The sequence below is a fragment of the Acidovorax sp. Leaf73 genome (assembly GCF_916855635.1).
Taxonomy (GTDB): Bacteria; Pseudomonadota; Gammaproteobacteria; order Burkholderiales; family Burkholderiaceae_C; genus Acidovorax; species Acidovorax facilis.
This window is the reverse complement of the sequence record NZ_CAKASI010000003.1, coordinates 57,672-114,802: the sequence shown is the minus strand read 5'-3', so window position 1 is coordinate 114,802 and position 57,131 is coordinate 57,672. Positions and strand designations below refer to the sequence as shown.

Sequence of the window (57,131 nt, the reverse complement as noted above, 5' to 3'; positions counted from 1 at the left end):
GCGGCACCCCGCAGGGAAAAATCTCTAGTTGATTCAGGCCGCTGCGACCCTGCCCTTGGGCAGGCTGGGGCCGGGCGCCACAGTGCGCAGCACGCTGTCGATGACAAACGATTCCCAGTGCGCCAGCGCGTCGGGCGTCTCCAGGTCTTCGCCCAGAAAGGCCGACAGCGTGTGCCGGTTGGACATGTAGAAGTAGCCCGTGGCGGCAATCAGCAGGTACACATCGCGCGCCGACACATCCTTGCGGAACAGCCCCTGCGTCTGGCCGCTTTCGAGCACGCGGCGGATCACCTCGATGGCGGGCGACGAGTATTCACGGGCGCGCATCGACTTGGAGATGTGCTTGCCCTTGTGCAGGTTCTCAGTGTTGAGCAGCGTGATGAACTCGGGGTTCTTGCGGTAGTAGCCCACCACAAAGCGGATTACCGCCTGCAGCGCCTCCACCGGTTTGGCGGTGTCCAGGTCCAGTTTGGACTCCGCATCGTTCATGCGCCGGTAGGTTTCCTCCAGCACCTCGATGAACAGGCCTTCCTTGCTGCCGAAGTAGTAGTAAATCATCCGGTCGAAGGACTTGGCCGCTTTTGAGATTTTCTCGACGCTGCCGCCTTCGTAGCCGTAGCGGGCGAACACCTTGGTCGCCGCCTTCAGGATGTTGTCGCGCGTGGTCTGTGCGGCCTGTTCGCGCACGCCCGTCTTGCGGGCAGAGGCGGCGCGGGGGGACGCGGTCCGGGTCTTGGTGGGAGTGGCAGACATGGCGGGTCCTGGTGGATGAGGCGGGCCCCCGGTGCGGGGGCCGCCGGGGGATCACTGCTCTGCGAACGCGCGTTCGATCACGAAGTCGCCAGGCTTCGTGGTGTTGCCTTCCTTGAAGCCACGCTCTTCCATCATGTGCTTGAGGTCGCGCAGCATCTCGGGGCTGCCGCAGATCATCACGCGGTCTTCCACGGGGTTGAGCGCGGGCAGGCCCAGGTCGCGCGCCATCTGGCCGTTTTCGATGACGGTGGTCACACGGCCCTGGTGCTTGAACGGCTCGCGCGTCACGGTGGGGTAGTACTTGAGCTGCTTGGTGACCATCTCGCCCAGGAACTCATGCTGCGGCAGCTCCTGCGTGATGTAGTCGTGGTAGGCCAGCTCCTTCACCTCGCGCACGCCGTGCACCAGGATGACTTCCTCGAATTTCTCATAAGTCTCCGGGTCGCGGATCAAGCTCAGGAACGGGGCCACGCCCGTGCCGGTGGACAGCATGTACAGGCGCTTGGCGGGCAGCAGGTAGTCGATCAGCAGGGTGCCCGTGGGCTTCTTGCCGACCACGATGGTGTCGCCCACCTTGATGTGCTGCAGGCGCGAGGTCAGCGGGCCGTCGGGCACCTTGATGGACAGGAACTCCAGGTGCTCTTCGTAGTTGGGGCTCACGATGCTGTAGGCGCGCAGCAGGGGTTTGCCGTTTTCGCCACGCAGGCCAATCATCGTGAAATGCCCGTTGGAAAAGCGCAGCGCGGTGTCGCGCGTGGTGGTGAAGGAGAAAAGTCGGTCCGTCCAGTGGTGGACCGTCAGGACGCGTTCGTCAAGAAAGGCGCTCATGGTGCGTTAGATGGAAAAGTTGGAAACAAATAAGAAATCTGGCTGAAGCTGGCTCAGATTCAGGGCCCCAAGCGCTCTACAGCGCAATGTTCAGGCCTGAAAGCTTGTGGCTCACAACCCTCCATTGTTCCGCATCTGGCAAAGCCGCTTTTCTTTTGGTGATTGTTGGCAGCGTGGGCGCCAGCTTTTTGTTGAACTGCAGGAAGATTTCCATGCCCTCGGGCAGGTCGTCTTCGGCATAGATGGCGTTAGCCGGGCACTCCGGAATGCACACCGCGCAATCGATGCATTCGTCCGGGTCAATGACCAGGTATTCCGGCCCTTCCTTGAAGCAATCGACAGGGCACACATCGACGCAGTCGGTGTACTTGCACCGAATGCATGCGTCCGTCACAACGTGCGTCATTTTGGGGCTCCTCGTGCACCGTTTTTGGGGGTGCGAAAACACCATTGCAGAGTCTGGTTGATTCCGCTACATTGGCATCAAATGTAGTGTTCACAACATTTAAGTTAAGTGAATGCTACACAAAATGCAAAGCGCATACAAGCACTTGCAACAAAGCAATGAATGGGTTGCCACGATGACTGAACACACCAAGACCGATGGGCTGCCGGGCATGGATGCGCCAGATCTGCCGCAGGTGCTCGAGCGTGCCCGGCCCCGCAACGAGCGCATGAACGCGGCCAAGGTCGAGTGCAATGCGTGCCCCGTGCTGTGCCAGATCTCCGAAGGCCGCGCAGGTGCTTGCGACCGTTACGCCAACCAGGCGGGTGTGCTCGTGCGGCTGGACCCGGTGGTGTTGCTGCGCAAGACGCTGGAAACGGGCGAGGCCACGCTGGTGCCGTTTGCGGGCCGCGCCCCGGCTGCAGAAGACACCGAGATCGCAGTGGCTTCAGCACCCAAATGGAACGGCGATCTGCTGCTGTCTGAAGAGGTGTTCGTGACGGGCGTGGGCTCATCCACCACCTACCCCGACTACAAGCCAGCGCCCTTCATCGTGGGCTCCAAAACCGATGGTGTGGACATGGTCACAGTGGTCACCGAGGGCATCTTCAGCTACTGCAGCTTCAAGGTGAAGATCGACACCGATCGCTTCCTCGGCTCCGAGCAGGCCAACGTGCGTTGCAAGGGCGAGGTGGTGGGCCACGTGACCACGGCGGAATATGGCTCACAGATGCTGTCGCTCGGCGGCGTGCACCACCTCACGGGTGGCACCAAGAAGGAAGGCCGCATCACAGCTGAGATGATGCAGGCGCTGGGCAACAAGCAGGCCGTGGAGTTCACCATCGACGGCGGCTCGCAGCTCGTGATCCAGGCCGGGCGCGCACCCATCGTCAACGGTGTGGCCGAACAGCGCATGCGCGTGGGCTGCGGCTCTGCGGCCATTGGTATCTTTGCGCGCCAGTTCTTCGGCCATGCCGACGAGGTGGTGGTGGTGGACGACCACATCACCGGCGTGCTCACCGAGCATCAGGCGGGTCGCTGTCTGGACATGAAGCCCTCGGGCATCCAGATGCGCGGGCGCAAGTCCACGCCGGGCCGCTATTTTCAGGTGGCGAACCCGGGCACCGGCTGGGGTGGCACCGACATTGCCGACCCGCTGTCCATCATCGAGGGCTGGGACGAATCCGTCGCCTGGCAGGGGTTGCGCCTCTTGATGACCTCCACCACGGGGGAGCACGCATCCTGGTACGTGCTGGACGAGCAACTGAATCCGGTGGAAGCCGAGATGCCCGTCGAGGTGCGCCGCATCGTGGACCGCATCGGCGAAAACTGCGAGCCTTCGCTGGCGTCAGTGTTGTTCCTCGGCGGTGCGGGCGGCAGCCTGCGCGCAGGGGTCACCGAGAACCCGGTGCTGCTCACGCGCTCCATCAAGAAAGCGCTGGTCAATGTGACCAGTGGCGGTGCCCCCGCCTATGTGTGGCCGGGCGGCGGTATCACCGTGATGGCCGACGTGCTGCGCATGCCGGACAACAGCTTTGGCACTGTGCCCACGCCCGCCATCGTGGCACCCATCGAGTTCAGCATGCGCCGCGCGGACTACGAAGCGCTTGGCGGGCACACCGAACAAATTCGCAGCCTGCGCGAAGTACTGGAGCGCGGTGCGTGGCACAACGACGGTGCGCCGCAGGCGCGCGTGTGGCAGACCTTGCCCGCGGCCAATCCGTGGCCGCTGGGCCGCCCACCCCTGCTAGGCTGAGTGAGCCGTGCTGTGAACGCTTGCCGCAAACTCCTGTCCGACGGCCGCTGGCATTTCCAGCACGGGCCGATGGACCTCATCCTGGAGGCCGAAGGGGCGCGCGACGCCGTGGCCCAGGCGCACGAGCGCGCCTGGCAACGTTTTGAAGGGCTGCTGCAGGAGCTGGTGAGTGAACTCCCAGGCCTGCGGGCGCCGGTGGGTGAGCGCTGCGCGTTGCAGGGCGTGGTGACGCGCCGCATGTGGGCCGCCTGCAGTCCCTACCGTGCGAGCTTCATCACGTCGATGGCTGCGGTGGCGGGTGCGGTGGCCCAGGAAATTCTGGCGTGCTACGAACAGCAGGGCATAGACCGCGCCTGGGTCAACAACGGCGGCGACATTGCGTTGCACCTGGCGCCCGGCCAGTCGGTCACGGTGGGGGTGTACGCTGATATCGCCGCACTGAATGCTGCACAGTTGCGCAACGGTCTGGTGCTGGATGGGCAGATCTGCATCGACAGCGCCATGCCGGTGCGCGGTGTGGCCACCAGTGGGTGGCGCGGGCGCAGCCAGTCGCTGGGCATTGCGGACAGCGTCACGGTGCTGGCGCGCACGGCCGCGCAGGCCGATGCGGCAGCGACCATTGTGGCCAATGCGGTCAATGTGCAGGACGCGCGCATTGGTCGCATGCCCGCATGGCTGGTGCGGGACGACAGTGACCTGGGTGCCATTCCTGTCACCGTGGATGTGCCTGACTTGCCCGAAGAGCAGGTTCGCCGGGCTTTGCAGCAGGGGTTGCAAAAAGCGCAAGAATTGCAGTCCAGCGGCCTGCTGTGGTTTGCGCTGCTGGCGTGCCAGGGGCAGTTTCTGGCGACCGCAGCACCGCAAGCCCTGGCCGGTGCTGTGTGGCCCCCACAAGCGGTGATGAAATCGGAAGTTGGTTCAGTATTTGCTTAACGAATTGCACAGGTCTCCAAAATGATCCAGATACGACGCGTTTTCACCCATCTTGAGGAAATCCGGCACGAATTCGGGCCGGTGGCTGAGGTGCCGCTGCTGCGTGGTGCCATCGGCGCGGTGCTGACCAACCCGTTTGCGGGCCGGTACGAACCCGACATCTTGCCCATGATGGATGCCCTGCAGGACGTGGGGCTGGACATGGCCCAGCGCCTGCTCAAGGCCATGGCTGTGCCCGCCGAGCGCATCGAGACTTACGGCAAGGGCGCCATCGTGGGGGCAGCTGGCGAGCTGGAGCACGGCGCGCCGTGGCATGTGCCTGGTGGTTATGCCATGCGCGAGCTGCTGGGCTGGAAGGGTGACCGCAACGCCTACGCCAAAGGTCTGGCCGAAGAGAAGACCGGGCAACCCGCCAATGCACTGTCTATCGTGCCTTCCACCAAGAAGGTGGGTGGCCCGGGCGCGGCGCTGGATGTGCCGCTCACCCACATCAACGCGAGCTACGTGCGCAGCCATTTCGATGCCATCGAAGTGCGGGTGCCCGGCGCACCCACATCGGATGAAATCGTCTTCATCCTGGCCATGTCCACCGGCGCTCGCATCCATGCACGCGTTGGCGGCCTCAAGGCCGCAGACATCAGCCAGTGGAACGGCCTGCGCTGATCCACTGCCAACCCAAGACCCTAGGAGACCCACACATGCCCGCCAAGATCCGGAAGATCATTGTTCAAACCGACGAAGTCCGCGTGGAGATGGGGCGCGACGTACAGCCGCCTGTGCGCAAAGCCCTGGCCATGGCAGTCATCGAGAACCCCTGCGCGGGCCGCTATGTCGAGAACCTCGACGAACTCGTGGCCATCGGTGAAGAGTTGGGCGCACTGCTGGGTGCCCGTTGCGTCGCAGCCCTGGGCATTGAGCCCGGCATGGCACAGAGCTACGGCAAGGCCGCCATCGTGGGCGAGGCGGGCGAGCTGGAACATGCCGCCGCCATCCTGCACCCCAAGCTGGGGGCGCCACTGCGTGTGGCGGTCGAGAAAGGCGCTGCCCTGGTGCCGTCCAGCAAGAAGATCGGCGGCCTGGGCACCGCCATCGACGTGCCCCTGGGCCACAAGGATGCCGCCTATGTGCGCAGCCACTTCGACGCCATGGAGGCCCGCGTGGCCGACGCCCCCCGCGCCAACGAAATCGTGGTCGCTATCGTCGTGACCGACAGCGGCCGTCCGTTGGCGCGCATTGGCGGCCTTCAGGCCTCCGAAATCAAAGGCGAGGATGGACTGCGCTGATCTGAGCGCGCACTACCATCCCGAGCAGTCTCACCAGTTCCCCTTCCCCAACCCACCTTTCAGGAGTTTCCCCATGACGATGCGACGAAACCTCATGCGTGCCACGGCCGCAGCCGCGCTGGCATTCACGCTGGCCCCTGTGGTGCACGCCCAGGATGTCATCAAGATTGGCGAGATCAACAGCTACAAGGCGCAGCCCGCCTTCCTGGAGCCCTACAAGAAAGGCATGGAGCTGGCGGTCGATGAGATCAACGCATCGGGTGGGGTGCTGGGCAAGAAGGTCCAGCTCATCATCCGCGACGACAACGCCAACCCTGGCGACGCCGTGCGCGCTGCCGAAGAACTGGTGTCGCGCGAAAAGGTCGATGTGCTCACGGGCTCGTTCCTCTCGCACATCGGGCTGGCGCTGACCGACTTTGCCAAGCAAAAGAAATTCTTCTTCCTGGCCGGTGAGCCACTGACCGACAAGATCGTCTGGCAAAACGGCAACCGCTATACCTACCGCCTGCGTCCCTCCACCTACATGCAGGTGTCGATGATGGTGCCCGAGGCAGCGGCCCTCAAGAAAAAGCGCTGGGCGCTGGTGTACCCCAACTACGAGTATGGTCAGTCGGCCGTGGCCACGTTCAAGCAGCTGCTCAAGGCGGCCCAGCCCGATGTGGAGTTTGTGGCCGAGCAGGCGCCCCCGTTGGGCAAGGTCGATTCGGGTAGCGTGGTGCAGGCCCTGGCCGACGCCAAGCCGGATGCGATCTTCAACGTGCTGTTCGGTGCCGACCTGTCCAAGTTTGTGCGCGAAGGCAACACGCGTGGCCTGTTCCAGGGCCGTGAAGTGGTCAGCCTGCTGACGGGCGAGCCCGAATACATGGACCCGCTCAAGGACGAAGCGCCGAACGGCTGGATCGTCACCGGCTACCCCTGGTACGGCATCCAGACGCCTGAGCACAAGGCCTTTCAGACTGCCTACCAGGCCAAGTTCAATGACTACCCGCGCCTGGGCTCCATCGTGGGCTACAGCGCCATCAAGTCGCTGGCCGAAGGCATGAAGAAGGCCGGCTCCACCGACACTGAAAAGCTCGTGGCAGCGTTCAAGGGCTTGCAGGTGCCCACGCCGTTTGGCCGCATCACCTACCGCCCCGAGGACAACCAGTCCACGATGGGCGGCTATGTGGGCCGCACCAAGAACGAAGGCGGCAAGGGTGTGATGGTGGACTACCGCTATGTGGATGGCAGCAAAGTCCAGCCCTCGAACGACGAAGTCAAGAAAATGCGCCCCGCCGACTGACGGCCGCGCAAGGCCGGGGAGGGCTCCCTCCCTGCCAACTGCCCCTGATCTCTGAACCATAGCGCAGGCGCCGACCTGCAGGGATGGACCTTGCCGTGACCCCGAAGGATGTGGAATGAGTTTTTCGAGTTTTATCGTTCAGCTGCTCAACGGACTGGCGGGGGCCTCCTCGCTGTTCCTGGTGGGCGCCGGGCTGTCGCTGATCTTCGGTGTCACGCGCATCGTCAACTTTGCGCATGGCTCGTTCTTCATGGTCGGCATCTATGTGGCCTATTCGCTGGTGGCCAAGCTGGGCACCGGCCTGGGCTTCTGGCCCGCGCTGCTGCTGGCGGCGGTGGTGGTGGGGGCGCTGGGCGCTTTGGTGGAGGTGGTGCTGCTGCGCCGCATCTACAAGGCGCCCGAGCTGTTCCAGCTGCTGGCCACGTTTGCGCTGGTGCTGGTCATCAAGGACGCTGCGCTGTGGTTCTGGGGGCCAGAAGAACTGCTGGGCCCGCGCGCGCCGGGGCTGTCGGGCTCGGTCAACATCCTGGGGCGGCAGTTCCCTTCGTATGACCTGTTTCTGATCGTCGTGGGCCCGGTGGTGCTGGGCCTCTTGTGGCTGCTGCTCACCCGCACACGCTGGGGCACTCTGGTGCGCGCTGCAACGCAAGACCGTGAAATGGTCAGCGCCCTGGGCGTGAACCAGGCCTGGCTGTTCACGGCGGTGTTTGCCCTGGGCGCGCTGCTGGCGGGCCTGGGCGGTGCGTTGCAGTTGCCGCGCGAACCCGCCACGCTGGAGATGGACCTCAACACCATCGGCGCAGCGTTTGTGGTGGTCGTGGTGGGGGGCATGGGCTCCATTCCGGGCGCCTATGTCGCGGCCCTGTTGATCGCCGAAATCAAGGCCATCTGCATCTGGCTGGGCGTGGTGGACATCTTCGGTTTCAGCGTGTCGTTCTCCAAGCTCACGCTGGTGGTGGAGTTTCTGGTGATGGCCGTGGTGCTGGTCTGGCGCCCCTGGGGCCTCATGGGCAAGCCGCAGGGCGTGAGCCGCAACACCGGCCTGCCCGAGGCGCCTCTGCGCCAGCCCGAGCGCTGGTTCAAGCTCGGTGGCGCGGCGTTGGTGGTTGCGCTGGTGCTGTTGCCGTTGCTGACGACGGGCTCGCCATACCTCACGGTGCTGATGATCGACCTGCTGATTGCCGCGCTGTTTGCGGCCAGCCTGCACTTCATCATGGGCCCGGCGGGCATGCATTCGTTCGGCCATGCCGCGTACTTTGGCCTGGGCGCCTATGCCGCAGCGCTGCTGGTGCGCTCGGCGGGCATCCCCATGGAGCTGGCGCTGGTGCTGGCGCCGCTGGCGGCGGCGGCGGGCGCGCTGCTCTATGGCTGGTTCTGCGTGCGCCTGTCGGGCGTCTACCTGGCCATGCTGACGCTGGCGTTTGCCCAGATCACCTGGGCCATCTGCTACCAGTGGGACGGCTTCACGGGCGGCAGCAACGGCCTCACGGGCGTATGGCCGGCCGAGTGGCTGTCAGACAAGCGCAACTACTACTACCTCACGCTGGCCCTGGTGGTGGGTGGTGTGCTGCTGTTGCGCCGCGTATTGTTCTCGCCGTTTGGTTATGCGCTGCGGGCAGGGCGGGATTCCGTGCTCCGGGCCGATGCGATCGGCATTGACGTCAAGCGCATGCAGTGGACGGCTTTCGTCATCGCCGGCCTGTTCGCCGGCCTGGGCGGCGCGCTGTTCGCGTTCTCCAAAGGCAGCATCTCGCCCGAGACGCTGCATGTGGGCCGCTCGGTCGATGGCCTCGTCATGGTGCTGCTCGGCGGCATCCAGACGCTGGCGGGCCCTGTAGTGGGCGCCGTCACCTTCACCTGGCTACACGACACCGTGGCGCGCAACACCGACTACTGGCGTGCCATGCTGGGCGCCATCATCCTGATCCTGGTGCTGCTGTTCCCGCAGGGTATTGCGGGGGCCATCAAGCAGATCTTCGACAACAAGCGCGAAGCCAAGAACATGAAGGAGGGCATGGCATGAGCCTGCTCAAAGTCTCTGGCCTGGGCAAGTCCTTTGGCGGCGTGAAGGCGGTGGATGGCATCCACTTCGAGCTGGCTGCCGGCGAGCTGCTGGCGCTGATCGGCCCCAACGGCGCGGGCAAGTCCACCACCTTCAACATGGTCAACGGCCAGCTGCCTGCCGATGCAGGCTCCATCCAGCTCAATGGCCAGGAGCTGGTGGGCCGCAAGCCGCGCGACATCTGGCGCATGGGTGTGGGCCGCACTTTTCAGATCGCTGAAACCTTTGCATCGCTCACGGTGGTGGAGAACGTGCAGATGGCACTGATCTCCAACGACAACCGCCTGTTTGCAATGTGGCGCAAGGCGGCAGACCACAAGCGCGACGAGGCCCTGGCGCTGCTGGGCCAGGTGGGTATGAAGTCGCAGGCCGACCGCCCCTGCAGCGTGCTGGCCTATGGCGATGTGAAGCGCGTGGAGCTGGCCATCGCGATGGCCAACAGCCCCAAGCTGCTGCTCATGGACGAGCCCACCGCCGGCATGGCGCCCAAGGAGCGCAACGAACTCATGGCGCTTACCAAGCAACTGGTGATCGACCGCAACATGGCCGTGCTCTTCACCGAGCACAGCATGGACGTGGTGTTTGCCTATGCCGACCGCATGATCGTGCTGGCGCGCGGGCGCCTCATTGCCGAGGGCAAGCCGCTGGAGCTGCGTGACCACCCCAAGGTGCAGGAGGTGTACTTCGGCACCGGCAAGACCTTCGAGAAGAAAACGGCAGCCGCTGCTGCAGAGGCCGCATGAGCATGACGACCAACGAACCCAAAGAGCTGCTGCTGCAGGCCAAAGGGCTGCAGGCCTGGTATGGCGCGGCGCAAATCCTGTATGACGTGGACCTGGACGTGCGCCGGGGCGAAGTCGTGGCCCTGATGGGCCGCAACGGCGCCGGCAAATCCACCACGCTCAAGACGCTGATGGGCATGCTGGCCAAACGCAAGGGCCAGATCCAGTTCATGGGCAAGGACATCTCCAAAAGCGACCCGCACGACGCCGCGCGCCTGGGCCTGGGCTTTGTGCCCGAAGACCGCCGCGTGTTCACCGACCTCACGGTTATGGAGAACCTGGAGGTAGGACGCCAGCCCGCCCGCACCTGGCCCGACGGCACCGCCGCCCCGGTGTGGACGCCCGAGCGCCTGTTCAAGCTCTTCCCCAACCTGGGCGAAATGCCCCAGCGCCCCGGCGGCCGCATGAGTGGTGGCGAGCAGCAGATGCTCACCGTGGCGCGCACGCTCATGGGCAACCCCTATCTGGTGCTGCTGGATGAGCCCTCCGAAGGCGTGGCCCCCGTGATCGTGGAGCAGATGGCGCACATGATCCTGGAGCTGAAGGAGCAGGGCGTGAGCATTCTGCTGTCCGAGCAGAACATGCACTTTGCCGAGCTGGTGTCCGACCGCGCCTACGTGCTCGAAAAGGGCCAGATCCGCTACCAGGCCAGCATGGAAGAGCTGGCCGCCAACGAAGAGGTGCGGCGCGCTTACCTGAGCGTGTGATGCACCTGCGCAGCCGTGCGATGTGGTGCGCTGCACACGGGTGCTGTTGGTTACAAAAAACACCTCTTCAAACACTTGCGCGATGCGAGCACAAGCCCCGAAACTGGCGCCTTTGATGTAAGGAGCACTACATGAAGTGTCGAGGAGTGGAGGATGGATGCATCGACCGCCGGACTGCCATGGCGGGGCTGGCGGCAATAGCGGGATGGGCCTGGGCGGGGCCGGCCGCTGCCGAGACCGGAGTGACGGACACCCGCATCAAGGTGGGGCAGTCGGCCGTGTTCACCGGCCCTGCCAAGGATTTTGGGGTGGACTACAAGGCGGGCATTGCGCTCTACTTCGACAAGGTCAACAAGACCGGTGGAGTGTTGGGGCGCACGCTGGAGCTTGTCTCCCATGACGACGCCTACGACCCCAAGAAGACCGCAGAAAACACCACGCGCCTCATCGACGAAGACAAGGTGTTTGCTCTCATCGGCTATGTCGCCACGGGCAACCTGATTGCTGCCATGCCCATTGCCGAGAAGGCCGGTGTGCCCATGTTTGCGCCGCTGGTCGGCACCACGTCTTTTCGCACCAACCACAGCCGCTACCTGTTCCACGTGCGCGCCAGCTACGAGGCCGAACTTCGCAAGATCGTGGGGCACCTGGCCACGCTGGGCATCCACAACATTGCGGTCATCTACCAGAACAGCGCATTTGGCAAATCCAACCTCGACACCTGCCTACAGATTGCGCAGGGGCTCAAGGTCAAGGTGGTGGAGTCCGTGCCCATGGAGATCGCAGCCACCGACGCCAAGGCCCAGGTGGCCTCGCTCACCAAGGCGCAGCCTGGTGCGGTGGTGATGATCATGGCGGGCAAGATGGTGGAGGTGTTCCTGCGCGACTACCGTGCCGGGGGCGGCGCCTCGCCGCTGTACACGATATCGGTGGGAATCACCGATGCGCCGGGTTCCGCGCAACGCCTGAACGGCGGCATCGAAGGGCTGGTCACGGCCAGCATCGTGCCCTCGCCGCAGGCCAGCCGCCTGCCCATCGTGGCCGACTACCGCAAGGACCGTGCGGATGCAGGCGAGAAGATCGACAGCTACACCATGCTGGAGGGCTATATCGCTGCGCGTGTGTTTGTGGAGGGCCTCAAGCGCGCAGGCAAAGCGCTCACGCGTGAAGGCTTCATCAAGGCCATGGAAGACATGGGCACCACCAAGATCGGCGACTTTCCGCTGGTGTACGGCCCGGGCAACCACAATGGCTCCAACTTTGTGGACCTGGAGATGTACACGCGCAGCGGGTCGCTGCGACGCTGAGAACAATCCACTGAGACATGCACGCGCCCGCTTCACCCTCCCCGGTCGTCGTTAATGGCCAGCAGTTTGCCCTGCCGCAGAGCACCTTGGCCAGCGCCACGTTGCTGCACGTGCTGCGCAACGACCTGTCGCTCAACGGCCCCAAATACGGCTGTGGCCTGGGGCAGTGCGGGGCGTGCACGGTGCTGGTGGACGGCATTGCCGCGCGGGCCTGCGTGATCCCGGCGCAGGGCGTGGCGGGCCGCGAGGTGACCACGCTGGAAGGGCTGCCCGGGCGCTGCAGCCGCACCGCAGGACTTCACCCGGTGCAGCAGGCCTTTGTGGATGAACAGGCCGCGCAATGCGGCTATTGCCTCAACGGAATGGTGATGATGGCCGTGGCCTTGCTGGAGCGCAATCCTGACCCCGACGAAGCGGCCGTGCGCCGCGAGCTGTCGGGCAACCTGTGCCGCTGCGGCACACATGTCGAGATCATCCGCGCCGTACTGCGCGCGGCCCAGTTGATGCGCGAGGCCCAGGCATGAACACGCCTCCACCCCTGCGCGCCCACAGCCCGCTCACCCGCGCCGACTTCCATGCCGCCCAGGGCGTGCTGCTGGTGGTGCGCAACCCGCCGCCCGCACCACCGCCCGTCAAGGGCCAGCCCGCCCTGGTGGCGGGCAACCCGGCCGAGGGCGTGGAGATACTGGTCGCCGTGTGGGACGACGGCAGCGTGACCGCACTCAACGGCCATGTGGACCTGGGCACCGGCATCCGCACCGCACTCGCGCAGATCGTGGCCGAAGAGCTGGATGTGCCTTTGGCCCAGGTGAACATGGTGCTGGGCGACACCACCCGCGCGCCCAACCAGGGCGCCACCATCGCGAGCGCATCCATCCAGATCCACGCCAAGCCCCTGCGCATCGCCGCTGCGCAGGCGCGCCACTGGCTGGTAGCGCAGGCCGCAGAGCGGCTGGGCGTGCCAGTGGATCAATTGCAGGTGCGTGCGGGGATCGTGCAGGTCACTGCAGACCCATCGCGCCAAGTGGCCTACGGCGCGCTGCTGGCGGGCGCGCACACCACGCTGGATCTGGTGGACGCCACGCCCACCAAGGCCGCCGCCGATTACACCGTGGTCGGCCAGTCCGTGCCACGCGTGGACATCCCCGCCAAGGTCAGTGGCGAGCTGGTGTTTGTGCACGACATGCGCGTGCCCGGCATGCTGCACGGCCGCGTGGTGCGCCCGCCGTATGCGGGGGCCGACCATGGCGACTTCATCGGTAACACGCTCGAATCGGTAGACCAGCAGTCCATCGCCCACATCCCCGGCATCCGCGCCGTGGTGGTGGTCCGCGACTTTGTGGGCATCGTCGCCGAGCGCGAGGAGCAGGCCGAGCAGGCGCTGCGCGATTTGAAAGTGCACTGGAAAGACTGGCCCGGCTTTCCGCGCCAGGACAGCGCCGAGGCGCTGGAGCAGGCCATCCGCGCCAACCCCGCCACGCAGCGCCGCCTGGTGGACGAAGGCGATGTGGATGGCGCCCTGGCCGCGCTGTCTGCCAACGGCCAGCCCATGCCACGCACCTATGTGTGGCCGTACCAGATGCACGGCTCCATCGGCCCGTCCTGCGCGGTGGCCGAATGGCGCAGTGATGACAGCACGGGCCGCCCGCGCATGACGGTGTGGGCAGGCACGCAAAACCCCCATGTGCTGCGTGCCGACCTGGCCCGCCTGATGGGGCTCGCCGATGTGGACATCGACCTCATCCGCATGGAGGCCGCAGGCTGCTACGGCCGCAACGGTGCCGACGACGTGGCCGCCGATGCCGCGCTGCTCTCGCGCGCCGTGGGCACCCCGGTGCGCGTGCAGCTCACACGCGAGCAGGAGCATTTGTGGGAGCCCAAGGGCACGGCGCAGCTCATGCAGGTGCGCGGCGGGCTCAAGGCCGATGGCACCGTGGCGGCGTACGACTTCGAAACGTCCTACCCCTCCAACGGCGCGCCCACGCTGGCCCTGCTGCTCACCCGCACCATCGAGCCCGTGGCCCAGGCCTACGAGATGGGCGACCGCACCGCGCGCCCGCCCTACCAGTACGACAACCTGCGCGTGGCCGTCAACGACATGCCGCCCATCGTGCGCGCGTCGTGGCTGCGGGGCGTGTCGGCGCTGCCCAACTCGTTTGCGCACGAGTCGTATGTGGACGAACTGGCCACGGCGGCGGGTGTGGACCCGGTGCAGTTTCGCTTGCAGTTGCTGAACGACCCGCGCGCTGCCGAGCTGGTGCAGGCCACGGCCGAAAAGGCGGGCTGGATTCGCCGCACCGGCCCGCAGCAGCGCCCCTTGGAGGGTGACAACAAAGGTGAGTGGGTCCAAGGCCAGGGCTTTGCCTATGCCCGCTACATCCACAGCAAATGGCCCGGCTTTGGCGCCGCCTGGGCTGCCTGGGTGGCCGATGTAGAGGTCAACAAAAAGACCGGCGAGGTGCATGTGCGCCGCGTGGTCGTGGGGCACGACGCGGGCCTGATGGTGAACCCCGCTGGTGTGGAGCAGCAGGTGCATGGCAACGTGCTGCAGACCACCAGCCGCGCGCTCAAGGAGCTGGTGACCTTCGAGCCCGTCAAGCAGGCTGTGGACAACCGCGAATGGGGCAGCTACCCCATCCTGAGCTTTCGCGAGGTGCCGGTCATCGAGGTCATGCACATGCCCCGGCGGGACGAGGCGCCGCTGGGCTCCGGCGAGTCGTCGTCAGTGCCGGGCACGGCGGCCATTGCCAATGCAATCTTTGATGCGACCGGCGTGCGCTTCCGTGCGCCGCCGTTCACACCCGAGGTGGTGCGCGCCGGGCTCAACCCCTTGCCCGGCGGCGCAGGCGAGGCGGCTGCAGGCAGCACCGCACCCACAGAGCAGGCCGAGGTTTTGCCCACGCTGGAGCTGCCCGCACCCACCGTGCCCGCCAGCGCCACATGGCCCACACAGCGCAGCCCCTGGGCCCGCGCGCTCGCTCTCGTCGCCGGTGGCATCGCCATGGGCGCAGCGCTGCTGGGCTGGCGCCCCTCCATCGCACCCGTGGTGCAGACGGCGGGCGCGTCGGTTTACAACGCCGCCACCATCGAGCGCGGCCGCCTGCTGGCTGCTGCGGGCGACTGCGTGGTGTGCCACACCGCCCCCGGTGGCATGCCGAACACGGGGGGCCGCGCCATGGACACCCCGTTCGGCAAGGTCTACACCACCAACCTCACGCCCGACGCCGAGACCGGCATCGGCCAGTGGTCCTTCAGCGCCTTCCAGCGCGCCATGCGCGAAGGCATCTCGCGCGACGGCAAACACCTGTACCCCGCGTTCCCCTACACGTCGTTCGCCAAGATGAGCGACGACGACCTGACCGCGCTGTATGCCTATCTGATGGCGCAGCCCGCCGTGCGGGCCGAGGTGCCCAAGACCGAGTTGGCCTTCCCGTTCAGCGTGCGCCCCCTCATGGCGGGCTGGAACGCGCTGTTCCACGACGCCACACCGTTCAAGCCGGACCCAAACCGACCGCCCGAATGGAACCGGGGCGCCTACCTGGTGCAGGGCGTGGGCCACTGCGGCGCCTGCCACACCCCGCGCAATGCGCTGGGGGCCGAGTTGGGCGGGGCTGCATTCCTCTCGGGCGCCATGGTTGATGGTTGGGAGGCGCCTGCGCTCACCGGCCTGTCGAAGGCCCCCGTGCCCTGGACGGCCGATGCGCTGTATGGCTACCTGCGCCACGGCCACAGCCCGCAGCACGGCAGCGCCTCCGGCCCCATGGCACCCGTGGTGCGCGAGCTGGCGCACTTGCCCGACGACGACATCCGCGCCATGGCGGGCTACCTGGCCTCGTTCACCGCGATGGAAGCGGCTACCCAGCCAGCCACACAGCCTGTGCCTGACCCGCAGCAGCGCGCCCAAACCGCCGTGGCCCAGGCGGCCGCGCTGGCCCCGCAACCCGGCCAGGCCCAGCGTTTGTTCGACGGTGCCTGCGCCGCCTGCCACCACGACGGCGACGGCCCGCGCCTGCTGGGCGTGAACGTGCCCCTGGCGCTCAACAGCAACCTGCACAGCGACCGGCCCGACAACCTGCTGCAGGTCATCGTGCACGGCATCCGCGAGCCCGCCGCGCGCGACATCGGCTTCATGCCCGGCTTCGGCCACGCGCTCAGCGACGCGCAGATCACCGAGCTGGCGGGCTACATGCGCCAGCGCTACGCCCCCGGACGCCCGGCGTGGCGCGATGTGCCCGAGGCGCTGGCGCGCGTGCGGGCAGGGCCTGCGCATCCTTGATTTTTAGTGTTTTTGGCTGCTAGCGCTTGATGAATAAGCGCTGATAGCTATAAAAACAGGAGTGATTGAAGCTGAAGGCAGCCTGGCACTGCCGCGCCTGTGGGCCATCGATGGCCCCGTGGGACATAAACAGCGCCGCCATTTCCCCTCACATCACCGCATTGCCCCCGTGCCACGTTGGCACAGTGGCATGGGGCCTGGTCCATGGTGGGGCAGGCCAGGGTGCTGGTGGGTCTGCGGGCCTGCAACATGCACCGTGATCCCTCGGCCCGCCTGCTCGGTGGCCGAAGAAGACTTCCTCCAAGGAGAACACCATGCCCAATGCCGAAATGGAAATCCACGTGATCGTGCTGCGCATGATGCGCGAAGGCTATGCCGCACTGAGCGCGGCCCAACGAAGGGTTGTGGATGCGTTGATGGCCGTGTGTTGAGGGCTGCGTCGGCAGCTGCCAGCCCCACGTCGCACCTTCTGGAGGGCGGTCAGTGTTTGCGTCCGTTGGCGTGCCGCTATGCCCAATGCAGCAAGGCAGCATCTGCCTCCATCGCTTGTGCAATGAGGCGCATGTCGCGGTCGCTCACGGCAAACAACCCAAAGCGGAACTTGCTGCCCCAGCGCTGGCGGTCGTCCACAAACTCCAGCGCGTCCAGCAGCGGCGCAATCGCGGCCTCACGTGCAGGCACATAGGCCACGTCCCGCCGCGACGGCACAAACCCGCCGCCCAGGTCAAACGCATACGGCGTGCCCGGCAACACGATGCCAATCGAGACAAACGCTTGCAGCCGGTCCTTGCCACCCATCGTGATGGTGGGCGCGTAGTACGCCACGCGGTCGCCGGGCCGTATGCGCTGCAGCGGCGCCACCTTGCCATGGCACACCTGCATGTAGCCCACGCCAGGCGTGGCGCAGCCCCGGCGGGCGTGCTGGGCGCAGGCCACGGCGATCCAGTTGCGGCGCGTGGCGGCCGCAGAGGTTGCTGCCGACACAGGCATGTCCCTGCGCGCAGGCTCGGCATCCGGCCAAAGGGGGTGTTGCAGCACGGCGTCGGTCATGAGAAAAGCTCCGGGTCATAGAAGCCACCGATGGTGCGGGCGTGCTGCTGACACCGCAGTGTCAGTACCTTTGCAGCATCTCAGTCAGCAGCGCAGAGGTACTTAGATCAGCTGCCCCCACTGCCACAACGCAAACCCGCCCAGCAGCAGGGCGGATGCCCGGTTGATGCGCTGGCGCCACGCCGGCGTAAAGCGCTGCCGTTGGTAGGCGATCGCGCCGGTCAGCAGCAGCCACCAAGCGGCAGAGCCCACCAGCACGCCCGCCACCATCCACAGTGGCGACGGCAGGCTGGGGCGGCCGCCACCCAGCGAGCCAAACACCGCAATGAACGACACGATGGTGGCCGGGTTGGCCAGCGTCAGCGCAAACGTGCCGGCCGCCAGGCCCAGCAGGCCCCGTGCATCGCGCGCCGGGGCGGCGGTGTGGGCCACGGGCGCGTGCCAGGTGCGCCAGGCCAGCACCAGCAGCAGTGCGCCGCCCCCCAGCGCCAGCGGCGTCTTGGCCTGCGTCAGCCCATCGATGAACCAGCGCACGCTGAAGGCGCCCACGGCGCCATACACCGCATCGGCCGCAGCGGCGCCCAGGCCGGTGGCCAACCCGGCTGCCAGGCCCCGCTCCAGGGTGCGTTGCATGGTCAACAGGCCAATGGGACCCACGGGGGCCGCGATGAGCACGCCGATGACGGCGGCTTGCAGAAACACGGTGATTGAGGTCAAGTCCATGCACCGATGCTAGGGCGATGGCTGGCGGTGGAGAATGCAGAAAATTCGGCGAATCCAGAATTGGGTTTCGTTTTTTTCTGTGCCAACCGATAAAGGCTTTTATGGAAGTGGATGACAAAGCCTGGCGCCTTATCAGCGCGCTGCAGGCCGATGGCCGCGCCTCGCTCAAGGAACTGGCCGAGGCCGTGGGCCTGTCGGTGCCCGCCACGCTCGAGCGCCTGCGCCGCCTGCAAGAGGCGGGCGTGGTGCGCGGCGTGCATGCCGACATCGACCCCGCCAAGGTCGGCTACGGCGTGCGCGCCGTGGTGGGCATCAACGTGCCGCAGCCCGGCAAGAAGGCGCTGATCGACAAGCTGCGTCAGTCGCCCCAGGTGCTCGAATGCCACCATGTCAGCGGCAACGACTCGTACGTGATGCAGGTCGTGGCGCGCGACCTGCCTGACCTGGAGCGCTTTCTGGGCGACATCAATGGCTATGGCGAAACACGCACGTCCATCGTGTTCTCCACGCCCATCCCGCTGCGTGGCCTGGCCCGCCCGGAGGCGGGCTGACCCACAACTCAGAACGTGATCTTCACCGACGCCGCACTGCGTTGCGCGTCGCCATGGAACACCGCCTCGATGTTGTTGCCATCCGGGTCCAGCACAAAGGCGGCGTAGTAGCCGGGGTGGTAGGGGCGTTCGCCCGGTGCGCCGTTGTCGGTGCCGCCGTGGGCCAGCGCGGCTTGGTAGAAGGCATCCACCATCGCCCGGTCCTGCGCCTGGAAGGCCAGGTGCGTGCGGCCGGTCAGGTGGCCTTGCGCGGCAGGGCTGTCGGCTGACGACACAAACAGTTCGTCCGCCCAGAAATAGCCCTCGTCCGCGCCACCCATCGGCACCTTCAGCGCCCCCAGCGCGGCTGTGTAAAACGCCTGGCTGGCCGCCAGATCGCACACAACGAGCTGGATGTGGTCAATCAGCCGGCCCCGGTGCAGTTCCTGTGTTTCCATGCGGTTGTCCCTTCTTCAAGAAAGTGCGTGCAAACCCACGCGGTTGCCATCCAGGTCATGGATGTGCGCAAAGAACCCCATGCCCGGTGGCAATGCTTGGCGGGGCAGGGCGACCTGGCCGCCCTGGGCTACGGCGCGCTCCAGTGCGGCGTCGAGCGAGGGCGATGCGTCCAGGTACACCAGTGTGCCGCTGCCCGATACCTGCGGTGCCGTCGGGCCCATCATCAACGCGCCGCCCACGCCGTCTGCTGCGCCGTCGTAGGGAAACACAGCACCTTCGCTGGGCCCCATGTTCTCGCGGCGCAGGGGCTGGCCCAGCACGGCTTCATAAAAAGTCTGGGCGCGGTCGAGTTGGGTGGTGGGGATTTCAAACCAGGTGATGGCGTTTTTCATGCAAAGGCTCCTTGTGTGTGCAAAGTCAAAAAAGAAGCCTTGATGGTCGCGGCGGCCTGCTGACAGCGCAGTGTCAGCAGCGTGTCACCGGGCTCACGTGATGCGGCCCGGGCTCGATGCTGCCACCTGTGCGCGAAAGCTGCGCGGCGACAAGCCTGCATCGCGCGTGAAGGCGCGGGTGAAGTACGCCGGGTCGGCATAGCCCAGCGTGTAGGCAATTGTGGCCACGCCCAGGTGAGTGTAGGCCAGGTTGCGCCGCGCCTCGCGCATCAGGCGCGCCTCAATCAGCCGCTGGGCGGACGCGCCGGTGGTGGCCCGCGCCACGCGGCTGAGGTGTGTGGGCGACACGGCCAGCGCGCGCGCGTAGTCCGCCACCTGCCAGTGCTCCAGAAAATGCGCCTCAATCAGCGCCTCCAGCCGCTGCACCAGGCTGGACTCTGGTGCAGCGGTGTCGTCGGGACTGTGGTCTTCAATGGCCCGCGCCACCCAGCCCAGCAGCGTGGCGCTCAGGCCCCGCAGCACCAGCGCACGCGCCTTGGCGCGGCCCGAGAACTCCTGCCAGATCTGCCCCATGGCCTGGCTGATGGGTGGGCTGGCGGTGACCACCGCGGGCCGCGCCAGATCGCGACGCACATCGCCCACGCGCACAAAAATCTCGTCCATCAATTCATCGGCCAGCGTGGCCACCCAGCCCTGCGTGTGCTGCGTGAACCGAAACGCGTGCACATGGCCCGGCGGCACGTTGATGAGCGCACCGGCGGCCAGCGCGTGCTGCTCTCCATCCAGATGCGCCACGCCGCCTCCCGATTCGATCAGCAACACCTGGTGCAGCCGCGTGTGCCGGTGCGGGGCCAGCTCCCAGTCGTGCAGCACCGATCGCGCGGCAATCGTCTCGCAGTGCAGCACGTCGGGCAGGTGCTGCGACTCGCCGAACAGGCTGTACGACTGAATGCTGCTGTGGTTCTCGGCCATGTTCGAAAAGTGCATGTTCTGGCTCCATCCGTCCATTCAACGCGGCGACTGTGCCACGTATCTTTGGGTGGTCCGTTTGACCCATGTCATGAACGCACCAACCACACCAGGAGACACCATGAAAACCCAGGTTTGCATCATCGGCGGAGGCCCCTCGGGCCTCATGCTCTCGCAGCTCTTGCACCTCAAGGGCATCGACACCATCGTGCTGGAGCGCCAAAGCCGCGAATACGTGCTCGGCCGCATCCGCGCCGGCGTGCTGGAGCACGGTTTTGCCGCACTGATGCGCGAGGCCCAGTGCGGCGAGCGCATGGACAAGGAAGGCGAGATCCACGACGGCTTCATCATCGCCCACGACGGCAAGATGGACCGGGTCGATTTGCACAAGTACAGCGGCGGCAGCTCGGTGGTCGTCTACGGCCAGACCGAGCTGACGCGCGACCTGTACGAAGCGCGCGACCGCATGAAGGGCATCGTCATCCACAACGCCGAAGACGTGCAGCCGCACGACCTCAAAAGCGCCAACCCGTACGTCACCTACCGCAATGGCGACGAGGTGGTGCGCATCGATTGCGACTTCGTCATCGGCGCCGACGGCTTCCACGGCGTGAGCCGCAAGTCCATCCCGCGCGATGTGCTCAAGGAGTATGAAAAGGTCTACCCCTTCGGCTGGCTGGGCGTGCTCTCGCGCACCAAGCCCGTCTCGCCCGAGCTGATCTACGCCAAGCACGAACGCGGCTTTGCGCTGTGCTCGCTGCGCTCGCAGGTGCTGAGCCGCTACTACATCCAGGTGCCGCTGACCGACACCGTGGAAGACTGGTCCGACGAAGCTTTCTGGGCCGAGCTCAAGCGCCGCCTGCCCGCCGAAGTGGCCGCCAAGCTCATCACCGGCGCCTCCATCGAAAAGTCCATCGCGCCCCTGCGCTCCTTCGTGGCCGAGCCCATGCGCTACGGCAACCTGTTCCTGGCGGGCGACGCCGCCCACATCGTGCCGCCCACCGGTGCGCGGGGCCTGAACAGCGCGGCGTCTGACATCTACTACCTGTACCACGCCATGGTGGCGCACTACCAAAATGGCGACAGCACCGGCCTCGACAAATACTCCGAGAAGGCCCTGGCCCGCGTATGGAAGGCCCAGCGCTTCTCGTGGTGGATGACGACCATGCTGCACACCTTCCCCGAGTCGCTGGCCTACGACCAGAAGCTGCAGGACACGGATCTGGCATACCTGTTCTCTTCGGAGAAGGCGCTGGGGTCGCTGGCGGAGAACTATGTGGGGTTGCCGTTCTGAGCATCCGGCATTCGTACTGCCACCCAATCAAAGGCTTGCATGGGGTTCTCTCATGCAGGCCTTTTTTTGCGCCCAGATCGGCATTCGGTGCAGGCAGTCGCGTTGGGCAGCGGCCTCCATCTGCTACGCAAAATTTAGGCGGAACTGATGCTTACGCCCGCACAGCAGGCCCGATAGCATCGCACCAAGTTTTCAGATCATTTGCCCAGTGCTGTCGATGTGCGATTCGACGATGGCTTGAACACGATGAAGCTGCCGAAGCAGCGTATTGAGGCAGTGCACTTCACACTCGACAGTGCCGATCAACAGCCAGGAAAATCTCCAAGATGGATTGGGTCCCGATAGTCTTTATTGTGTTCAAGGTGGCCGTGTTCGGCACCGGCATGTTCTTTGCCATCAAGTGGCATTACGACCAAGGGAAGAAGGCGAAAGAAGAGGCTAGCAAGCGTTAAAGCGTGACTGAACGGGCGCAGGAGTCGTCGGAGTAGAAACTGATTTCGGCGTGGAATTGGGCGGCATCGGCACATCAACGCGCAAATTGCCTAGACGCTGGGCTTCGTCAGTATGCGTTCGGAGGCGGGACTAGGCTACGAACGCCTGGGAGCTTGTTTGCTGTGTTGGCTCTTGCTTTTGCTTGGTTCGGTGAAAGGACGATGCAGTCACATATAGAAGCTGTATTTCGGCTGCACTAATCCATCCGACGCGACATATTTGAGAACCTTGCCGACCTGACGTGCAACCCGCATAGTGATCGGCTCACCACCGTCAAACTGCGTGTTGTTCCAGTTCAGTTTCGTCAGCGCCAAAATCTCCTCCGCAAGGTTGCGAGGGCTTTCGTCGCCTTGCGCGATCTTGAATCGAAGCGTGCGTGGAACATACATACCCGGGAATGTGGAGTAGTAGGGGACGCTTCCTTTTGTGTAGAGCACGTGATTGCGATCATCGAGACTCAGCAGCGTCCCTCGCAGCGGTGGATAGCTTCCTTCCCGAAACAGTCGAGTGAAGCTCTTTTCGACTACAAGAAAATCAGCCGTGTCGAGCCGCTGGTCTTCGACTGCTTGATTGAATCCTAATAACTCCTCCGCGCTGTAGTTAGAGCTTTTGTGCAAAACCAAACGTGCAGGCGAGTGCTTGTGCTCCCGTCGATACTCTGTGAGAGCGTGAGCGATCAAGGTGAATGCATCCTCACTAGATAAATGCGGAATCGGATCGTCCTTCTTCAAAGCTACCGGCTTGCCACGTACGATGACACCTTCCCCTCGTTCGTCATAGACCTGAGCCATGCTGGTCATGAGGTTAACTTTGTCCAAAGAACGATAGAAGTTGATGCCGACGAAGCATGTCTTCAGGTCATTCGAGTTGCGCACGATCCGCCAAGGCCGATAGTTGGCCTTGTAATACAAGGCGATATGCAGGTTCCATGCGCGAGTTGCTTCGTCTTGCAGTTTTCGTTTTCCTTCGAGCTTGTCTGCTATCGCTTTCGCGTTGGGGTCATAGGTGGTTGGCAGAACGATTTGGATTGGTTGACCAAACTTCATAGCGGCCGCCTTCAACATATGGTGAAGATCAAGGTCGGACCCATATGCCAGCTCTTCTCTTTCACCTTGATGCACCTCTTTGGCCTCGGCATTCTCACCATCGTCTTCGTCGTCATCCAGCCCAACGAGCTCATAAGGCAGCGCGACCAGTACGACAGCAGGTCGAATTTCTTCCGACAACGCTCTGACTTCATTGGACAGGAGCTCCACACCGCGAATCAACGCACCGTAGTGCGAGTGATTGGATATTTCGCGTAGTTCTCGAGGCGGAATGACGCGACACGATGCTTCGTCAATCTCGAAGGAAGCTTGAAATGGCGAGTGATCTCCGAAGCCGGGAAAGTCTGGAAAAAGGTTGGGTTGTCGACTTTTCTTCGCATCAACACCAGTTGCACATCGCTCAAGCCAGCGGCGAAGGCCATCTATGGTTTGCTGAGTACCAACGATTCCTATCCGAATTCGACGCACGTCATCGTCCACAGTATCAAGTGGACCGTACATCTTTAGGCCTTGCCGAATGTCCACGTGACGGCCGCGTCGACCAAACTCGAGTTCTGGCTCTTCAAGAAAATCTAATTTCATGCTTCTAAAAAAAGCCTAGGGGAAGTTCATTGCTGGCAAGTGCCACTTCTTCGTCTCCTGCGGTCCAGATAGCGTCGTCTATACCGCGATCCGACTGGAATGTAAGTGGTTCTCCGAAGCTGAGGTGTGGATACGGTTCAGCAAAAAGGTCTGTTGGTGGGTTCAGTACTTCGGCCCACATTCCCAACTGGCCAAGCACTGCGTTGTTACGCTCGAGGCGCTTGATGCCAGTTGTCCATTCGGCAGCGTACTTGCTTGGCCTAATTGCATCAGGGCCCGTGAAGATGTAAGTTGGGCTGACCTCCAGATACCAAGCATTGCCGTATCTGACAAACTGGGCGTTCATAGCAGAGTGTCTGTGGCCCATGATGTGGCCCTTCTTCTTGTTCACCAAGACCTTCACGACTTCGCGCGCGGTGGGTCTCTTCTGTCCTTGATAACTTAGTGTGGTTGGGTTACCAGCCTCTTGCACTGGAAAAAAGTAAACATTGGAACTCTTGTCAAACAATACTCTGCCTGGCGAAGATCGGAGGAACTGACGCAAGCAGCTGTTCAGTAGCCAGACGAACTCGCGCTGAGCCACGGGGTCGTTTGATGCAGACCACTGTTCGACAGGGAAGTCTTCGACCGTTCCTCGGTCGCAGAGGAAAGAGTACTGAGGATCAGTCAGGTCGCGTACCGTCAAGACTTGCTTACTGCGGACCACGTTTTCGAAAGTTATCGCCCGTCCTTTAAGGGCTTGTCCCATCGCTTTGGGCTGATGGTATGGCGTCTCCGCCAGGAACAGCCGGGATGGCAGAGATTTAACCGGAATCAGGTTGCTGACGAGCCGTTCCTGTCGCCGCAACGCCATACCTCTGGCGCCTTGGGCCTGGGTTCGCACAAGCTCAGCAAGTCCCGCCGCCGCGCTGTCATCAAGTCGATCGTGGCTCTTGACGAAATGGAATTTGCGCTCTCGGACCTGCCCGGAAGGATCGCGAACAGGGAGCCAATAAACTTCGTTAGTGCGTGGCCTCGACACGACAAGGATCACCGGGACGTTGTGCTGCAGCCAGTAGTCCACATCGCGCTGATTCACCCGATAATCAAATCCTTCGTCGGTCTCTCCTTCAAAGTTAGAGACGGCCTTGCTTTGAACTTTTAGCAATAAACCTGAAACCACGCCTGAGGCTGCGTCGCGGATTTCAATCTCACCATCAATGCCCGTGTCGTGCTGCGATGTTGGACGCCAAACGTATCCCATCCTGGACACGGCGAGGCTGATGAGGGAGGTTCCTTGTTCGCCAAGCAGTTGTTGCTCCGTCAGCTTCTTATCTGACATCCTCTTGTCGTCTCCCTGTGTGATCCTGCGGACAGACCGCCCTAACAAGTGGGTAGGGCCACGTGTGCAGGAAATAGCTATAGGGTCACTCTACCGCATAACGGAGCAATAGCGCCTATGCAGAATTGCTCTCAGGTTGCTCCGTCATTTGAAGACCCGTAGGCCAGACTGAGCATGTGCCGCCATGCGTAGCTGCCCAGCCGACTTTCCTTGGCGCCTGTGCCGCGTACCCTGGCCGTCACGCCGTCACGCCGTCACGCCGTCACGTGTCTTGCCTTGTTCCATCTGAGCGGCTGCGGAAATGTTCGCACCCATTTCTCCAGCCTCTGTCACAGCATCCTCACGCTAAACGTCTTGCGCGCAGGAGGCCGATATCGGCCTCCACCCAACATTCAACGTAAAGGAACTGCTGTATGAATCGCGCTGTCTGGTTCAACGTATCGCCCGAGGGGGCCAAGGCCGTGGGGACGCTGCACCACTTCGTCACCCGGGACGCGGGCCTGCCCAGCTTGCTGACGCACCTGGTCTTCCTGCGCGTGTCGCAGATCAACGGGTGCGCGCACTGCATTGACATCCACACGCGCGACCTGCTGGCCGAAGGCATGTCGGTGGAGAAGGTGGTGCTGGTTCCTGTGTGGCATGAAGCGGCGTATCTGTTCTCCGAGCAGGAGCGCGCCGCGCTGGCCTGGGCCGAGGAGGTGACGCGCGTGAGCGAGACCCATGCCTCCGATGAGGCCTATGCGGCCGCACTGGCCGTGTTTGGTGAGAAGGACCTGGTGGACTTGACGCTCACGATTGCCACCATGAATGCCATCAACCGCATGGGTGTCAGCTTTCGCATGAAGCCTCGCGCCAAGGCGTAAAAAGAAAAAAGGGAAGCCCCGCTTGCGCCGGGCTTCCCGCTTTTCAAGCGCTGATCACTTGCAGCTGAAACTGCTCGCACTCTCCACATCCCCTGTGCCGTTGTAGCGTGCCACCTTCGGGTACACACAGAGCGGCCGCGTGCGGTTGGCAGACCAGCTGGCGGGCAGCTCGGCATTCACCACCTTGGCCCCCGCGCCGCGCGCGTTCGCCGTCACGCTGTCGGGCGCCTTGCCCTGTTCCACCCACGCCACCAGCGGGGCCAGCATGTCGAACTGGTCGGTGGCGGGGCCGCCGGAGCAGTGGTTCATTCCGGGCACCAGGTACAGGCGGGCAAAGTCGTCGGCCTTGCCGCCGTGGTTTGCCTGCACGCGGTCCATCCAGTTCGCGGTGTCGATGGGCGAGAACACGCCGTCGGCCACGCCGTGGTGGACCATCATCTTGGCGCCCCGGTTGCGCAGGGCGCTCAGGTCAGCCGCGTTGGGGGGCGTCATGTACGACCAGGATGACTCGGTGTAGACCGGCGTGGTGGCGAACATCTTGGGGTAGTCCGTCTCCATGCTGAAGTTCAGCGCGTACTGCAGGCCGGTGGTGGCCTTGAAGGCGTCCAGGGTGGAGGGCGGGGTGGTGAACAAGAAGGCCACGGCACCCGCGTCGCGCGTGGTGGGGGCGTTGAAGTGCCAGAACGCAAAATTGCTGCCTGCCACGCCGGGGTCGAACCAGGTGCCGGTGTACAGGGCTTCGCCCTTGCTGTTTTTGGGCCCGGCGAAGATGCTGGCCAGCACGTTCTTTTGCTCGGCAGAGATGCACGATCCATCCCGCGCAGTATTGGCAGCGGTACAGGTGGGCACGTCGCGTTGCAGGTTGAATGCGGCCTGGCAGGCCTGCACGTCGTTCACCTGGCCGTCGGTGGCGCCGTCCAGCGCGTCGCAGCGCTCCACGATCTTGCGGCCGATGAGCTGGAATTCGGCGGGGCTCACGGCCTTGGTCAGGTCGGGCTGGCCGTTCGCTCCGGCGGAGGCCAACTTGGCGTATTGCTGGGCCTTCCACAGCTGGGCCGTGGCGGCCTTGGGCAGGCTGAAGCCGGGGTTGCCCGCCAGCACGCCGTCGTACTGGTCGGCATAGCGCGATGCGGCCACCATGGCGTGGCGCCCGCCGTTGGAGCAGCCTGCGATGTACGAGCGGTCGGGGCCCTTGCCGTAGGCGCCTTTGATCAGGTCTTTGGCCATGGGGGTGAGGGTGCCCACGGCCTGGTAGCCATAGTCGCGCCGGGCCTGGGGGTCCAGCCCGAAGAAGGGCGTGGGCGCGCCGTGGCCCGCGTCGGAGCTGAGCACGGCAAAGCCTTGCACCAGGCCGGGGGCCACGGGCGCAGCGCCGCTCACCGCGCCGAGCGCGGTCACCACGCTGCCGTCCAGCCCGCCGTTGGCCTGGTGCAGAAAGCGGCCGTTCCAGTTGACGGGCAGGCGGATCTCAAAACCGATGGCATAGCTGGCGCCGTCCACGGGGCCGGTGCGCTCTTTCATCTTGCCCTTGACCAGGCAGTGCGCGGGCGCCTGCGTGGTGTTGCCCTGCAGGGTGATCGGGCCCTCGGCCACCATCTCTGCCGAGGTGATGCGCGTGTCGGGCAGCGCGAGGCTCTGGGCCAGCGTGGTGCAGTTTTTCAGCGTGGCGGGTGTGGCGGCGCCGAGCTGCGGTGGGGGCGTGGTGCGCGGTGCGCTGGCGCAACCTGCCAGCAGCGTGGCGGTGCCGACCAGGGCCATGGTCAGGGCCGACAGGGGGAGGGGGCGCGGGAGGAGGTGTGGCATGCGGGTCTCCTAAGGGTGGAGGGTGTGCCCCCGCGCTGTGGGCGAGGGGGCACACCCCAAGAAAAAAGGCCCGGGCCGCAGGGGCCAGGGCCTAGGCGCGCTACTTGCAGCTGAAGCTGCTGGCGCTTTCGATGTCACCCGTGCCGTTGTAGCGTGCGACCTGGGGGTAGGGGCACAGGGGGCGGGTGCGGGTGGCCGACCAGCTGGCGGGCACGTCGGCGTTGACGGCTGCGGCGTTGCCCTTGCCGCGCACGCTGGCCAGCACGGTGGCGGGGGCTTCTCCCTTTTCCACCCAGTTCACCAGCGGGGTCAGCATGTCGAACTGGTCAGTGGCGGGGCCGCCGGAGCAGTGGTTCATGCCGGGCACGCGGTAGAAGCGGGCGAAGTTGCTGGCGTCGCCATTGTTGGCGGCGCGCACGCTGTCATACCAGGCGGTGGTGTCGTCGCTGGAGAAGATCGGGTCGCTGGTGCCGTGGTAAACCATCATCTTGGCGCCCCGGTTCTTCATGGCCGACAGGTTGCTGGGGTTGGGCGGTGTCATGAACGACATGGCGCTTTCGGTGTACACGGCGCTGGTGGCGTTCACACGGGCCAGCATGGTGTCCACGTTGCCGGTCAGGGCGAACACGGGGCCGTTGAAGGTGGCGGGGTCCTCGGGTGGCACCGACCAGATCAGGCCCACGCCGCCCGAGTCCAGCACCAGCGGTGCCGTGAACTCCCAGAAGCCATAGCCTGCGCCTGCCAGCCCTGCGTCGTAGGGGAAGCTGGTGTAGATCTTGTTGCCCGCGCTGGTGGTGGGGCCGCTGAAGATCTTGGCAATGCCTGCCTTCTGGTCGGCAGACAGGCAGGTGCCGTCGCGGCCGCCGCTGCAGGTGGGCACGTCGCGTTGCAGGTTGAAAGCGGCCTGGCAGGCGCCGGTGTCCTGCACCAGCCCGTCGGTGCTGCCATCCAGCGCATCGCACTTGGCCAGCACGGCGTTGGAGACCAGCGCGCGCTCGGCCGTGGTGAAGCCGGTGGACAGGTCGCCAGGCGTGCTGGCCAGCGACGCATAGATCTTGCCGCTGGCAATGTTGGCGATGGCCGCCTTGGGCAGGTTGAAGCCGGGGTTGCCCACCAGGTAGCCGTCGTACTGGTCGGCAAACCGCGACGCGGCCACCATGGTGTGGCGCCCGCCGTTGGAGCAGCCGCCAAAGTACGAACGGTCGGGGCCCTTGCCATAGGCGGTCTGGATGGCGCTCTTGGCCATGGGGGTGAGTTTGGCCACGGCCTGGTAGCCGTAGTCCAGCCGTGCCTGCGGGTCGATGCCGAAGTTGGGGCCCATGGCGGCTTCGTGGCCCGCGTCGGAGCTGATGACGGCAAAGCCCATGTTCAAGGCGTTGTTCAAACCCGCCCCGCCGTTGACAGCGCCCGTGGCTGCAACGATGTTGCCGTCGATGCCCCCATTGCCCTGGTAGAAGAAGCGGCCGTTCCAGGTATTGGGCAGGCGCATTTCAAAACCGATTGCGTAGCTCTTGCCGTCCACCGAGCTCACACGCTGGTGCATCTTGCCGGTGATCTGGCAGTGCGCGCGCACTGCCGTGCCTGCGACGGTCAGCGTGCCTTCTGCAATCGGGTTGGCGGCGGTGATGGTGGTGTTGGGGAAGTTGATGCGCGTCGCCAGCTCACTGCACGACTGCAAGGCGCCCGGTGTGGCGGCTGCCAGCTGGGGCAATCCGGGTTCGGACGATCCGCCGCAGGCGACAAGCAGTGCGGCGGGCAACGCTGCCATGGCCGCTAGGGTCGCCCGAGAGGCTCGGGACTGGGGGTGTGCACGCATTCCTGACTTTTTTCTTCTGAAGTTCATGCTGTTGTCTCCGGTTTTTCGAGGCGCAAGGAATCCCGCAGCGCGGCCTCAACACGCTGTGGGAGGGAGATCGTTCAGATGGGTTCTGCTACTATTTCTGTAGCTATAGGTGCTTGTCCATCAGGCGGTAGCGGCCATTTTTGGCTTGATTTCCAGTGCCTGTGCAATGCGCTGGCGCAGCATGGCCGCGCGCATCTCAAACTCGGGCAGCACCCACTGGGCCAGTGCCTGGGCCGGGGTGCTCCAGCGCTCATCCTGGGCCACGGCGCTGATCTCGCCCCAGGCCCAGTCCAGCAGCACCAGCGCCACGGCGCGCAGGTAGTCGTCGGCCACCCAGTAGGGCAACTCGGCGTCGGACTGGGCGGCAATCGCCAGCGTCTGTGTGATCTCCACCAGCGCATGGCGGCGTGCGCTGGCCGCAGGGCTGGGCGCTGTGCCGGGCAGTGTGGTCAGCAGCGCCGCCAGGCCCTGGCCGCCATCGGCCAGCACCTTGCGCACCAGCAGGTCAATCGCCTGGATCTCGTTGGTGCCCTCGTAGATCATCGCCACGCGCGCATCGCGCACGATCTGCTCGATGCCCCATTCGCGCACATAGCCGTGGCCGCCAAACACCTGCAGGCAGGCGCTGGCGCCGTGGAAGCCCTGTTCTGTGAGCGCGGCCTTGAGCACGGGCGTGACCAGTGCACACCAGCGCTGGGCGGCGGCGCGCTCGCCCGCGTCGGTGCTGTGTTTGGCCACATCGAGCTGCAGTGCCGTGTGGTAGGCCAGCACACGGCCGCCGTCGATCCAGGCGCGCTGGGTTTGCAGCGTGCGGCGGATGGCGGGGTGGTCCTGGATGAGGCTGGTGTCTTTGGCGCCGGGCGCGCGCATCTGGCGGCGCTCTGCCGCATAGGCGCTGGCCTTTTGCCAGGCGGCTTCGAGCAGGCCGATGCCCTGCAGGCCCACGTGCAGGCGGGCGGCGTTCATCATCACGAACATGGCGTTGAGGCCCTTGTTCGGCTCGCCCACCAGCCAGCCGGTGGCGTCGTCAAAGCGCATCACGCAGGTGGGGCTGCCGTGCAGGCCCATTTTTTCTTCAATGCGCTCGCACACCACGGCGTTGCGCTTTCCGTCCGGCAAGACCTTGGGCACCAGGAACAGCGACAACCCCTTGGGGCCCGCCGGTGCATCGGGCAAACGTGCCAGCACCAGCTGCACGATGTTGTCGGTGAGGTCGTGTTCACCGCCCGAGATAAAAATCTTGCTGCCGTTCACCCGCGCGCTGCCGTCGGGCTGCAGCACGGCGCGTGTGCGTACCAGGCCCAGGTCGCTGCCCGCGTGGGCTTCGGTCAGGCACATGGTGGCCAGCCATTCGCCGGTGGCGACCTTCTCCAGGTACTGCGCCTTGAGTTCGTCGCTGGCGTGGTGCTTGATGCATTCGTACGCGCCATGCAGCAGGCCGGGCGCCATGGTCCAGCCATGGTTGGCACCGGCCAGCCATTCAAACAGCACACACTCCAGCACCGCAGGCAGGCCCTGGCCGCCGTCCTCGGGCGCGCACGACAGCGACGGCCAGCCCGCCTGCCAGAAGGCCTGGTAGGCATCGCGAAATCCTGCGGGCGTGTGCACTTTGCCTGCGTCAAACCGGCAGCCTTCCTCATCGCCCGTGCGCTGCAACGGGGCGATGGCGCTGTCCACAAACTTGGCGGCCTCGTCCAACACCTGCGCAGCCAGCTCGCCATCGGTGTCGGCAAACGGCGCCAGCGCCTGCCAGCGGCTGGGCGCCTGCAACACGTGGGTCAGCAGATGCTGGATGTCGGCAAGGGCTTGGCGTGCTTGCATTAAATGCTCACTATTTGATAGCTATTGGCGCTTGATAGATAAGCGCTGGAGGCCGTTTTCTTCTGAATTTCGTCGGCACGAGCCTGGTGGCTGCTTGCGCCTTGGCTTCGACAGGCTCAGCCCGAACGGGTGGGGTGTGGGGGTTGCGCCCGCCACCTGTCGATACCGGCGCGCCCCCAGGCGAGGGCCACCGCGCAAGGGCCGCCCCGCCGCGCTGGTGGCGTCCCCCCCAAGGGGGGAAGCGGCGAAGCCGCTCAGGGGGGATTCACAACCTTCAAGAATCTGCGGTGAAACCAATCTTCTTGATCAGCGGGCCCCAGGTGTCGTACTCGGCCTTCTGCCAGCGCGCTTGTTCCTCGGGCGTGGAGCCGTGGGGCATCAGACCCACGATGGCCAGGCTGTCGATGACCGACTTTTCCTTCAGCGCAGCGTTGATGGCGGCGTTGGCAGCGGCAATCACCGGCTTGGGCGTGGCGGCCGGGGCGTAGAAGCCAAACCATTCTTCGGTGGTCAGCTCAGGGAAGCCCTGTTCGGCAAACGTGGGCACATCCGGCACGTAGATGGAGCGCTTGGGACCCGAGGTGGCCAGGATGCGCAGCTTGCCGGCCTTGTAGTTGGCGATGAAGTCGCCGTGCGGCGTGACCATGGCCGCCACCTGGCCGCCTACCACGTCCGTCACGCCAGGGATGGAGCCACGGTAGGGCACGTGGCGCAGGTCCACACCGCTGTTGATCCCCAGCAGCGCGCCCAGGAAGTGGGGCGTGGAGCCTGCACCGGGCGAGCCGTAGCTGGCGTCCTTGGGGTTGGCCTTGGCCCAGGCCAGGAAGTCCTTCACGTTCTTCACGCTGGCGGGCACCATGGGGCCCACGGCCAGGCCGTGGTGCATGATGGCTGCGATCGACACGGGCGCGAAGTCCTTGTCGGTGTAGTTCATCTTGCTGTAGATGTGCGGGTAGTTGGCCAGGGCCGACACCTGCGCCACGGCCAGCACCGAGCCGTCTGCGGGCGCAGCTTTGAGCGTCTCCAGCGCAATGCGGCCGCCCGCGCCGGGCTTGTTTTCCACCACGCCAGGGTTCTTGCTGAACGCGCTGCCAGCCCACTTCTCGGCCACGCGGCGCGCCACGGTGTCGCCCGAGCTGCCGGCGGGGAAGCCGAAGTACACCTTCACCTGGTCCACCTGGGCATGGGCGGCAAAGGGGTGGAAGGCGCCCAGCGCGGCGCTGGCGCCAAGGGCCTGAACAAATTGACGGCGGGTGGTGGTCATGCTGATGTCTCCTGGTGTGTGTCTGACGGAAATCTCGGGGGTCAAGCTGGAGCGCTTTCGCGCCCTCTTGTTATTTACTGATGTGTGGCGCTTATCGTTTACCGGGGCGCCATGCGCAGGGCGCCGTCCAGGCGAATGACTTCGCCGTTCAGGTGGCCGTTGGTCACGATATGGCAAGCCAGCTCGGCAAACTCTTCGGGTTTGCCCAGGCGTGGCGGGAAGGGGATGCTGGCCGCCAGCGACTGTTGCACGGCCTCGGGCAGCTCTTTCATCAGCGGTGTGGCAAACAGGCCGGGCGCTACGGTGCACACGCGGATGGCGTGCTGCGCCAGGTCGCGCGCCATGGGCAGCGTCATGCCGGCCAGACCCGCCTTGGAGGCGCTGTAGGCCTGCTGGCCCACCTGGCCATCAAAGGCAGCCACCGATGCGGTGAACATCATCACGCCACGCTCGCCGTTGTCCAGCACAGGCAGCTTGCTGCAGGCGGCAGCAAACAGGCGGCTCACGTTGTAGCTGCCGATGAGGTTGATGTTGATGACGCGCACAAAGTCTTCCAGCGGCGCGGCGCTGCCGTCGCGCTGCACCACGCGCTTGGCACTGCCAATGCCGGCCACGTTCATGAGGATGCGGGCGGGGCCATGGGCGGCGGCAGCCTTTTCCAGCGCAGCGGTCACGCTGGCGGCGTCGGTGATGTCGCAGGGGCAGGCAACGCCGCCAATGTCTGCGGCAACCTTTTCTGCCAGCTCGGCATTGCGGTCGAGCACGGCCACCTTGGCGCCCAGGCGGGCCAGTTCGCGTGCGGTGGCCTCGCCGAGGCCCGATGCGCCGCCGGTCACGAGGGCGGCTTGTCCTTGAATCTGCATGGTGGTGTCCTTGGGTAGTCGTTCAGTTCAGGTCAATTCATTTCTGGTGCACGAGGGTGAACGGCAACTTGCCTTCGTGCATGGCTTCCACCAGGTTGGCGCGGTGTTTGAGCACGGCGCGCTGGTTGATGGAGCCCTTGTCGGTGATCTCGCCCTTGTCCAGCGAGGGCGGCTCGGCCATCAGGTGCATGCGGGCCACACGCGTGGCACTGCCCGTGGCTTGTGCGGCCAGCTGGTTGATCACCTGCTGAAAGTGCTGCTGCACGGGCGCGCTCTCCAGCACCTGTGGCAGGCTGGCGTCGCTGGGCAGGCCCGCCAGCGTGCGGATGTGGGGCGTGGGGATCAGCAGCGCGCCCACTTCCTTGAGGTTGATGCCGGTGATGACGGCGTCCTGCACATAGGGTGCGCAGGCCGCGATGATCTTGGCGCGCATGGGGCCCACGCTCACGAAGGTGCCGGTGCTGAGCTTGAAGTCTTCGGCAATGCGGCCGTCGAACTTCAGGCCCTTGTTGTGGTCGGCCTCGTCGATCCACTTCACGGCGTCGCCGGAGCAGTAGAAACCTTCTTCGTCGAACGCCTCGTGCGTGGCCTCGGCGTTGCGCCAGTAGCCCTGCGTGATGTTGGGGCCGCGATAACGCACCTCGACCTTGCCATCAATCGGCACCAGCTTCAGCTCCAGCCCCGGCGTGGGCACGCCGATGTCGCCTGCCTGCACGTTGGGGCTGTTCACGGCCACGCAGAAGGGGCAGCCCTCGGTCATGCCCAGGCCGGTGTTCATCACGATGCGCTCGCCCACCTCCTGCTCGGCCACTTCAAAGAGGGCATCCCAGATGGGTTGCGAGAGTGCGGCAGCGGCAAAGAAGAACATCTTCACGCGGCTGAGCAGGTTCTTGCGCAGCTGCGCGTCGGTCTTCATGGTGTGCGCCAGCACCTCGAAGCCCGTGGGCACGTTGAAGTACACCGTGGGCGCGATCTCGCGCAGGTTGCGGATGGTCTCGGCCATGCCCGCGGGCGTGGGGCGGCCTTCGTCCAGGTACAGCGTGCCGCCGTTGTAGATGACGATGCCGAAGTTGTGGTTGCCGCCGAAGGTGTGGTTCCACGGCAGCCAGTCCACCAGCACCAGGTCTTCCTCGGCCAGCACGGGCATGGACTGGTTCATCTGCTGCAGGTTGGCGGCCCACATGCCATGCGTGATGATCACGGCCTTGGGCGCCTTGGTGGAGCCCGAGGTGAACATGAATTTGGCGATGCTGTCGCCCGTGATGGCGGCGTGCGCGGCGTCCACGGCGGGCGTGGCCTCGGTGGCCAGCAGTGCGCTGAATGGGGTGGTACTGCGGCCGGGCAGTGTGCCCTCGATCAGCGCCACCTCTACGTCGGCGCCCACCGTGGCGTTGATGGCGGCGGCAAAGCGCTCGCCGCTGCTCGCAAACACCAGGCCGGGCGTGAGGGTGTCGATGGCGTGGCGCAGCTTGTCGTAGTCCTTGCTCACAGTGGAGTAGGCGGCGGACACGGTGCACTGCGGCACGCCCGCCACCAGGCAGCCCAGCGACAGCAGGGCATGCTCCAGATCGTTTTCGCTGAGCATGACCACGGGGCGGTCGGCGCTCAGGTTGCGGTCGAGCAGCGCTTGCGCAATGCGGCGCGCACTGTCCCATGCCTTGCGGTAGCTGATGTGCCGCCAGTCGCCCAGGCTGCCGTCGGCGTTCTTCACACGCTGCGCCATCCAGGTGCGGTCGGGCGTCGTCTGCGCCCAGTGCGCCAGGCGGTCGGTCAGGCGCACGGGGTGGGGCTGCAGGTCTTGCGTGGCGCGCACATAGACCACGCCGTTGTCGCCCTGGCGGGTGGTGACCTCGGTCACGCCAAAGCGCAGCGGCCGGTAGCGGGGGGTGGGGGCGGTTGCCATCATGGGTGCTTTCAAGAACTCACTGGCGCGGGCGGGGGCTCGCATCTTCAGGCCTTCTGGACCTTGGCTGCCTTGCCGTCGAGGAAGGCGCGCACACGGGCCTTGGCTTCGGGCGCGCTCTGGGCGATGGCGGCCATCATGGCTTCGGTCATCAGGCCCTGGTCGGACGGCTGCTCGGCAATGCGGGGCAGCGCGTGCATGAGTGCGTAGTTGGTCAGCGGTGCGTTCTGCGCAATGCGCTGGGCCAGCTCAAAGGCCTTATCGAATGCGGTGCCGGTGGGCACGAGGTATTGGGCAAAACCCACACGCTCGCCGTCCACGGCGTTGTAGACGCGGCCGGTCATCATCATGTCGGTCATGCGGGCCGTGCCGATCAGGCGCGGGATGCGCACCGCACCGCCGCCGCCCACAAAGATGCCGCGCGAGCCTTCGGGCAGTGCGTAGAAGGTGGATTCATCGGCCACGCGGATGTGGCAGGCGCTGGCCAGCTCCAGCCCGCCGCCCACCACCGCGCCGTGCAGCGCGGCCACCACGGGCACGGGGCCGAACTGCACGCGGTCCAGCGCTGCATGCCACATGCGCGAGTGGTGCAGGCCCTGGCCCGCGTCGCGCTCTTTCAGCTCCGAGAGGTCGAGGCCCGAGCAGAAGTGCTCGCCATCGCCATCGATCACGGCGGCGCCCACGCTTGCGGGCAGGTTGTCCATCACGTCGCGCAGCGCCAGGATCAGGCCGTCGTTCAAGGCATTGCGCTTGGCGGGGCGGGTGAGGCGGATGACCGCGATTTCCTCGCGTTCGCCACGGATTTCAAGGGAGATGTCGGAGTTCTTGGTCATGGTGGTGTGAGTGAGTTAGGGAAATTATGGTTATCAAAAATAACTAAAACAAGACCGCAAGGCCGCTCTTTGCTAGGGGGTTTCCCTAGCTTTTCAAGCGACTCATATGGTTATGATAAATAACTAAAATTGGTGCGCAATCCAAGCAAGGACCCTGTCATGAACGCCTTCATCCCCTACGGTATCTACTGGTCGTCCCCGTTTGCCAAGTGGCAGGGCACGCTGGCCAACCTCAACGCGCTGCCGCTGGCCGCTGCGGTGGGCAAGCAGGCGCTCGCCGCGCGCGGGTACGACTTGGCCGCGGTGGACCTGGCGATCCTCGGCATTACCAACCCGCAAAAGGGCAGCTTCTACGGCCTGCCCTGGGTCACCGGCATGATGGGTATCGACCGTGTGGCCGGGCCCACGGTGCAGCAGGCCTGCGCCACCAGTGTGCGCGCGCTGCAGATGGCCGCGCAAGAAGTGGCGTGCGGCACGGCCACCAGCGCGCTGCTGGTGATGGCCGACCGCCAGTCCAATGGCCCGGTGGTCTACTACCCCGACTCCAGCGGCACCGGCGGCTACGGCATCACCGAGCACTGGGTGCCCGACAACATGGGCCACGACCCGTACGCCAAAAATCCCATGCTGCAGACCGGCGAGAACGTGGCCGCGCGCTATGGCATCAGCACCGAAGAGCAGCACGCCCTCAAGCTGCACCGCTACCACCAGTACCAGGAGGCGCTGGCCGACGACCGCGCCTTCCAAAAGCGCTACATGGCCGATGTGCCCGTCACCGACTCTAAGTTCCGCAAGCAGACGGGCACGCTGAGCACCGATGAAGGCATCTTCCCGACCACCGCCGAAGGCCTGGCCAAGCTCAAGCCCGTCAAAGAGGGTGGCACGGTGACCTTCGGCGGTCAGACGCATCCGGCCGACGGCAACGCGGGCGCCATCGTCACCACGCGCGAACGGGCCCGTGCCGTGGCGACCGACCCCGGCATCGAGGTCGAGATCCTGGGCTTTGGTATGGCGCGCGTGGAGGCGGGCTACATGCCCATGGCGCCGTCGCCTGCCGCGTTCAACGCGCTCAAGAACGCGGGCCTTTCCATCAGCGACGTGGCGGCCATCAAGACGCACAACCCCTTTGCCGTGAACGACATCGCCCTGGCGCGCGACACCGGCTTTGCCTGGGAGCGCATGAACAACTACGGTAGCTCCATCATCTGGGGCCACCCGCAGGCGCCCACCGGCATGCGCGCCATCATCGAACTGATCGAAGAGCTGGTGCTGCGCGGCGGCGGCGTGGGCCTGTTCACCGGATGCGCTGCGGGCGACACCGGCTATGCCACCGTGCTGCGCGTGACCGACAGCAAAAACACTTCCAAGGCCTGACCATGACTACCACTTCGACAAGCTCTTTCTCCGCGCCCCTGAACGCCTGGCTGGTAGACGGCGTGCGCACGCCCATGGTCGATTACTGCGGCCCGCTGGGCCATGTGTCGCCCACCGACATGGGTATCAAGGTGGCGCGCGCCGTGCTGGAGCGCAGCGGCGTGCCCGCAGCCGATGTGGGCTCGGTCATCACCGGCTCCATGGCGCAGGCCGATTTCGACGCCTTTGTGCTGCCGCGCCACATTGGCCTGTATGCAGGCGTGCCGCAGGCCGTGCCCGCCATCCTGGTGCAACGCATCTGCGGCACGGGCTTTGAGCTGTTCCGCCAGGCCGCAGACCAGATCGCGCTGGGCTACACCGACGTGGCGCTGGTGGTGGGCACCGAGTCCATGACGCGCAACCCGATTGCGGCCTACACACACCGCACCGGCTTCAAGCTGGGCGCGCCCGTGGAGTTCAAGGACTTCCTGATGGAGGCGTTGATCGACACGGCCGGCCCCGTCACCATGATCGAAACGGCCGAGAACCTAGCCAAGAAGTACGGCATCACGCGCGAAGACGTGGACGCCTACGCATCGCAATCCTTCGCCCGCGCGCTCAAGGCGCAGGTAGATGGCTTTCTGGCGGGCGAGATCGTGCCAGTGACCAGCGAGAAGTTTGAACTGGAAGGCTACGCCACGCGCGGCATCACGCTGCCTCGCAAGGTGGCGCAGCTGGACCGCGACACCCACCCGCGCCCCTCGCCGGTTGAAGCCCTGGCCTCGCTGCGCACGGTCTACCCCGGCGGCGTGCAGACCGCTGGCAACAGCTCGGCCCTGGTGGACGGCGCCGTGGGCGCCGTGGTGGCCAGCGATGCCTATGTGCAGCAGCGTGGCCTCAAGCCCCTGGCGCGCCTGCGCGGTGTGGCCGCTGTGGGCGTGGCGCCCGAGTACATGGGCATCGGCCCGGCCCCGGCCATCCGCGCGCTGCTGGCGCGCACCGGCCTCACGCTGGATGACATCGGCCTGTTCGAAATCAACGAAGCCCAGGGCGCACAGACCCTGGCCGTGGGCCGCGAGCTGGAGCTGGACCTGAACAAGCTCAACGTGAACGGCGGTGCGATTGCCCTGGGCCACCCGTTGGCAGCCACCGGCGTGCGCCTGACGGTGACCCTGGCGCGCGAGCTGCGCCGCCGTGGGCTGCGCTACGGCATCTCCAGCGCCTGTGTGGGCGGCGGTCAGGGCATTGCTCTGCTGATCGAGAACCCCGACGCCTGAACCCTGAATCCACATTTTGCAAAGCACACCATGAAAATCATCACCGCAGCCCAGGCCGGGGCACTCATCCCCGACAACGCCACCATCTTCCTGGGCGGCCTGGCCGTCTCCAGCCTGCCCGAGGAAGTGCTCAAGGGCATCGAGAAAAATTTCCTCGACCACGGCAGTCCGAAGAACGTGACCACCTGGGCCTGCGGCGCTATTGGCAACAGCAAGGACGCGGGCATGGTGCACTTTGCCCACCCCGGCATGATCAAGCGCACCGTGGCGGGCCACTTCGGCCAGACCGGCGCCGAGATGATGAAGATGGTGTTTGACGGCGAGGTGGAGGCCTACAACTTCCCGCAAGGCAGTCTGTCGCACCTCACGCGCCACATTGCCAGCCGCAGCCCCGGGCTGCTGACCAAGGTGGGCCTGGGCACGTTTGTAGACCCGCGCATCGAAGGCGGCAAGCTCAACAGCAAGTCCACCGAAGACCTGGTCAAGCTCGTCGAGTTCAACGGCGAGGAGTGGCTGTTCTACCCCGCGCCCAAGGTCGATGTGGCCATCATCCGCGGCACGCTGGCCGATGAGAACGGCAACATCACGCTCGACAAGGAAGGCGTGCTGCTGGAGCAGATCAACATCGCCCACGCGGCCAAGGCCTGCGGCGGCATCGTGATCGCGCAGGTGGAGCGCATCGTCAAGGCGGGCAGCCTGCACCCCAAGTCGGTCAAGGTGCCGGGCGTGTCGGTGGACTATGTGGTGGTCAGCCAGCCCGAGAACCACATGCAGACCATCACCACGCAGTTCAACGCCGCGCTGTGTGGCGACGTGCGCGTGCCGGTGAACTCGCTGGCGCCCATGGCATTGGATGAACGCAAGGTCATCGCACGCCGCACCGCGCTGGAGCTGAAACCTGGCGCCATCACCAACCTGGGCATCGGTATTCCGGCCGGTGTGCCGTCGGTGGCGGCGGAAGAGGGCGTGGCGGACCAGTTCACGCTGAGCGTGGAAAGTGGCATCACCGGCGGCATTCCCGCGCAGCTGGGCGACTTTGGCACGGCCTACAACGCCGACGCGATCATTGAGCAGTCACTGCAGTTCGACTTCTACGACGGCGGCGGGCTGGACGCGAGCTTCCTGGGCCTGGCGCAGGCCGACAACCACGGCAACGTGAACGTGAGCAAGTTCAACGGCCGACCCGTGGGCTGCGGTGGTTTTGTGAACATCACGCGCTCGACCAAGAACCTGGTGTTCTGCGGCACCTTCACGGCAGGTGGCCTGGAGGTGAAGGTGGCCGACGGCCAGCTCACCATCGTCAAGGAAGGCCGCTCGCGCAAGTTCATCGAGAAGGTCGAGCAGATCACCTTCAACGGGCTGGATGCTGCCCAGCGGGAGCAGAACGTGCTCTTCGTGACCGAACGCGCCGTGTTCCACCTGACCACCGAAGGCCTGGAGCTGACCGAGATCGCGCCCGGCATTGACCTCGAGCGCGACGTGCTGGCGCACATGGGCTTCAAGCCGATCATGCGCAATGTGAAGACCATGGACGCGGGCCTGTTCCACGAAAAGTGGGGCGGGCTGGCGGCGGCCATGGCGGCGAAGTCTGAGGCGGTGGCACAGGCGGCCGCAGGCGAATAAACGGGGCGCAGAAGCCGCCCGAAGCCGGGCACAAAACCAAAAACCAAGGGGCGCTGGCTGCAGCGCCCCTTGGTTTTGTCAGGCTCCGTCGCGGGTGTAGACCTTTTGCAGCAGGCGGATCAGCGTCTTGCGTTCGGCGGCAGTGAGGCCTGCGGTGGCGTCCACCTCCAGCTGCGCGGCGGTCTGCTCGGCCTGGGCCGTCAGCTCCACACCGGCGGGCGTCAGGTGCAGGCCCATGGCGCGGCCGTCGCTGGGGTGGGGGCGGCGCTCGATCAGGCCGCGCCGCTCCAGCGCAGCCACCAGGCCCACCAGGTTGGGCGGCAACACGCCCAGCGTCACGCACAGCTGGCGCGAGGTCACGCCCGGGTTGTGCGCCACCAGCGACAGCACCGAAAAATCCACCACCTTGAGGCGGTACACCGCCATGCGCTCCATGAACACCTCGATCACGGCCAGCGATGCGCGCCGCGCGTTGTAGCCCACCAGGGTGCGCAGAAAGCCGGTATCCACCGATTCGGGTGCGGGCGCCGGGTTGGCTGGAACCATGGAGGCGGTGGTCTTTTTGGTGGGGCGAACGCTGGACATGGGGTGATTGTGGCGGGGGGTGGGCGCGGGTTGGCAGCAGGTTGCACGGAAATTTGATTCAAATCAGCCGCTAGCGCTTATTTGACGGATATGTATTGCTATAAAAATTATAGTAATTGATGTGTGGCAGGCGACACACACGGTGCAGCATCGGCGCCTGTGGCTCTCAGACGGGGCTGCGCAGCACGCGCCGGTATTGCACGGCCTCGGCCACATGGCCCACTTCGGTCGAGGGTGCACCCGCCAGGTCGGCAATGGTGCGCGCCACCTTCAGCGCACGGTGCGTGCTGCGGGCCGACCAGCCCAGGCGGGCGGCGGCGGTGTTGAGGAATTTGGCGGCGGCATCCTGCAGGTGCAGGTGGGTGTCGATCTCCTGGCCCTGCAGCGCCTGGTTGGTCTTGCCTTGCCGCGCCAGTGCCACGGCGCGGGCCTGCGCCACGCGTTCGCGGATCGCCTCGCTGGCTTCGCCCGCGGGTGCCTGCACCAGCTGGTCGGCGGGCAGGGCGGGCACCTCCACATGCAGGTCAATGCGGTCCAGCAGCGGGCCGCTGAGCTTGGCCTGGTAGCGGTTCACCTGGTCGGGCGTGCAGCGGCACGCGCGCTGGGTGGAGCCCAGGTAGCCGCACGGGCAGGGGTCATGGCCGCAACCATCTGGAACCGGGCGGGGAAATCCGCACGCTGCGCCGCTCTGGAGATGGTGATGTGTCCTGTCTCCAGCGGTTCGCGCAGGGCCTCCAGGGCAGCACGCGGAAACTCGGGCATTAGGTTGCAGGAACTGTCTGTATGTGTTCCCATGCGTTTACCTCCGATAAGGTGCAGTGAACTAGGAGCATTGCATGCGAATCGAATTGATCCGTCCATCTCAGTCTTTCCGTGATGCAGAAGAGGTCGTCGCCCTCGCCGGACTTCCCGAGGATCTTGCTCTCCTGTACTCAATAGACCTGCCAGTGCTTCCCGTCTTACTAGACGATAGCGGTCTGCCTCTGGATCTTCCAAATCAGTTCATCTCGTCCCTTGCTTTACTGAAGTCGAGTGCTACCGGTAAAACGGCTTCCACCTACGCGGAATGTTTGCTTGCTTGGTTGAGGTTCATCGAATCAAAAGACTCTTCACTAGAAGAAGCTACAGAGGAGATGCTATCTACCTTTAGGAACGCACTTGTCAGCACTCAAGGGCAGGGTGGTACGAAGGCATACACAGCAAACACGGTGAATCTTCGTGTGACTGCTGTGGAAGCTTTTCATGCGTGGTTGCATCGAAAAAAACTTCTCATGACTCCGCTTGGTGAATTTGTTTGCACCCGAAATTCGCTGCGGCTGCCGTATTGCGGCGAACGTAGTCAAACAAAGCGTTCATCGGATAGCCTTCGAATCGCCCCAACAGAGTCGACACCCCGCACGCTTGGCTTTGAGGAGCTAGCGCGTCTTTTTGCCATAACTCCCGAGCCATTCAAATTAATGTTTCGGTGGGGATTGGTTACAGGGCTAAGGCGTTTCGAAGTTGCGAACCTTCGCTTAAGTCGACTTATGACGCCGGCACAAATTGCCTCCAGCGGATTGGATCCCGTTCCAATTGACGTCGTTCGAAAAGGTGGCAGAACAGCCACCATTTACGCACCCGCAGCGCTTGTAGAAGAAACCCACTGGTATTGTTTAGTAGACCGACCGGTACCCATAAATGATCAGTATGCGGATTATGTTTTTTTGAGTCAAAGGGGCGCCCCATTTTCCGTCGAAACACTGAGTCGAGCATTTAGAAAATATGCGAATCTTGTAGGAAGTCGTGCAACATTGCATCATTTGCGGCATTCGTTTGCAATTTATTGTTTGGGTTATTTGGAGTCGGTTGAAAGTGCCGGAAAACAAATAAACCCAGTAAAAGTTGTTCAATTTTTACTGGGTCATGCAAACGTGACGACAACTGAAATTTATCTGCGGGCTCTTGAAGTTAGTTCGGATGAGGTCAGAGAAGCACTTAGCTTTCTCTACGGGGCCACCCAATGAAGCCACTAGCAGTTCGCCAGATCCGTACAGGCTATGTACTCGAATTGTGGGTTGGGGAGAATGCCGCTCCTATGTCGATACTCGATTTTCATGCAGCGGGATTCTCAGAAGTTTTAGCTGAAGCAACCGCTAGGTCGTTTGTTGCTTTGCAAGGCGGAAATGCTGTCGAATCTCAAAATGCGAATTGGCGGCTGGTGAGGAGTTTTGGATATTTCTTGTCGAAGGAATATGGATATGTCAAAAAATTCCCCGCAGATTGTTTGAAGCGTTTTGGCAAATATTTGGAAGCGACTGGGACGTCACTGAAAACTACTGGCGCTGCGTACAACGCAGCATATCGAACTCTTAATTGGCTGCTTAGAAATATTCCGGATGTCATCGACAGGAATATTCGGCTCGAGAGAGGCCAGGCAGCATCGCTTGCGAAATCTAGCCCTACGTCAAGGAATAATCCTCCTGATGCCGAAGTACTGGCGCAAATTCTTGCTTGCTGCTATGCAGACATTGAAGCCAGTGAAGCTGCGCGAGTTAAATTTCGCCTATTGCCTTTGAGCGAAGAGCCGATTCTGATCGCAGATGTTCTACGATCTTTGCTTGGAGCGGGAGGTGGAATGCTCGCTACTGCGGAGCAACTCAAACAAGCGCCTAAACAATATAGTCTCAAGAAATCAATCAATGAGTGTGGTGGTTTGCGCGAGATATATTCAAAGTACTACCTGTCGATAGAAGATCTGTTTCCGTACTACTTGGCGATTTTAATTCAAGCCTCAGCGAATCCTCAGTCTTTGAGACTTGCGGAAATGGATTGCATCATGCCTGTTCCATTCCGAGACGATTTGGAGCGTTTTGTTTGGTTAAAGCAGAGGTCGCGGAGATTGCAAATTCCCGAGTTTCATAAAGATAAAAAGTGGTCAGCGCCAAATATTGCAAGAATGCTATTGGATAAAAATTTTGAGCTGCGACACTTGGCGGTCCCTGCGTATAGTGATGCATTATTCATTTGCAGAACTGTAAGTATGAAGGTGACAGTTCCAAGTTGGCAGGAAATGCATAATTGTTTAATAGCATTTCGCAAGAAGCACAATCTTCCACACTTTGATCTAGGTGATCTCCGGCGCTCCGGCGCCATACTTCACCACAAAGCAGGACGCAGCATTGCAAGTGCTCAGCAACGGCTTCAACATAAAAGCCCTAAGGTCACTCAAAATTACACCTCGCTTAGTGATAGAACCATAGACCATCAGTCGCAGATCAGGAAATTTCAGGGAATAATGATCCAGGAGACGCAGAGGTTCAATTCGGGCGAAAAGGCGGTGACCCAAAAATATGCGAATTCTTGTTCGAGTGCCGAAACATTATTTGGTTTTGGATGTAAGGATCCCCTCGCAGGAATTGCGGAGGGTAGCCGACCTGGAGTTGCATGTCCGAAATTCAATCAGTGCTCCGGCTGTTCTGGGGCCATTGTGGTAGTGGATGATCCAGTTTGCGTCGCAAAGCTAGTGGCGGCATCTCGACACCTTGCTGCTGAGCGTGATCGTGCTGTGAAGGAGGGGTGGAGCAAAAGGTTTGACGTACTTTATCAAGCAACGATGGACATTCTCAGAAATAACATCTTGCCCGCAGTCTCGAAGCCAGTGCTGAATAAAGCTATGGCGATACGAGTACCGCCACTGCCGCGGTTGGAGTAAGAAATGGGATCGGTGCTTATATCAGAAGGTAAATACGTTTGGAGTTTGAGTAGTCACGCTTTGTACGCCTCCGAAATTGTTGAGATCAGTTGGTTAAATTTCTTGCCGGATGGGGTCGGTACAAAACATCAAAGATCTCGATTGATTGAAGTCGGTAAGTTGTTCTTGAAGGACTATATAGAGCATCCGTCAACCAAGTGGCGTGCAGGTGTAAGTGCTCAATCGATAAATAATAAGTATAAACATCTTCGTGTTTTTTTCCATTGGATGATGGGTCGGGGTGTTTTCCGATTATCTGAGCTATCGCCGGATGATGCCATTGATTTTTTGGCGTCTAGGTCGGCGCGACACTCAAATGAAAATCCTTCAACGGCAACTATTGCGTATTATTTGGACATGCTGCGAAGGCTCTCGAGAATCAGAGAGGATTGTTCATCGGGTCTTCGATTTGATATCGCAGACTATGAAGAAGAAATCTGGAGAAAGTGTCCATCGCGAGAAAATCGACCTTGGGTTGCAATAGATGAGGATGCTGCCTTGGCTCTTATCGCTGATTCGCTGGAGTGGATTGAAAAATATGGTGCATTCTGCGTGAGCACCGCCAAGGATATATATGATGCGCATAGCCGCTGGATAGGGAAGACAAGGGGTCAGAAAGCTAAAGCACAAACGGTGCTCTATTCTGATATTTGTAAAAGAAAGGAATTTCAAGAAATTTCTCAAAAACTTGACGTTCCTTGTAATGGCTTTGGCATCGCTGCGGCATTCACGGCGTCAGTTGGGGCTGCGATCAACGTACTGTTATTTACTGTCGGACTTCGTGCCGCTGAGCTTGTGCGCCTTGACTGCGGCTGTGTGCGGGTCCGCAGTGACGAAAAATCGTCAGGAGATGCTCATGTAATCGTAGGAATAGCAGCGAAAAAAAATGGAGCTCTTCGTGAGTGGGCTGTCGCAGATCCGATTCCGACTGTCATCGAATGGATTGAGAACTTACATCAGGTGGCTCGTCAGGCTACAGGAAACGAAGCACTCTTTGTGCTTAGGAGCAGCGGAGCCGCAATTCCTTTGCCAGGCAGGAGGTTGGGACGGATGACGTCCGTGTCCCCTGTCACTGCCATGAGGGCTTTTGCAGACGCCAAGTTCAGAGCACATAGGCCTAAGGTGCGGAATTTGCACCCACATGCAGCAAGAAAAACCTTTGCGGCTTTCACAGTGCGTCGCGATAAGGCGATGCTGGAGTCTTTGTCTCTGCATTTTGGTCACGCTTACCGTGCATTCACAGATGGCGCCTATGTAAACAATTTAGATCTACATAAACTTCTTGAAGAAGCTGACCGGCTGGAACTTGCCCAAGCGCTTACAAATTTACTCTCCGCAAAATATCTATCCGGCCGTGCAGCAGGACATGTAGAAAATTTTAGGGCTTCTAGCAATAGATTTCGTGGAAAACTAATGATGAAGAGGAAAGTGGAAGAGTTGATCGCGAGTGGTGTCCGTATTGCCCCATGCAACTGGGGCTATTGTCTATATGCCCAATCGACATCAGCATGCCACGGTGACCGGAATGGTCCAAATGAGCTGGAACGATCGCCTCATATTTGTGGTGGATGCTCAAATTTTGTTGTAACGGAGAAACATGCGATTTGGTGGAATGAGAGAGCAAAGCAAGACCAAAATTTTCTCAAAAACAAATATGTACCCGATCAAACAAAGAAAATGGTAGAGCAGCGGCTGGAGGGAACGCATCAAATCTTACACGGGCTAGTTAAAGTCTTCCATGAAAGAAAGTAGTAAAACACTAAACGTGGCTGAAAGAATTGGGGCTGTAATTGCTTTGCACAAATCCCAGTATCCTGGGGTGCCTCTTTCAATCAACTCATTGGCAAAGCAAGCGGGCGTGAGCCGATCGAATTTATACACATCGCATGCCGAAGTGGTAGCGTCCCTAAAGCGCCACAAGTCTGATGCTTCTGCCGCGAAGCCGGCGAAAAATTTTACAAAAATAATTGATGAGCTTGAACGAGAATTGAAGCTTTTAAAGAAGACGAACAAAGCTCTGTTGTTGCTAAATGGAGCTTTGAGGACTCGGATAGGCGAATTAGATCGCCGCTTAAAAGATATTGGTCAGCAGTCAGGAAAGAGACGATAGAAGAAAATGATTGGGCGATCTAGTCACAGAGATTCGGCGGGTTATGTGCTGTTTGATAAATTTCTAAAAAGCTTTTTTGAGCCGTTCCGTGGCAAAGTGAATTCGGTAGAAATTTATTAACGCGGAAAAGTACCATCAACTCCGTACAAGAGTGCGAAGTTATTTTAATCTGTTCGAACACTTGCGGAAAGATTGGTTGTGCTCGAATGCCTAACCAAATAATTGAATTCTATTTTTGTACGAGTCGTGAAGAACAAGTTCGGTTATTCCAACACCGGAGATGACGGTCGGAAGCCCGTTGCAAGATAATAGAAAACGACCAATGATGGTTCTGTGTGTGCCACATGATATGTAATATTTTCCGTTAACTAAATAGAAGCTCCAGTTGCTCTTCTTTTGAGTGCTGAGATAGTAATCAGGGTTGCTGGACATTTCAAGAAGGCCTCCATGAATACGCTTGAGTCGCCCGGACGGTCGACCCGGAGGATTGCCAAGGAGTTCGAGCCAAGAACTTCCATAGTAGTCGGGATGTTCCGTTCCTGCTACCTGAGACAGATCCACGGTTCCCATACTTCGGTGAATACGCTCAGCCACTTGTTCTCGAAGCTCAAATTCGGCGAACCGTTCAAGCCGCTTGTGGGCAAACGTAGGTATTGATGACTCAATAAGTGTTCCTAGATCGGTGTTCATGGTTCAATAAAAGACTACATTTGCGAACTGATGCATTAATTAAGTCTAGCAACCTTACTCTCTTCGTCGAGTCTACCCAGACATGTGCACAATCGTTCCGCTTGTTGCTTGAGAGTGAAAGACTTTGGGCTTTATTGGTGTTTACTGGTCTTTTGTACGCGTTTCCTCTCGATTGACGCCGCATTTCTGGGAACGCTTAAAAACCCACAACGAAGGTGGCAAATGAAGCCAGAATCTCTCGAAAAACTCCGGAAAATTATTGAAGCAGAAGTACCCACACCCAGGCGGCAAATGGTCTACAAGGATCATTTCGCAGTAGGCTGCTTCCTATACGCTCAGGGACACAAGGCTGCAGGCGAAAAAATGATTCGCGAACTGTTGAATGAGCTTGGATACGAGGGGCGCAAGGCCTACTTCCACAGCTTGCTAGCCAGTCTTACAGGCAATGAGGAAGCGTACGCTCTTGAAATCCAAGCACACGCTGAAATCAATTCTCTTGTCTGGGCATTGTGAGCATGATGCGAAATGTCTTTTTATTCAGAAGCGATTTGGCCTTAACACCATCTCTGAAAATTTGCGCATTCCGGTGATGATGACCAGTAAGCCCGGCAACATGAACACCTGCAGCAGGTATCCTCCGCCAATGGTCGCAAGCGGCCAGAAGCGGGCATTGGAGAGTGGGCGATGAAACCTGGAGACAACGAATCGTGGAGGCTTTGGGGTGGACGTTGGCCCTTACAGTTGCATCCATGGCACTGGCCCACCTGTCGCCAGTGGGGCTTGGCTGTTGGTGGACGGGGCTACCCAAACGCCCTTTGACCTACGACCGCCGAACTCCAACTCGCCTGCCACGCCTATCTCCTCAAGAAGCTCTTCGAGCCGCATTTCTCGGTGAATGCCGTTAAGCACGGCCCTGCGGAACACCTTGCGCGACATATGCTTGAACGCAACAACGCTGTCGGACGAGCCACCTGGCTTGGGTTTGGCCGAAGCAATGCTTCAAGACACTAACGTCTTCAGGGTGTGGTTTGGCACCTTAGAGTTGGCCGACTTTAAGCGGCTTATCTCTGCCCATTTTCGCACCCCGATGGGTGTTGCCAGGTTCAGTTTCCGTTGTATCCGTGTAGCCGAGACAGCAAGACCCGCTTCCAGTGGGCCTCGCGCGCCAACACCTCTTCTGGCTTTGTGTGGGTGTCGGCAATCTCCAGCACTGAAAAGTGGAAGCTCTCGGCTCTTGCCGGGCCGGCTTCTTTTATAAGCTGTCGAAGCCTCACGTTGTCGCCATGCCCGCCCAGGTATGCGCACCAGCGCGACCAGAAGCCGCCCTCACCCGTTGCGCTGCCCACATATAGCTTGCCGTCCTTGTGGTCCGATATCAGGTAGACGCCAGCAACACTCTCCAGTGCTGCGCGCCATGAAGGAATGGCTTGGCGGACGATGACGCCAAGCTCACCGAACGAGATATCAATGTTCTTGAAGCCAGGGAATTCCGCGAGCTGAAGACGTTCGCTCTTGACCTCGTGAATGACACACGAAGGCGCCACCGTCTCCCCAAGGAGGTACGGGTTGCGGCTAGGCCGTCGAAACTCGCAGACCGCTCGTCCTGCCAAGCCCTGCGTGTTCGGCATGGGGCTCAGGTCATACTCAACGTGGTCGTCAAACTTCTCGCTTCCACCTCTCGAGTAGCTCCCCACATAGAGCCACCGGCTGGGCTCTGGAAGCTGAATGAGCGAGACAACATACTCGCGTTCGAAGTTACGTTTGGACTGCCAGCTCTGCCATGAATCGAACTCACCCTTGAAGTACACGTCTAGGGGGCTTTCATGGCCGTTCCAGCCGGCCAAGTGAACCTTGCAGCGCCCAGGTTCAAGCTCAGATGATTCAAGTTTTAACAGGTCAAAAAGAAGCACGTCATTCGCCTTGTTCAATCTTCCTGACCTCAGCCAAGACCAATCCACGCCAACCAGCAAAGTCCGGATCAACTTGATATCGGGCGCGCACTCTTTGCTTTGCCTGGCGCTCAACTTCAGCGCTCAAGACCGTTCCAAGAGCTTGCCTTTTCACCAAGACCACGCCCCGTGCCAACCACACTCCCTTTCGCGGTGAACGTCGCCTTGAGCGCAGCAAGCTTTGCTTCGGTTGCAGCGCGTAGCTGAGCATGTTTAGCCTTAAGCTTGGCAAGAAGCTCCGGTGTGTTGTGAAGCAGTTGCTCCCGCTCTTCGTCGGTAAGCCGTCTTTCGCCGCTTGTGTGCGAGGCTCCTTGAGTCTTCGAAGTTCAGCCAAAGAGCATCTTGCGGCACTCGGAGCCGTACGGCTTAACCTCACCCTCCACGTTCAAGAGGTGAACTGCTTTGTAGGCGGCATGGTTGCATGCCCAGCGACTAGCAGCGCACTTGCTTTTCTCTGTCTACCTCGTAGACGCCGACAAGCTCAGGCACGGGGGATACTATACCTCCGGCATAAGCATGCAGACGATCGAGTTATTGTTAACCGATTCTAGGACCCCAGCTCATGGGTTGACCCACTTCCTCATTGAGACCCGATCAAAGACCTGGCCGCCGCGCTCGTAGGCGTTCTCGGAGGTGGACCACGCTTCGAACCCGAGTGACTCGTACAAGCGCAGCGCGAAGGGATTGGGGACGTTCACTTCCAGACACACACCTCTTGCCCCTCGTGAGCCCGCCAGGGCGAGGCACATGTCCATCAGCTTCCGGCCGTATCCTCGATTACCGAATCTCGGATGGACAAGCACCCCGGAAATTGCAAACCAGTCGCCAACGTCCGGATCCAACGGATCATCGGGCATCAGGGAGAGAGTCGCGGCCCCCACAAGGACGCCGTCTACTTCCCCTCCCAGCGTCTCGAACGGTGGCCGCAGCAGGGCGTCGATGGTCTCAAGCCTCAGAGCTGCCTCGCGCTCCGTGATGGACCCCAGGGTGCCCGTGACATCCACAAGTTCACGAAGATTCCGAAGAGACGGCGCGCTAGAAGGATCAAGTTCGCGGATGATCATTTCGCAGGTCAGGTTGAAAACACTTTTCGACATCGAATGGCTGTGCCTCCGGAAACTTTAGCCCGGGTCCGATTCATCATCCATGTTGTCGTGGAGGGGGTAGGAGCCGAAGGTACCGTTCGTGTCGCGGAAACGTCCGCCCCAGGTAGCGCGCGTGTCCATTGCCCTCTCGACTGGACCTGTGTCTGCTCGGGCCCTCTCAAGACCCTCCCCGGACTCGTGCTCTGGAACCGATCTGCCGGAGGCTGTGCCTGCCCTACGTTTGGGGGGCTTCGCCTGAGTGATTGGGGGTTGTGAGCGAGCCTCAGCGCGCTGGCTTGGCTCCAGCGCCTGCTTTTTCAGAGGCCGCGTGGGCACTACTGCGCCCCTGTCCTTCGCCTTGGGGTGAAACAGCCGGTTGTGCTGGCGCTGGTTGTAGATCTGGGAGCCGCAATGGGGGCAAGCAAACGGCTGCTCCCGTTCGACTTGCTGGGAGGCGCGGTCACCCTTCTGCGAAGCAGCATTCTTGGGCGCGCTACTACCGGTCGTGACCGGGCGACAGGCACCGGCGCGGATGCATGCGCCCACTGCAATCGCGACGATTTGAAGCTGCTCAGAGGCTGCGAGGTTCAACCTCTGCAGGCGTGACTGGAGCGCCGCCAACTCGTCGTCGTACTCTACTTCGCGAACAAAGCCGCGCCAGAAAGAAACCGAGTTTCCGGTATCGAGTGCTTCGATCAGCCGGTTGATGTACTCGGCAAATGCTGTACTCCGAATCCCCTGTTTCCGGGCCCCGAGCGTCTTTGCCGCAAGGTGCGGGATTTCGCGCTTGAACTGCTGCTCGAAAAGCAACTCCCGCTTGCCACGAAACCTGCCAGGCGTTGGTTTCGACAGCGAGAGCGTGCGGCGGGCCCTCAAGCCCACCGGATGGCTCGTCCAGCCAACACCGTCACAGTGAATGCAATCGCTGTTCTCTCCATCGCAGGGACATGGAAATCGTTGTTCCTTCTGCGATTCCGGTCGATCTGCTTCCATGGGCTCCCCCTTGTCACGTGTTGAGGCTATTCGTACTCCGGCCGCTGACGCAGCGTCCGGGGATTGAAGCGCAGGCGTGCACATCGCTCGGCGTGAAACTACCTACCAGTTCGTCGTCCAGGACGCGCGACATCGGGCAACCGGCGCAAGCAGCTACGCCTGTTTGCCAGCCCCAAAGCCCCGCCGAACCCACGCGCTCAAGAAACCAATGGCGAGCAGTCCCGCTGCACCACCGGAAAACTGCACCGCAAAGTGCGGCAGCAAATCCCCTAGGTCCGACCGAAACTGCGAATCCCGTGCTTCGCGAAGCTCCCGGACCAACTCCTTCTGAAATGGGGCTCGGAGCGTGATTAAGGTGTGTGCGTTCGCGGCGACGACATTTCTGTCAGTTGCGACCAGGAATTCGAGGCACTGATTCTTGTTGGCTGAGGGCATCTGCTCGGAGGCCTTGAAATACCACCGGTCACAAAAGCCATCTGCAGCCTGGAACCGCTCGATCGGGTCACGGGCTCTCAGAATCCGGTCGATTTCCTCGGTCAGCAATGCAGCGGCTCGGTGCTCCATCGAGTAATCACTGGCCCGAATCGGCATGGCCGTGTACAGCAAGTATGAGAGGAAGACAGCCCACAGCGCGACAGCGACGATGTACAGGCGTATCCACCCGTTGAGCCATGGGAATTTGAATGTCATCGAGTGTATCTAGGGTTTCGGCCTGGATCCCGGCCAGCGGTGCCCCAAGCACTGCGTCCGAAGTGGCCATGGTGTTTCCTTATTGTGTCGTAGACCGGGGCGATTCCGCGTGCAGCTACTGGCCCGTGAACGGGACAATGGTCGCCACGGCGTTCCAATGCCCCCTCCACCGCTCCATCAAGAATTGCGCAGGTGTTCAAGAAGTTCGTGGGTGGTCTGGTCTGACCGACCCTCCAGGTCCACCACATGTCGGCTACCGTTGCACCACAGATCGCCAACGCTGCGGCTTCAGGCTGGATGCAGTCGTTCAGTATTGGCACCTGTATGACAGTTCATTCCAAGACTGGTCATTGAACTGTTCGTGCCCACCTGATTGGTGCGGACTCAGGATCGGTCGTTCAAAGTGTGCGGACGAGCGGTCGCTGTGCCCCGAAGTTCGGCATGGGTCAATGGCTGTCCACACCGACCGCAAATTGGCGCAATCGACCCAAAGTGCTCTGCTAAGAGTTTGGAAAAGTGCTTACGGCTCAAGACGGCACTTCGAGGTCCGATGCTAGTCAAGTCAACCAATACATTCCGATAGCGCTTGGCTCGGTGCTCCGGCCGACCTGGCCCAGGCTGCTCTCTTCGTGTTGGGCAACGCCTATCTGACGGGTGAAGTGCTGCACGTGGACGGTGGCGGTCGTCTGAGCTGAGCCAGGGTGCGGTGTTGCGCCAGGCGCCAGGCGCCTGGCGCTGGATGCGAGCTGCCCAGGCTTGCTCGCGGGTTCGGCAGCCTCGTGGCGCTAGCTCTCTGCGATGCCGGTCAGTGGATGCTGATCCGGCCCAGAGGCCACCCGCCTGAACTTGGAAGGCGTCACTCCCATGTGTTCCCGGAAAAAGCGTGAAAAATTACCCGGCGATGAAAACCCCAGTTCCATGGCGACTGAGGTCAGCGGCTCGTCCTGCAGCACCAGACGCTTGACGGCCTCCTCCACGCGCACCGCACTCCAGAACACTTGGGGTGTGGTGTGCAACTGATCCCGAAACAGCGAGAAATAGTGCGCGCGTGACAGACCGACCTTGTCCGCGACGTCTTCCACCGCGATGGGGTTGGCCACGTGCTCCCGCATGTAGGCGATGGCGGCGCGCAAGCGGTGATCCAACATGGGCGAGCGACTGCGTGGTGGCTCGATCACGGGGGCCAGCGTGGCATCGATCGCGGTGATGATCAGCGCTTCGACCTCTTGTTCCAGCCTGTCCAGGGCGTTGGCGTTCACCGAGATGATCAGGTCCAGCAAACGCCAGCAGGCTTGGCGCAGCGCCGGACTGATAGGAACCCGAGGCGATGGGAAGAAGAACGGTCGGCCGCTGGCAGCGCGACGCTCGTCCAGCCACGGCTTGCTGATGTAGAGCACCAGGAAGATGGCGGGTTGGTTCTTGTCCAGCAGGCGTGCATCGTGCGATTCGTAGGCGTTGGTTCCCAATGCGACGTTCTCGCTGTAGGACACAAGTTCTGCCCCCAAATGGGCTTGCACGCGGCCGCCGCCCAGCCAAAAGGCGAACTGGGTTTCTGCGTGTGCATGGGCCACGAGATCGCCGCGCAGGTCGAGCACGACTGCACGCCCAAAGGCGCCTTCGCGCAGGGCATAGGCTTCACTCATATCTTGTTGGGTCTCCTGGGAGTGGACTATCGCAGAGCGATGCTTCGCATGAAAGGCCCGAAATATTCAATTTAGGGAAAGCACCAAGGACCGGATCAGACTTTGCGATAAGTCAACGGATTGGACGATAAGCGCGCAGGAGCTTGAGTTCCTACAGTCAAGCCATCGTGACTCGCTACTTCAGCAGGTCGTTCCTCAAGGTTCAAACGAAGGAGAACTCCGTGCGCATCGCAACCTATTTTTCTGGTGGGCTACGGCAAGTGGGCACCGTATCAGCCGATGGTCAATCCATCACGCCTTTGGCGCTGACACCACAACAGGCTGAGCAGGGTGTTTTGGCCATCATTGAGTTGCTGAACGAAGGGCACGCGCTGCCAGAGGCCGGCGGTGCCCCGATTCCAGTCAACGACGTGACCCTGGACGCCCCCATCCCCACGCCGCGCCGCAACGTCTGGTGTGTGGGACGCAACTACCACGCCCATGCCAAAGAGCTGCAGGCCTCGGTGTTCAAGGACAACGACGCCAACCCTGAGTCCTGGCCCATCGTTTTCACCAAGGTGCCCGACTGTGTGGTGGGCCCGTTCGATGATATTCAATTGCCGGTGGGTGTGTCCGACCAGATTGACTACGAGGCCGAGTTGATGGTGATCATTGGCAAGGGGGGCAAGAACATCAGCCAAGCAGACGCCATGGGCCATGTCTGGGGCTACACCATCGTCAACGACGTGACCGCTCGGGATGTTCAGATGCGCCACCAACAGTGGGACATGGGCAAGTCGTTCGACACCTTTTGCCCAACTGGCCCCTGGGCTGTGACAGCCGATGAGCTTGACGGTACCCGGACCCGGGTGCGCTGCTGGGTCAATGGCGAGTTGCGCCAGGACGGTCCCACAGAAAACATGATCTTCGACATCCCCGCGTTAATCGAAACCGTCTCGCGTGGCATCACGCTGTTTCCGGGCGACATGATCGCCACCGGCACGCCTGCCGGTGTGGGCATGGGTCTGAAGCCACCGCGTTACCTCCAGGCGGGTGATGTGGTGCGGGTCGAGATCGATGGCATCGGCGCCATCGAAAACAAGTTCGTTTGAGGCTGACACCATGAGCACTCAGTTCATTCACGGCCTGGCGGTCGAGGTCGATGGTGACGGCACCCCCGTGCTGTGCATCCACGGCCTGGGCGGATCGTCAAACACCTGGACGCCTCTTTTAGAAGCCTTCAAAGGCTGCAAGGTGATTCGACCCGATCTGCCGGGCAGTGCCCGTTCAGCTCTGACGGTTCAACCGTTGTCGATCGATCTGTATGTTGCAGCGCTGACGCAGATACTGGACGAGCTGAGGATCGGCGCCGTGCACCTGGTCGCCCATTCGCTGGGCACCATCGTTGCACAACACCTCGCGGTGCAACACCCTGGTCGGGTGAAGTCCTTGGCGCTGTTGGGCCCTTTGGTGGCGCCTCCTGAGGCGGCGCGCCCGAACATCCTTGCGCGTGCCGCCTTGGCGCGTACCGGCATGGCTGCGATGCAGGAGATCGCAGATGCCATCGTCAAAGGTGCGACCAGCGCTGAGACGAAGGCTCAGCAGCCCGCTGTGCTGGCCTTGGTACGCGAAAGCTTGATGCGCCAGCCTCCTGAAGGCTACGCACAGAGCTGCCAGGCGCTGGCCGAGGCCCAGTCCGCTGCCATCGAAAGCCTCAACGTGCCCACGCTGCTGCTCACCGGTGACCAAGATGGCGTGGCGCCGATGGCCAACGTGACGGTGATGCACCAGCGCATCCCCGGCAGCCGAATGACCGTGTTCGGTGCTTGCGGCCATTGGACACCGTTCGAGCAGTCTCAGGCCTGCGTACAGGCCCTGCAGGCGTTTTACGCCGAAGTTTGCTAGTCCTTTTCGATTTCCTTTTTCAACCACAAAAAACGACCCCCTTTGAGGAGCCGTAGGAGACTGTCATGTCCAAAATTGCATTCACCAACGTCAACATCTTCGACGGCAGCGGCGAAGACACCTTCCTGGGCGAGGTGCTGGTCGAAGGCCAGCGCATCGTCAACGTGGTACGCGCACCGCAGCACGTCAACACCGATGGCGCCCGCGTCATCGATGGCAAGGGGCGATTCCTGATGCCGGGCATGACAGAGGCCCACACGCACTTCTCGTGGAATGATCAACCCTCGCTGGCTGCGATCCAGTTCATGCCGCCAGAAGAACACATCCTGTGGTGCGTGCGAGTGGCCAAACGCTATCTGGACATGGGCTGGACCTCCGCGATCGGCGCTGCTGCCGCCAAGCCGCGACTGGATGTCGTGCTGCGCAATGCCGTCAACGCCGGCGAGTTCCCTGGCCCACGTTATTTGGCGGGCAGCCAGGAGATCACCACCATCGGGGCCTTGGGCGACAACAGCCTGCCGCACATGAAGTTCGACGAATTGAGCTTCGGCAGCGTTTGCACAGGCCCTGAGGAAATCCGAAAGTCCGCCCGCACCTTCATCAAGTACGGCGTTGACCACCTGAAGATCAACCTTTCGGGCGAGTACATCGCCGGCATTGCCGCCGAGCAATCCCCGTTTGCGGAAGACGAGGTGGCGATGCTGGCTGCTGAGGCCCACCGGTACGGCAAGCGCATCGCAGCGCATGCCCGCTCGGCCGAATCGGTGAAGCAGTGTGTGCGTCACGGCATCGAGCTGATCTACCACGCCAGCTTTGCGGACGAAGAAGCACTGGATTTGCTGGAAGCCAACAAGGACAAGCACTTCGTCGCACCCGGTATAGCCTGGCTGGTCCGCACCAACTTCAATGCGTCGGAGTACGGTATCAGCCCGGCAGTGGCCGAGGCCATGGGCTACAAGCGCGAGCTGGAGATTGCCGCGGAAACCCTGCGCAAGATGCACAAGCGTGGCATCCGCATCCTGCCCGGAGGCGACTACGGCTTTGCCTGGATGCC

49 protein-coding genes and 1 pseudogene (1 of these 50 only partly in view) are annotated in these 57,131 nt (G+C 62.4%); 25 read left to right on the top strand and 25 right to left on the bottom strand.

Going from position 1 to position 57,131, the window contains the following annotated elements; genetic code table 11:
- Positions 1-33 precede the first annotated feature (33 nt).
- The 3 genes from LPA35_RS10330 to fdxA all read right to left on the bottom strand — a co-directional run bounded on the left by LPA35_RS10330 (position 34) and on the right by fdxA (position 1,987).
- Complete coding sequence (locus LPA35_RS10330; protein WP_121421900.1) at positions 34-753, bottom strand: TetR/AcrR family transcriptional regulator; 720 nt, start codon at positions 751-753, stop codon at positions 34-36.
- A 51-nt stretch (positions 754-804) separates the two neighbouring features.
- Complete coding sequence (locus LPA35_RS10325; protein WP_121421901.1) at positions 805-1,581, bottom strand: ferredoxin--NADP reductase; 777 nt, start codon at positions 1,579-1,581, stop codon at positions 805-807.
- A gap of 76 nt (positions 1,582-1,657) precedes the next feature.
- The gene (fdxA, locus tag LPA35_RS10320) at positions 1,658-1,987 is read right to left on the bottom strand and encodes a ferredoxin FdxA (RefSeq protein ID WP_056057161.1); all 330 of its coding nucleotides are present in this window, start codon (positions 1,985-1,987) and stop codon (positions 1,658-1,660) included.
- Positions 1,988-2,162: 175 nt separating this feature from the next.
- Between fdxA and LPA35_RS10315 the strand changes: the two genes are divergently transcribed.
- The 11 genes from LPA35_RS10315 to LPA35_RS10265 all read left to right on the top strand — a co-directional run bounded on the left by LPA35_RS10315 (position 2,163) and on the right by LPA35_RS10265 (position 16,414).
- Positions 2,163-3,782 carry a 6-hydroxynicotinate reductase gene (locus LPA35_RS10315; protein WP_228896913.1) on the top strand — a complete coding sequence of 540 codons (1,620 nt, stop codon included), beginning with the start codon at positions 2,163-2,165 and terminating at the stop codon, positions 3,780-3,782.
- A gap of 12 nt (positions 3,783-3,794) precedes the next feature.
- Complete coding sequence (locus LPA35_RS10310) at positions 3,795-4,715, top strand: UPF0280 family protein (protein WP_255669603.1); 921 nt, start codon at positions 3,795-3,797, stop codon at positions 4,713-4,715.
- Between the two features lie 21 nt (positions 4,716-4,736).
- Positions 4,737-5,378, top strand: a complete 642-nt coding sequence (locus LPA35_RS10305) for an amino acid synthesis family protein (RefSeq protein ID WP_228896911.1) — start codon at positions 4,737-4,739, stop codon at positions 5,376-5,378.
- Between the two features lie 35 nt (positions 5,379-5,413).
- Positions 5,414-5,998: an amino acid synthesis family protein gene (locus LPA35_RS10300; RefSeq protein ID WP_228896910.1), complete on the top strand. Its 585-nt coding sequence runs from the start codon at positions 5,414-5,416 to the stop codon at positions 5,996-5,998.
- 73 nt (positions 5,999-6,071) lie between these two features.
- A complete protein-coding gene (locus tag LPA35_RS10295) occupies positions 6,072-7,280 on the top strand; it encodes an ABC transporter substrate-binding protein (protein ID WP_055398805.1) in 1,209 nt (402 codons plus the stop codon).
- Between the two features lie 115 nt (positions 7,281-7,395).
- On the top strand, positions 7,396-9,303 hold the full coding sequence (locus LPA35_RS10290) for an ABC transporter permease (RefSeq protein WP_228896909.1): 1,908 nt from the start codon (positions 7,396-7,398) through the stop codon (positions 9,301-9,303).
- A complete protein-coding gene (locus tag LPA35_RS10285; protein ID WP_228896908.1) occupies positions 9,300-10,085 on the top strand; it encodes an ABC transporter ATP-binding protein in 786 nt (261 codons plus the stop codon). Before LPA35_RS10290 ends, LPA35_RS10285 begins: the two co-directional genes overlap by 4 nt.
- A gap of 2 nt (positions 10,086-10,087) precedes the next feature.
- Positions 10,088-10,831 carry an ABC transporter ATP-binding protein gene (locus tag LPA35_RS10280; RefSeq protein WP_176889093.1) on the top strand — a complete coding sequence of 248 codons (744 nt, stop codon included), beginning with the start codon at positions 10,088-10,090 and terminating at the stop codon, positions 10,829-10,831.
- 131 nt (positions 10,832-10,962) lie between these two features.
- Positions 10,963-12,138, top strand: coding sequence for an ABC transporter substrate-binding protein (locus tag LPA35_RS10275; protein ID WP_228896907.1), 1,176 nt, complete (start codon positions 10,963-10,965; stop codon positions 12,136-12,138).
- Between the two features lie 17 nt (positions 12,139-12,155).
- Positions 12,156-12,662 (top strand): (2Fe-2S)-binding protein, encoded by a 507-nt coding sequence (locus LPA35_RS10270; RefSeq protein ID WP_228896906.1) that lies wholly within the window; start codon positions 12,156-12,158, stop codon positions 12,660-12,662.
- A complete protein-coding gene (locus LPA35_RS10265; protein WP_228896905.1) occupies positions 12,659-16,414 on the top strand; it encodes a molybdopterin cofactor-binding domain-containing protein in 3,756 nt (1,251 codons plus the stop codon). The genes LPA35_RS10270 and LPA35_RS10265 overlap by 4 nt, the downstream gene beginning before the upstream one ends.
- A 507-nt stretch (positions 16,415-16,921) precedes the next feature.
- Here LPA35_RS10265 and LPA35_RS10260 read toward each other — a convergent pair.
- Both LPA35_RS10260 and LPA35_RS10255 read right to left on the bottom strand, forming a co-directional pair.
- A complete protein-coding gene (locus tag LPA35_RS10260) occupies positions 16,922-17,464 on the bottom strand; it encodes an EVE domain-containing protein (protein ID WP_228896904.1) in 543 nt (180 codons plus the stop codon).
- A gap of 102 nt (positions 17,465-17,566) precedes the next feature.
- Entirely contained in the window at positions 17,567-18,187 is a 621-nt protein-coding gene (locus LPA35_RS10255; protein WP_228896903.1) for a LysE family translocator, read from the bottom strand.
- A 101-nt stretch (positions 18,188-18,288) separates the two neighbouring features.
- On the opposite strand from LPA35_RS10255, the gene LPA35_RS10250 reads away from it, so the two are divergent.
- Positions 18,289-18,738: an Lrp/AsnC family transcriptional regulator gene (locus LPA35_RS10250; protein WP_015012065.1), complete on the top strand. Its 450-nt coding sequence runs from the start codon at positions 18,289-18,291 to the stop codon at positions 18,736-18,738.
- Between the two features lie 8 nt (positions 18,739-18,746).
- On the opposite strand, the gene LPA35_RS10245 is transcribed toward LPA35_RS10250, so the two are convergent.
- From LPA35_RS10245 to LPA35_RS10235, 3 genes are all read right to left on the bottom strand, one after another.
- Complete coding sequence (locus LPA35_RS10245; protein WP_228896902.1) at positions 18,747-19,175, bottom strand: VOC family protein; 429 nt, start codon at positions 19,173-19,175, stop codon at positions 18,747-18,749.
- Between the two features lie 15 nt (positions 19,176-19,190).
- Positions 19,191-19,568, bottom strand: coding sequence for a VOC family protein (locus LPA35_RS10240; protein ID WP_142149357.1), 378 nt, complete (start codon positions 19,566-19,568; stop codon positions 19,191-19,193).
- A gap of 93 nt (positions 19,569-19,661) precedes the next feature.
- Positions 19,662-20,555, bottom strand: coding sequence for a helix-turn-helix domain-containing protein (locus tag LPA35_RS10235; protein ID WP_228896901.1), 894 nt, complete (start codon positions 20,553-20,555; stop codon positions 19,662-19,664).
- Positions 20,556-20,658: 103 nt separating this feature from the next.
- On the opposite strand from LPA35_RS10235, the gene pobA reads away from it, so the two are divergent.
- Positions 20,659-21,831 (top strand): 4-hydroxybenzoate 3-monooxygenase, encoded by a 1,173-nt coding sequence (gene pobA / locus LPA35_RS10230; RefSeq protein ID WP_228896900.1) that lies wholly within the window; start codon positions 20,659-20,661, stop codon positions 21,829-21,831.
- Between the two features lie 659 nt (positions 21,832-22,490).
- Here pobA and LPA35_RS10225 read toward each other — a convergent pair.
- Positions 22,491-23,951, bottom strand: coding sequence for a hypothetical protein (locus LPA35_RS10225; protein WP_228896899.1), 1,461 nt, complete (start codon positions 23,949-23,951; stop codon positions 22,491-22,493).
- Positions 23,952-23,955: 4 nt separating this feature from the next.
- On the bottom strand, positions 23,956-25,272 hold the full coding sequence (locus LPA35_RS10220; protein WP_228896898.1) for a DUF4365 domain-containing protein: 1,317 nt from the start codon (positions 25,270-25,272) through the stop codon (positions 23,956-23,958).
- 413 nt (positions 25,273-25,685) lie between these two features.
- Between LPA35_RS10220 and LPA35_RS10215 the strand changes: the two genes are divergently transcribed.
- A complete protein-coding gene (locus LPA35_RS10215) occupies positions 25,686-26,135 on the top strand; it encodes a carboxymuconolactone decarboxylase family protein (protein WP_228896897.1) in 450 nt (149 codons plus the stop codon).
- Positions 26,136-26,189: 54 nt separating this feature from the next.
- Here LPA35_RS10215 and LPA35_RS10210 read toward each other — a convergent pair whose 3' ends face one another.
- The 7 genes from LPA35_RS10210 to LPA35_RS10180 form a co-directional block, all read right to left on the bottom strand.
- Positions 26,190-27,938, bottom strand: a complete 1,749-nt coding sequence (locus LPA35_RS10210; RefSeq protein WP_228896896.1) for a tannase/feruloyl esterase family alpha/beta hydrolase — start codon at positions 27,936-27,938, stop codon at positions 26,190-26,192.
- Positions 27,939-28,038: 100 nt separating this feature from the next.
- Positions 28,039-29,706 carry a tannase/feruloyl esterase family alpha/beta hydrolase gene (locus tag LPA35_RS10205; RefSeq protein WP_228896895.1) on the bottom strand — a complete coding sequence of 556 codons (1,668 nt, stop codon included), beginning with the start codon at positions 29,704-29,706 and terminating at the stop codon, positions 28,039-28,041.
- Between the two features lie 195 nt (positions 29,707-29,901).
- Positions 29,902-31,602, bottom strand: a complete 1,701-nt coding sequence (locus LPA35_RS10200; protein WP_228896894.1) for an acyl-CoA dehydrogenase family protein — start codon at positions 31,600-31,602, stop codon at positions 29,902-29,904.
- 274 nt (positions 31,603-31,876) lie between these two features.
- Positions 31,877-32,866 (bottom strand): Bug family tripartite tricarboxylate transporter substrate binding protein, encoded by a 990-nt coding sequence (locus LPA35_RS10195; protein ID WP_228896893.1) that lies wholly within the window; start codon positions 32,864-32,866, stop codon positions 31,877-31,879.
- A gap of 98 nt (positions 32,867-32,964) precedes the next feature.
- Positions 32,965-33,729, bottom strand: coding sequence for an SDR family NAD(P)-dependent oxidoreductase (locus LPA35_RS10190; protein ID WP_099731539.1), 765 nt, complete (start codon positions 33,727-33,729; stop codon positions 32,965-32,967).
- Between the two features lie 37 nt (positions 33,730-33,766).
- Positions 33,767-35,635, bottom strand: a complete 1,869-nt coding sequence (locus LPA35_RS10185) for a feruloyl-CoA synthase (protein WP_228896892.1) — start codon at positions 35,633-35,635, stop codon at positions 33,767-33,769.
- 44 nt (positions 35,636-35,679) lie between these two features.
- Entirely contained in the window at positions 35,680-36,465 is a 786-nt protein-coding gene (locus tag LPA35_RS10180) for a crotonase/enoyl-CoA hydratase family protein (RefSeq protein ID WP_055399790.1), read from the bottom strand.
- 159 nt (positions 36,466-36,624) lie between these two features.
- Here LPA35_RS10180 and LPA35_RS10175 point away from each other — a divergent pair, with 159 nt between their 5' ends.
- The 3 genes from LPA35_RS10175 to LPA35_RS10165 are packed head-to-tail and all read left to right on the top strand — an operon-like array spanning position 36,625 to position 40,718.
- Positions 36,625-37,839: a thiolase family protein gene (locus tag LPA35_RS10175; protein ID WP_228896891.1), complete on the top strand. Its 1,215-nt coding sequence runs from the start codon at positions 36,625-36,627 to the stop codon at positions 37,837-37,839.
- 2 nt (positions 37,840-37,841) lie between these two features.
- Complete coding sequence (locus LPA35_RS10170) at positions 37,842-39,095, top strand: thiolase family protein (RefSeq protein ID WP_228896890.1); 1,254 nt, start codon at positions 37,842-37,844, stop codon at positions 39,093-39,095.
- A 30-nt stretch (positions 39,096-39,125) separates the two neighbouring features.
- Positions 39,126-40,718, top strand: a complete 1,593-nt coding sequence (locus LPA35_RS10165) for an acyl CoA:acetate/3-ketoacid CoA transferase (RefSeq protein WP_228896889.1) — start codon at positions 39,126-39,128, stop codon at positions 40,716-40,718.
- Between the two features lie 78 nt (positions 40,719-40,796).
- Here the strand turns inward: LPA35_RS10165 and LPA35_RS10160 are convergent, their stop codons facing one another.
- Positions 40,797-41,303, bottom strand: a complete 507-nt coding sequence (locus LPA35_RS10160; protein WP_370641403.1) for a MarR family winged helix-turn-helix transcriptional regulator — start codon at positions 41,301-41,303, stop codon at positions 40,797-40,799.
- A 166-nt stretch (positions 41,304-41,469) separates the two neighbouring features.
- Positions 41,470-42,062: pseudogene (locus tag LPA35_RS10155) on the bottom strand (ATP-binding protein); the annotation flags it as partial.
- A gap of 77 nt (positions 42,063-42,139) precedes the next feature.
- Here LPA35_RS10155 and LPA35_RS10150 point away from each other — a divergent pair.
- The 4 genes from LPA35_RS10150 to LPA35_RS10135 are packed head-to-tail and all read left to right on the top strand — an operon-like array spanning position 42,140 to position 47,143.
- Complete coding sequence (locus LPA35_RS10150) at positions 42,140-43,306, top strand: tyrosine-type recombinase/integrase (protein WP_228896888.1); 1,167 nt, start codon at positions 42,140-42,142, stop codon at positions 43,304-43,306.
- Positions 43,303-44,994, top strand: coding sequence for a hypothetical protein (locus LPA35_RS10145; RefSeq protein ID WP_228896887.1), 1,692 nt, complete (start codon positions 43,303-43,305; stop codon positions 44,992-44,994). The genes LPA35_RS10150 and LPA35_RS10145 overlap by 4 nt, the downstream gene beginning before the upstream one ends.
- Positions 44,995-44,997: 3 nt before the next feature.
- Positions 44,998-46,785, top strand: coding sequence for a hypothetical protein (locus LPA35_RS10140; RefSeq protein ID WP_228896886.1), 1,788 nt, complete (start codon positions 44,998-45,000; stop codon positions 46,783-46,785).
- Positions 46,772-47,143 carry a hypothetical protein gene (locus tag LPA35_RS10135; protein WP_228896885.1) on the top strand — a complete coding sequence of 124 codons (372 nt, stop codon included), beginning with the start codon at positions 46,772-46,774 and terminating at the stop codon, positions 47,141-47,143. The genes LPA35_RS10140 and LPA35_RS10135 overlap by 14 nt, the downstream gene beginning before the upstream one ends.
- 210 nt (positions 47,144-47,353) lie before the next feature.
- On the opposite strand, the gene LPA35_RS10130 is transcribed toward LPA35_RS10135, so the two are convergent.
- On the bottom strand, positions 47,354-47,833 hold the full coding sequence (locus tag LPA35_RS10130) for a hypothetical protein (protein ID WP_228896884.1): 480 nt from the start codon (positions 47,831-47,833) through the stop codon (positions 47,354-47,356).
- A gap of 222 nt (positions 47,834-48,055) precedes the next feature.
- On the opposite strand from LPA35_RS10130, the gene LPA35_RS10125 reads away from it, so the two are divergent.
- Complete coding sequence (locus tag LPA35_RS10125; protein WP_228896883.1) at positions 48,056-48,346, top strand: hypothetical protein; 291 nt, start codon at positions 48,056-48,058, stop codon at positions 48,344-48,346.
- A 590-nt stretch (positions 48,347-48,936) separates the two neighbouring features.
- Here LPA35_RS10125 and LPA35_RS10120 read toward each other — a convergent pair.
- The 5 genes from LPA35_RS10120 to LPA35_RS10100 all read right to left on the bottom strand — a co-directional run bounded on the left by LPA35_RS10120 (position 48,937) and on the right by LPA35_RS10100 (position 54,193).
- On the bottom strand, positions 48,937-49,743 hold the full coding sequence (locus LPA35_RS10120; RefSeq protein ID WP_228896882.1) for a GIY-YIG nuclease family protein: 807 nt from the start codon (positions 49,741-49,743) through the stop codon (positions 48,937-48,939).
- A gap of 599 nt (positions 49,744-50,342) precedes the next feature.
- A complete protein-coding gene (locus tag LPA35_RS10115; protein WP_228896881.1) occupies positions 50,343-50,846 on the bottom strand; it encodes a GNAT family N-acetyltransferase in 504 nt (167 codons plus the stop codon).
- 57 nt (positions 50,847-50,903) lie between these two features.
- Positions 50,904-51,860 carry a hypothetical protein gene (locus tag LPA35_RS10110; RefSeq protein WP_228896880.1) on the bottom strand — a complete coding sequence of 319 codons (957 nt, stop codon included), beginning with the start codon at positions 51,858-51,860 and terminating at the stop codon, positions 50,904-50,906.
- 153 nt (positions 51,861-52,013) lie between these two features.
- Positions 52,014-52,550, bottom strand: coding sequence for a hypothetical protein (locus LPA35_RS10105; RefSeq protein WP_228896879.1), 537 nt, complete (start codon positions 52,548-52,550; stop codon positions 52,014-52,016).
- Positions 52,551-53,335: 785 nt separating this feature from the next.
- Positions 53,336-54,193, bottom strand: a complete 858-nt coding sequence (locus tag LPA35_RS10100; protein ID WP_057226033.1) for an AraC family transcriptional regulator — start codon at positions 54,191-54,193, stop codon at positions 53,336-53,338.
- Positions 54,194-54,414: 221 nt separating this feature from the next.
- Here LPA35_RS10100 and LPA35_RS10095 point away from each other — a divergent pair, with 221 nt between their 5' ends.
- The 3 genes from LPA35_RS10095 to LPA35_RS10085 form a co-directional block, all read left to right on the top strand.
- A complete protein-coding gene (locus LPA35_RS10095) occupies positions 54,415-55,284 on the top strand; it encodes a fumarylacetoacetate hydrolase family protein (protein ID WP_228896878.1) in 870 nt (289 codons plus the stop codon).
- Between the two features lie 10 nt (positions 55,285-55,294).
- Positions 55,295-56,077, top strand: coding sequence for an alpha/beta fold hydrolase (locus tag LPA35_RS10090; RefSeq protein ID WP_057226037.1), 783 nt, complete (start codon positions 55,295-55,297; stop codon positions 56,075-56,077).
- A 65-nt stretch (positions 56,078-56,142) separates the two neighbouring features.
- On the top strand, positions 56,143-57,131 hold the 5' portion of the coding sequence (locus tag LPA35_RS10085) for an amidohydrolase family protein (RefSeq protein ID WP_057226039.1). It continues 355 nt past the right edge of the window; the window shows 989 of its 1,344 coding nt (coding positions 1-989); the start codon lies at positions 56,143-56,145; the stop codon falls past the right edge of the window.

What these genes read in the sequence shown, in the direction of transcription:
- LPA35_RS10135 (WP_228896885.1), top strand. Translation starts at nt 46,772, where the DNA reads ATGAAAGAAAGTAGTAAAACACTAAACGTGGCTGAAAGAATTGGGGCT.
- pobA (WP_228896900.1), top strand. Translation starts at nt 20,659, where the DNA reads ATGAAAACCCAGGTTTGCATCATCGGCGGAGGCCCCTCGGGCCTCATG.
- LPA35_RS10190 (WP_099731539.1), bottom strand. Translation starts at nt 33,729, where the DNA reads ATGCAGATTCAAGGACAAGCCGCCCTCGTGACCGGCGGCGCATCGGGC.
- LPA35_RS10330 (WP_121421900.1), bottom strand. Translation starts at nt 753, where the DNA reads ATGTCTGCCACTCCCACCAAGACCCGGACCGCGTCCCCCCGCGCCGCC.
- LPA35_RS10280 (WP_176889093.1), top strand. Translation starts at nt 10,088, where the DNA reads ATGACGACCAACGAACCCAAAGAGCTGCTGCTGCAGGCCAAAGGGCTG.
- LPA35_RS10270 (WP_228896906.1), top strand. Translation starts at nt 12,156, where the DNA reads ATGCACGCGCCCGCTTCACCCTCCCCGGTCGTCGTTAATGGCCAGCAG.
- LPA35_RS10275 (WP_228896907.1), top strand. Translation starts at nt 10,963, where the DNA reads ATGAAGTGTCGAGGAGTGGAGGATGGATGCATCGACCGCCGGACTGCC.
- LPA35_RS10110 (WP_228896880.1), bottom strand. Translation starts at nt 51,860, where the DNA reads ATGGAAGCAGATCGACCGGAATCGCAGAAGGAACAACGATTTCCATGT.
- LPA35_RS10315 (WP_228896913.1), top strand. Translation starts at nt 2,163, where the DNA reads ATGACTGAACACACCAAGACCGATGGGCTGCCGGGCATGGATGCGCCA.
- LPA35_RS10285 (WP_228896908.1), top strand. Translation starts at nt 9,300, where the DNA reads ATGAGCCTGCTCAAAGTCTCTGGCCTGGGCAAGTCCTTTGGCGGCGTG.
- LPA35_RS10325 (WP_121421901.1), bottom strand. Translation starts at nt 1,581, where the DNA reads ATGAGCGCCTTTCTTGACGAACGCGTCCTGACGGTCCACCACTGGACG.
- LPA35_RS10220 (WP_228896898.1), bottom strand. Translation starts at nt 25,272, where the DNA reads ATGTCAGATAAGAAGCTGACGGAGCAACAACTGCTTGGCGAACAAGGA.
- LPA35_RS10265 (WP_228896905.1), top strand. Translation starts at nt 12,659, where the DNA reads ATGAACACGCCTCCACCCCTGCGCGCCCACAGCCCGCTCACCCGCGCC.
- LPA35_RS10290 (WP_228896909.1), top strand. Translation starts at nt 7,396, where the DNA reads ATGAGTTTTTCGAGTTTTATCGTTCAGCTGCTCAACGGACTGGCGGGG.
- fdxA (WP_056057161.1), bottom strand. Translation starts at nt 1,987, where the DNA reads ATGACGCACGTTGTGACGGACGCATGCATTCGGTGCAAGTACACCGAC.
- LPA35_RS10295 (WP_055398805.1), top strand. Translation starts at nt 6,072, where the DNA reads ATGACGATGCGACGAAACCTCATGCGTGCCACGGCCGCAGCCGCGCTG.
- LPA35_RS10140 (WP_228896886.1), top strand. Translation starts at nt 44,998, where the DNA reads ATGGGATCGGTGCTTATATCAGAAGGTAAATACGTTTGGAGTTTGAGT.
- LPA35_RS10115 (WP_228896881.1), bottom strand. Translation starts at nt 50,846, where the DNA reads ATGATCATCCGCGAACTTGATCCTTCTAGCGCGCCGTCTCTTCGGAAT.
- LPA35_RS10105 (WP_228896879.1), bottom strand. Translation starts at nt 52,550, where the DNA reads ATGACATTCAAATTCCCATGGCTCAACGGGTGGATACGCCTGTACATC.
- LPA35_RS10255 (WP_228896903.1), bottom strand. Translation starts at nt 18,187, where the DNA reads ATGGACTTGACCTCAATCACCGTGTTTCTGCAAGCCGCCGTCATCGGC.
- LPA35_RS10215 (WP_228896897.1), top strand. Translation starts at nt 25,686, where the DNA reads ATGAATCGCGCTGTCTGGTTCAACGTATCGCCCGAGGGGGCCAAGGCC.
- LPA35_RS10125 (WP_228896883.1), top strand. Translation starts at nt 48,056, where the DNA reads ATGAAGCCAGAATCTCTCGAAAAACTCCGGAAAATTATTGAAGCAGAA.
- LPA35_RS10245 (WP_228896902.1), bottom strand. Translation starts at nt 19,175, where the DNA reads ATGGAAACACAGGAACTGCACCGGGGCCGGCTGATTGACCACATCCAG.
- LPA35_RS10195 (WP_228896893.1), bottom strand. Translation starts at nt 32,866, where the DNA reads ATGACCACCACCCGCCGTCAATTTGTTCAGGCCCTTGGCGCCAGCGCC.
- LPA35_RS10100 (WP_057226033.1), bottom strand. Translation starts at nt 54,193, where the DNA reads ATGAGTGAAGCCTATGCCCTGCGCGAAGGCGCCTTTGGGCGTGCAGTC.
- LPA35_RS10305 (WP_228896911.1), top strand. Translation starts at nt 4,737, where the DNA reads ATGATCCAGATACGACGCGTTTTCACCCATCTTGAGGAAATCCGGCAC.
- LPA35_RS10200 (WP_228896894.1), bottom strand. Translation starts at nt 31,602, where the DNA reads ATGCAAGCACGCCAAGCCCTTGCCGACATCCAGCATCTGCTGACCCAC.
- LPA35_RS10145 (WP_228896887.1), top strand. Translation starts at nt 43,303, where the DNA reads ATGAAGCCACTAGCAGTTCGCCAGATCCGTACAGGCTATGTACTCGAA.
- LPA35_RS10160 (WP_370641403.1), bottom strand. Translation starts at nt 41,303, where the DNA reads ATGTCCAGCGTTCGCCCCACCAAAAAGACCACCGCCTCCATGGTTCCA.
- LPA35_RS10235 (WP_228896901.1), bottom strand. Translation starts at nt 20,555, where the DNA reads ATGCACTTTTCGAACATGGCCGAGAACCACAGCAGCATTCAGTCGTAC.
- LPA35_RS10185 (WP_228896892.1), bottom strand. Translation starts at nt 35,635, where the DNA reads ATGATGGCAACCGCCCCCACCCCCCGCTACCGGCCGCTGCGCTTTGGC.
- LPA35_RS10170 (WP_228896890.1), top strand. Translation starts at nt 37,842, where the DNA reads ATGACTACCACTTCGACAAGCTCTTTCTCCGCGCCCCTGAACGCCTGG.
- LPA35_RS10250 (WP_015012065.1), top strand. Translation starts at nt 18,289, where the DNA reads ATGGAAGTGGATGACAAAGCCTGGCGCCTTATCAGCGCGCTGCAGGCC.
- LPA35_RS10260 (WP_228896904.1), bottom strand. Translation starts at nt 17,464, where the DNA reads ATGACCGACGCCGTGCTGCAACACCCCCTTTGGCCGGATGCCGAGCCT.
- LPA35_RS10130 (WP_228896884.1), bottom strand. Translation starts at nt 47,833, where the DNA reads ATGAACACCGATCTAGGAACACTTATTGAGTCATCAATACCTACGTTT.
- LPA35_RS10205 (WP_228896895.1), bottom strand. Translation starts at nt 29,706, where the DNA reads ATGGCAGCGTTGCCCGCCGCACTGCTTGTCGCCTGCGGCGGATCGTCC.
- LPA35_RS10165 (WP_228896889.1), top strand. Translation starts at nt 39,126, where the DNA reads ATGAAAATCATCACCGCAGCCCAGGCCGGGGCACTCATCCCCGACAAC.
- LPA35_RS10225 (WP_228896899.1), bottom strand. Translation starts at nt 23,951, where the DNA reads ATGAAATTAGATTTTCTTGAAGAGCCAGAACTCGAGTTTGGTCGACGC.
- LPA35_RS10300 (WP_228896910.1), top strand. Translation starts at nt 5,414, where the DNA reads ATGCCCGCCAAGATCCGGAAGATCATTGTTCAAACCGACGAAGTCCGC.
- LPA35_RS10180 (WP_055399790.1), bottom strand. Translation starts at nt 36,465, where the DNA reads ATGACCAAGAACTCCGACATCTCCCTTGAAATCCGTGGCGAACGCGAG.
- LPA35_RS10210 (WP_228896896.1), bottom strand. Translation starts at nt 27,938, where the DNA reads ATGCCACACCTCCTCCCGCGCCCCCTCCCCCTGTCGGCCCTGACCATG.
- LPA35_RS10150 (WP_228896888.1), top strand. Translation starts at nt 42,140, where the DNA reads ATGCGAATCGAATTGATCCGTCCATCTCAGTCTTTCCGTGATGCAGAA.
- LPA35_RS10240 (WP_142149357.1), bottom strand. Translation starts at nt 19,568, where the DNA reads ATGAAAAACGCCATCACCTGGTTTGAAATCCCCACCACCCAACTCGAC.
- LPA35_RS10090 (WP_057226037.1), top strand. Translation starts at nt 55,295, where the DNA reads ATGAGCACTCAGTTCATTCACGGCCTGGCGGTCGAGGTCGATGGTGAC.
- LPA35_RS10175 (WP_228896891.1), top strand. Translation starts at nt 36,625, where the DNA reads ATGAACGCCTTCATCCCCTACGGTATCTACTGGTCGTCCCCGTTTGCC.